Origin of the sequence: Streptomyces sp. NPDC058525 (genome assembly GCF_042719495.1) — a bacterium.
GTDB lineage: Bacteria > Actinomycetota > Actinomycetes > Streptomycetales > Streptomycetaceae > Streptomyces.
The window spans coordinates 1-52,546 of the sequence record NZ_JBHXNP010000062.1; the positions used below are offsets into that span (position 1 = coordinate 1).

Annotated in this window: 58 protein-coding genes and 1 pseudogene; 29 read left to right on the plus strand and 30 right to left on the minus strand. The window is 72.8% G+C overall.

Going from position 1 to position 52,546, the window contains the following annotated elements; genetic code table 11:
* Positions 1 to 109: 109 nt before the first annotated feature.
* From ACFWP3_RS26125 to ACFWP3_RS26140, 4 genes are all read right to left on the minus strand, one after another.
* On the minus strand, positions 110 to 361 hold the full coding sequence (locus ACFWP3_RS26125; RefSeq protein ID WP_384225457.1) for an acyl carrier protein: 252 nt from the start codon (positions 359 to 361) through the stop codon (positions 110 to 112).
* A gap of 1 nt (position 362) precedes the next feature.
* Positions 363 to 887 (minus strand): type II toxin-antitoxin system RatA family toxin, encoded by a 525-nt coding sequence (locus ACFWP3_RS26130; protein ID WP_384225459.1) that lies wholly within the window; start codon positions 885 to 887, stop codon positions 363 to 365.
* 12 nt (positions 888 to 899) lie between these two features.
* Complete coding sequence (locus ACFWP3_RS26135; RefSeq protein ID WP_384225462.1) at positions 900 to 2,141, minus strand: aspartate aminotransferase family protein; 1,242 nt, start codon at positions 2,139 to 2,141, stop codon at positions 900 to 902.
* Positions 2,142 to 2,250: 109 nt separating this feature from the next.
* The gene (locus ACFWP3_RS26140; protein ID WP_384225464.1) at positions 2,251 to 3,114 is read right to left on the minus strand and encodes an NAD(P)-dependent oxidoreductase; all 864 of its coding nucleotides are present in this window, start codon (positions 3,112 to 3,114) and stop codon (positions 2,251 to 2,253) included.
* Positions 3,115 to 3,369: 255 nt separating this feature from the next.
* On the opposite strand from ACFWP3_RS26140, the gene ACFWP3_RS26145 reads away from it, so the two are divergent.
* The 4 genes from ACFWP3_RS26145 (at position 3,370) to ACFWP3_RS26160 (ending at position 7,778) form a co-directional block, all read left to right on the plus strand.
* Positions 3,370 to 3,900 carry an EF-hand domain-containing protein gene (locus tag ACFWP3_RS26145; RefSeq protein ID WP_384225466.1) on the plus strand — a complete coding sequence of 177 codons (531 nt, stop codon included), beginning with the start codon at positions 3,370 to 3,372 and terminating at the stop codon, positions 3,898 to 3,900.
* 382 nt (positions 3,901 to 4,282) lie between these two features.
* Positions 4,283 to 5,506 carry a cytochrome P450 gene (locus ACFWP3_RS26150; RefSeq protein WP_384225469.1) on the plus strand — a complete coding sequence of 408 codons (1,224 nt, stop codon included), beginning with the start codon at positions 4,283 to 4,285 and terminating at the stop codon, positions 5,504 to 5,506.
* 16 nt (positions 5,507 to 5,522) lie between these two features.
* Complete coding sequence (locus ACFWP3_RS26155; RefSeq protein WP_384225471.1) at positions 5,523 to 6,119, plus strand: GNAT family N-acetyltransferase; 597 nt, start codon at positions 5,523 to 5,525, stop codon at positions 6,117 to 6,119.
* Between the two features lie 15 nt (positions 6,120 to 6,134).
* On the plus strand, positions 6,135 to 7,778 hold the full coding sequence (locus tag ACFWP3_RS26160) for an aldehyde dehydrogenase family protein (RefSeq protein WP_384225473.1): 1,644 nt from the start codon (positions 6,135 to 6,137) through the stop codon (positions 7,776 to 7,778).
* A gap of 138 nt (positions 7,779 to 7,916) precedes the next feature.
* Here ACFWP3_RS26160 and ACFWP3_RS26165 read toward each other — a convergent pair.
* A pseudogene (locus tag ACFWP3_RS26165) lies at positions 7,917 to 8,207 on the minus strand (WD40 repeat domain-containing protein); the annotation flags it as partial.
* A 200-nt stretch (positions 8,208 to 8,407) separates the two neighbouring features.
* Here ACFWP3_RS26165 and ACFWP3_RS26170 point away from each other — a divergent pair.
* Positions 8,408 to 8,674 carry a hypothetical protein gene (locus ACFWP3_RS26170; RefSeq protein ID WP_384225475.1) on the plus strand — a complete coding sequence of 89 codons (267 nt, stop codon included), beginning with the start codon at positions 8,408 to 8,410 and terminating at the stop codon, positions 8,672 to 8,674.
* A gap of 311 nt (positions 8,675 to 8,985) precedes the next feature.
* On the opposite strand, the gene ACFWP3_RS26175 is transcribed toward ACFWP3_RS26170, so the two are convergent.
* Both ACFWP3_RS26175 and ACFWP3_RS26180 read right to left on the minus strand, forming a co-directional pair.
* Positions 8,986 to 9,864, minus strand: coding sequence for an undecaprenyl-diphosphate phosphatase (locus ACFWP3_RS26175; protein WP_384225478.1), 879 nt, complete (start codon positions 9,862 to 9,864; stop codon positions 8,986 to 8,988).
* A gap of 48 nt (positions 9,865 to 9,912) precedes the next feature.
* Positions 9,913 to 10,641, minus strand: a complete 729-nt coding sequence (locus tag ACFWP3_RS26180) for a TVP38/TMEM64 family protein (RefSeq protein ID WP_384225479.1) — start codon at positions 10,639 to 10,641, stop codon at positions 9,913 to 9,915.
* Positions 10,642 to 10,690: 49 nt separating this feature from the next.
* Between ACFWP3_RS26180 and ACFWP3_RS26185 the strand changes: the two genes are divergently transcribed.
* The 4 genes from ACFWP3_RS26185 (at position 10,691) to ACFWP3_RS26200 (ending at position 14,682) form a co-directional block, all read left to right on the plus strand.
* Entirely contained in the window at positions 10,691 to 11,407 is a 717-nt protein-coding gene (locus ACFWP3_RS26185) for a DNA alkylation repair protein (protein WP_384225482.1), read from the plus strand.
* A gap of 291 nt (positions 11,408 to 11,698) precedes the next feature.
* On the plus strand, positions 11,699 to 12,880 hold the full coding sequence (gene tuf / locus ACFWP3_RS26190; RefSeq protein ID WP_384225484.1) for an elongation factor Tu: 1,182 nt from the start codon (positions 11,699 to 11,701) through the stop codon (positions 12,878 to 12,880).
* Between the two features lie 97 nt (positions 12,881 to 12,977).
* Positions 12,978 to 13,823 carry a patatin-like phospholipase family protein gene (locus tag ACFWP3_RS26195; protein WP_384225487.1) on the plus strand — a complete coding sequence of 282 codons (846 nt, stop codon included), beginning with the start codon at positions 12,978 to 12,980 and terminating at the stop codon, positions 13,821 to 13,823.
* Between the two features lie 67 nt (positions 13,824 to 13,890).
* Entirely contained in the window at positions 13,891 to 14,682 is a 792-nt protein-coding gene (locus ACFWP3_RS26200; RefSeq protein WP_384225595.1) for a spermidine synthase, read from the plus strand.
* Between the two features lie 60 nt (positions 14,683 to 14,742).
* Here ACFWP3_RS26200 and ACFWP3_RS26205 read toward each other — a convergent pair whose 3' ends face one another.
* Entirely contained in the window at positions 14,743 to 16,071 is a 1,329-nt protein-coding gene (locus tag ACFWP3_RS26205; RefSeq protein ID WP_384225490.1) for an MFS transporter, read from the minus strand.
* A gap of 91 nt (positions 16,072 to 16,162) precedes the next feature.
* Positions 16,163 to 17,191 carry a hypothetical protein gene (locus tag ACFWP3_RS26210; protein ID WP_384225493.1) on the minus strand — a complete coding sequence of 343 codons (1,029 nt, stop codon included), beginning with the start codon at positions 17,189 to 17,191 and terminating at the stop codon, positions 16,163 to 16,165.
* A 96-nt stretch (positions 17,192 to 17,287) separates the two neighbouring features.
* Between ACFWP3_RS26210 and ACFWP3_RS26215 the strand changes: the two genes are divergently transcribed.
* From ACFWP3_RS26215 to ACFWP3_RS26230, 4 genes are all read left to right on the plus strand, one after another.
* Positions 17,288 to 17,740 (plus strand): DUF4442 domain-containing protein, encoded by a 453-nt coding sequence (locus tag ACFWP3_RS26215; protein WP_384225496.1) that lies wholly within the window; start codon positions 17,288 to 17,290, stop codon positions 17,738 to 17,740.
* A 48-nt stretch (positions 17,741 to 17,788) separates the two neighbouring features.
* A complete protein-coding gene (locus tag ACFWP3_RS26220; protein ID WP_384225597.1) occupies positions 17,789 to 17,989 on the plus strand; it encodes a type II toxin-antitoxin system VapB family antitoxin in 201 nt (66 codons plus the stop codon).
* Between the two features lie 138 nt (positions 17,990 to 18,127).
* Positions 18,128 to 20,635 (plus strand): glycoside hydrolase family 3 C-terminal domain-containing protein, encoded by a 2,508-nt coding sequence (locus ACFWP3_RS26225; protein WP_384225499.1) that lies wholly within the window; start codon positions 18,128 to 18,130, stop codon positions 20,633 to 20,635.
* Between the two features lie 58 nt (positions 20,636 to 20,693).
* Positions 20,694 to 21,362, plus strand: a complete 669-nt coding sequence (locus ACFWP3_RS26230) for a DedA family protein (protein ID WP_384225502.1) — start codon at positions 20,694 to 20,696, stop codon at positions 21,360 to 21,362.
* A 50-nt stretch (positions 21,363 to 21,412) separates the two neighbouring features.
* Here ACFWP3_RS26230 and ACFWP3_RS26235 read toward each other — a convergent pair whose 3' ends face one another.
* Together ACFWP3_RS26235 and ACFWP3_RS26240 are read right to left on the minus strand one after the other, a co-directional pair.
* Positions 21,413 to 22,396, minus strand: a complete 984-nt coding sequence (locus ACFWP3_RS26235; protein ID WP_384225504.1) for an AraC family transcriptional regulator — start codon at positions 22,394 to 22,396, stop codon at positions 21,413 to 21,415.
* Positions 22,397 to 22,668: 272 nt separating this feature from the next.
* The gene (locus tag ACFWP3_RS26240; RefSeq protein WP_384225507.1) at positions 22,669 to 23,220 is read right to left on the minus strand and encodes a gamma carbonic anhydrase family protein; all 552 of its coding nucleotides are present in this window, start codon (positions 23,218 to 23,220) and stop codon (positions 22,669 to 22,671) included.
* 131 nt (positions 23,221 to 23,351) lie between these two features.
* On the opposite strand from ACFWP3_RS26240, the gene ACFWP3_RS26245 reads away from it, so the two are divergent.
* Positions 23,352 to 24,158 carry an acyltransferase gene (locus tag ACFWP3_RS26245; RefSeq protein ID WP_384225510.1) on the plus strand — a complete coding sequence of 269 codons (807 nt, stop codon included), beginning with the start codon at positions 23,352 to 23,354 and terminating at the stop codon, positions 24,156 to 24,158.
* Between the two features lie 52 nt (positions 24,159 to 24,210).
* Here the strand turns inward: ACFWP3_RS26245 and ACFWP3_RS26250 are convergent, their stop codons facing one another.
* A complete protein-coding gene (locus ACFWP3_RS26250) occupies positions 24,211 to 24,615 on the minus strand; it encodes a CoA-binding protein (protein ID WP_384225512.1) in 405 nt (134 codons plus the stop codon).
* A 111-nt stretch (positions 24,616 to 24,726) separates the two neighbouring features.
* On the opposite strand from ACFWP3_RS26250, the gene ACFWP3_RS26255 reads away from it, so the two are divergent.
* From ACFWP3_RS26255 to ACFWP3_RS26265, 3 genes are all read left to right on the plus strand, one after another.
* On the plus strand, positions 24,727 to 25,353 hold the full coding sequence (locus ACFWP3_RS26255) for a YigZ family protein (RefSeq protein ID WP_384225515.1): 627 nt from the start codon (positions 24,727 to 24,729) through the stop codon (positions 25,351 to 25,353).
* 84 nt (positions 25,354 to 25,437) lie between these two features.
* The gene (locus tag ACFWP3_RS26260; protein ID WP_384225518.1) at positions 25,438 to 26,607 is read left to right on the plus strand and encodes an exonuclease SbcCD subunit D; all 1,170 of its coding nucleotides are present in this window, start codon (positions 25,438 to 25,440) and stop codon (positions 26,605 to 26,607) included.
* Entirely contained in the window at positions 26,604 to 29,615 is a 3,012-nt protein-coding gene (locus ACFWP3_RS26265; RefSeq protein ID WP_384225521.1) for an AAA family ATPase, read from the plus strand. The genes ACFWP3_RS26260 and ACFWP3_RS26265 overlap by 4 nt, the downstream gene beginning before the upstream one ends.
* On the opposite strand, the gene ACFWP3_RS26270 is transcribed toward ACFWP3_RS26265, so the two are convergent.
* Entirely contained in the window at positions 29,605 to 30,051 is a 447-nt protein-coding gene (locus ACFWP3_RS26270; protein ID WP_384225524.1) for an Lrp/AsnC family transcriptional regulator, read from the minus strand. The genes ACFWP3_RS26265 and ACFWP3_RS26270 overlap by 11 nt on opposite strands.
* A gap of 94 nt (positions 30,052 to 30,145) precedes the next feature.
* Between ACFWP3_RS26270 and ACFWP3_RS26275 the strand changes: the two genes are divergently transcribed.
* Complete coding sequence (locus ACFWP3_RS26275; protein WP_384225527.1) at positions 30,146 to 30,658, plus strand: rhodanese-like domain-containing protein; 513 nt, start codon at positions 30,146 to 30,148, stop codon at positions 30,656 to 30,658.
* Positions 30,659 to 30,720: 62 nt separating this feature from the next.
* Here the strand turns inward: ACFWP3_RS26275 and ACFWP3_RS26280 are convergent, their stop codons facing one another.
* The 4 genes from ACFWP3_RS26280 to ACFWP3_RS26295 form a co-directional block, all read right to left on the minus strand.
* A complete protein-coding gene (locus ACFWP3_RS26280; RefSeq protein WP_384225530.1) occupies positions 30,721 to 32,424 on the minus strand; it encodes a DUF885 domain-containing protein in 1,704 nt (567 codons plus the stop codon).
* Between the two features lie 151 nt (positions 32,425 to 32,575).
* Positions 32,576 to 34,021 carry a GNAT family N-acetyltransferase gene (locus tag ACFWP3_RS26285; protein WP_384225532.1) on the minus strand — a complete coding sequence of 482 codons (1,446 nt, stop codon included), beginning with the start codon at positions 34,019 to 34,021 and terminating at the stop codon, positions 32,576 to 32,578.
* Between the two features lie 151 nt (positions 34,022 to 34,172).
* Positions 34,173 to 35,741 carry an alkaline phosphatase D family protein gene (locus tag ACFWP3_RS26290; RefSeq protein WP_384225535.1) on the minus strand — a complete coding sequence of 523 codons (1,569 nt, stop codon included), beginning with the start codon at positions 35,739 to 35,741 and terminating at the stop codon, positions 34,173 to 34,175.
* A gap of 106 nt (positions 35,742 to 35,847) precedes the next feature.
* The gene (locus ACFWP3_RS26295; protein WP_384225538.1) at positions 35,848 to 36,702 is read right to left on the minus strand and encodes an alpha/beta fold hydrolase; all 855 of its coding nucleotides are present in this window, start codon (positions 36,700 to 36,702) and stop codon (positions 35,848 to 35,850) included.
* 297 nt (positions 36,703 to 36,999) lie between these two features.
* Here ACFWP3_RS26295 and ACFWP3_RS26300 point away from each other — a divergent pair, with 297 nt between their 5' ends.
* Positions 37,000 to 37,770, plus strand: a complete 771-nt coding sequence (locus ACFWP3_RS26300) for a GntR family transcriptional regulator (RefSeq protein ID WP_384225541.1) — start codon at positions 37,000 to 37,002, stop codon at positions 37,768 to 37,770.
* Between the two features lie 356 nt (positions 37,771 to 38,126).
* On the opposite strand, the gene ACFWP3_RS26305 is transcribed toward ACFWP3_RS26300, so the two are convergent.
* The 3 genes from ACFWP3_RS26305 to ACFWP3_RS26315 all read right to left on the minus strand — a co-directional run bounded on the left by ACFWP3_RS26305 (position 38,127) and on the right by ACFWP3_RS26315 (position 41,217).
* Complete coding sequence (locus ACFWP3_RS26305; RefSeq protein WP_384225543.1) at positions 38,127 to 39,284, minus strand: ROK family transcriptional regulator; 1,158 nt, start codon at positions 39,282 to 39,284, stop codon at positions 38,127 to 38,129.
* A gap of 99 nt (positions 39,285 to 39,383) precedes the next feature.
* Positions 39,384 to 40,034 (minus strand): response regulator, encoded by a 651-nt coding sequence (locus ACFWP3_RS26310; RefSeq protein WP_384225546.1) that lies wholly within the window; start codon positions 40,032 to 40,034, stop codon positions 39,384 to 39,386.
* A gap of 4 nt (positions 40,035 to 40,038) precedes the next feature.
* The gene (locus ACFWP3_RS26315; RefSeq protein WP_384225548.1) at positions 40,039 to 41,217 is read right to left on the minus strand and encodes a sensor histidine kinase; all 1,179 of its coding nucleotides are present in this window, start codon (positions 41,215 to 41,217) and stop codon (positions 40,039 to 40,041) included.
* A 108-nt stretch (positions 41,218 to 41,325) separates the two neighbouring features.
* Between ACFWP3_RS26315 and ACFWP3_RS26320 the strand changes: the two genes are divergently transcribed.
* Genes ACFWP3_RS26320 through ACFWP3_RS26330 form a run of 3 tightly spaced genes read left to right on the plus strand, consistent with a single transcriptional unit; the run spans position 41,326 to position 43,501 of the window.
* Positions 41,326 to 42,237, plus strand: coding sequence for an ABC transporter ATP-binding protein (locus tag ACFWP3_RS26320; RefSeq protein WP_384225550.1), 912 nt, complete (start codon positions 41,326 to 41,328; stop codon positions 42,235 to 42,237).
* Between the two features lie 36 nt (positions 42,238 to 42,273).
* On the plus strand, positions 42,274 to 43,023 hold the full coding sequence (locus ACFWP3_RS26325; protein ID WP_384225553.1) for an ABC transporter permease: 750 nt from the start codon (positions 42,274 to 42,276) through the stop codon (positions 43,021 to 43,023).
* A gap of 40 nt (positions 43,024 to 43,063) precedes the next feature.
* On the plus strand, positions 43,064 to 43,501 hold the full coding sequence (locus tag ACFWP3_RS26330) for a hypothetical protein (RefSeq protein ID WP_384225556.1): 438 nt from the start codon (positions 43,064 to 43,066) through the stop codon (positions 43,499 to 43,501).
* On the opposite strand, the gene mug is transcribed toward ACFWP3_RS26330, so the two are convergent.
* The 3 genes from mug to ACFWP3_RS26345 all read right to left on the minus strand — a co-directional run bounded on the left by mug (position 43,498) and on the right by ACFWP3_RS26345 (position 45,876).
* On the minus strand, positions 43,498 to 44,052 hold the full coding sequence (gene mug / locus ACFWP3_RS26335; protein WP_384225600.1) for a G/U mismatch-specific DNA glycosylase: 555 nt from the start codon (positions 44,050 to 44,052) through the stop codon (positions 43,498 to 43,500). The genes ACFWP3_RS26330 and mug overlap by 4 nt on opposite strands.
* Complete coding sequence (gene purB / locus ACFWP3_RS26340; protein ID WP_384225558.1) at positions 44,049 to 45,482, minus strand: adenylosuccinate lyase; 1,434 nt, start codon at positions 45,480 to 45,482, stop codon at positions 44,049 to 44,051. The genes mug and purB overlap by 4 nt, the downstream gene beginning before the upstream one ends.
* Positions 45,483 to 45,672: 190 nt before the next feature.
* Complete coding sequence (locus ACFWP3_RS26345) at positions 45,673 to 45,876, minus strand: helix-turn-helix domain-containing protein (RefSeq protein WP_384225559.1); 204 nt, start codon at positions 45,874 to 45,876, stop codon at positions 45,673 to 45,675.
* Between the two features lie 201 nt (positions 45,877 to 46,077).
* Between ACFWP3_RS26345 and ACFWP3_RS26350 the strand changes: the two genes are divergently transcribed.
* The 6 genes from ACFWP3_RS26350 to ACFWP3_RS26375 all read left to right on the plus strand — a co-directional run bounded on the left by ACFWP3_RS26350 (position 46,078) and on the right by ACFWP3_RS26375 (position 48,118).
* Entirely contained in the window at positions 46,078 to 46,461 is a 384-nt protein-coding gene (locus ACFWP3_RS26350) for a hypothetical protein (RefSeq protein ID WP_384225562.1), read from the plus strand.
* Positions 46,458 to 46,721: a hypothetical protein gene (locus ACFWP3_RS26355; RefSeq protein ID WP_384225563.1), complete on the plus strand. Its 264-nt coding sequence runs from the start codon at positions 46,458 to 46,460 to the stop codon at positions 46,719 to 46,721. The genes ACFWP3_RS26350 and ACFWP3_RS26355 overlap by 4 nt, the downstream gene beginning before the upstream one ends.
* Positions 46,718 to 47,080: a DUF6907 domain-containing protein gene (locus ACFWP3_RS26360; RefSeq protein WP_384225566.1), complete on the plus strand. Its 363-nt coding sequence runs from the start codon at positions 46,718 to 46,720 to the stop codon at positions 47,078 to 47,080. The genes ACFWP3_RS26355 and ACFWP3_RS26360 overlap by 4 nt, the downstream gene beginning before the upstream one ends.
* Positions 47,077 to 47,457 (plus strand): hypothetical protein, encoded by a 381-nt coding sequence (locus tag ACFWP3_RS26365; protein ID WP_384225568.1) that lies wholly within the window; start codon positions 47,077 to 47,079, stop codon positions 47,455 to 47,457. Before ACFWP3_RS26360 ends, ACFWP3_RS26365 begins: the two co-directional genes overlap by 4 nt.
* Positions 47,458 to 47,469: 12 nt before the next feature.
* Entirely contained in the window at positions 47,470 to 47,592 is a 123-nt protein-coding gene (locus ACFWP3_RS26370) for a hypothetical protein (RefSeq protein WP_384225570.1), read from the plus strand.
* 172 nt (positions 47,593 to 47,764) lie between these two features.
* The gene (locus tag ACFWP3_RS26375; protein ID WP_384225572.1) at positions 47,765 to 48,118 is read left to right on the plus strand and encodes a hypothetical protein; all 354 of its coding nucleotides are present in this window, start codon (positions 47,765 to 47,767) and stop codon (positions 48,116 to 48,118) included.
* Positions 48,119 to 48,677: 559 nt separating this feature from the next.
* On the opposite strand, the gene ACFWP3_RS26380 is transcribed toward ACFWP3_RS26375, so the two are convergent.
* The 7 genes from ACFWP3_RS26380 to ACFWP3_RS26410 form a co-directional block, all read right to left on the minus strand.
* Positions 48,678 to 48,848 (minus strand): hypothetical protein, encoded by a 171-nt coding sequence (locus tag ACFWP3_RS26380; RefSeq protein WP_384225574.1) that lies wholly within the window; start codon positions 48,846 to 48,848, stop codon positions 48,678 to 48,680.
* A gap of 10 nt (positions 48,849 to 48,858) precedes the next feature.
* Entirely contained in the window at positions 48,859 to 49,089 is a 231-nt protein-coding gene (locus ACFWP3_RS26385; RefSeq protein WP_384225577.1) for a hypothetical protein, read from the minus strand.
* Positions 49,089 to 49,325: a hypothetical protein gene (locus ACFWP3_RS26390; protein WP_384225579.1), complete on the minus strand. Its 237-nt coding sequence runs from the start codon at positions 49,323 to 49,325 to the stop codon at positions 49,089 to 49,091. The genes ACFWP3_RS26385 and ACFWP3_RS26390 overlap by 1 nt, the downstream gene beginning before the upstream one ends.
* 263 nt (positions 49,326 to 49,588) lie before the next feature.
* Positions 49,589 to 50,431 carry a helix-turn-helix domain-containing protein gene (locus ACFWP3_RS26395; RefSeq protein WP_384225581.1) on the minus strand — a complete coding sequence of 281 codons (843 nt, stop codon included), beginning with the start codon at positions 50,429 to 50,431 and terminating at the stop codon, positions 49,589 to 49,591.
* On the minus strand, positions 50,428 to 50,952 hold the full coding sequence (locus ACFWP3_RS26400) for a DUF6879 family protein (RefSeq protein WP_384225585.1): 525 nt from the start codon (positions 50,950 to 50,952) through the stop codon (positions 50,428 to 50,430). Before ACFWP3_RS26400 ends, ACFWP3_RS26395 begins: the two co-directional genes overlap by 4 nt.
* Positions 50,953 to 50,954: 2 nt before the next feature.
* On the minus strand, positions 50,955 to 51,158 hold the full coding sequence (locus tag ACFWP3_RS26405; protein ID WP_384225588.1) for a hypothetical protein: 204 nt from the start codon (positions 51,156 to 51,158) through the stop codon (positions 50,955 to 50,957).
* A gap of 162 nt (positions 51,159 to 51,320) precedes the next feature.
* Entirely contained in the window at positions 51,321 to 51,857 is a 537-nt protein-coding gene (locus ACFWP3_RS26410; protein WP_384225590.1) for a hypothetical protein, read from the minus strand.
* Between the two features lie 317 nt (positions 51,858 to 52,174).
* Here ACFWP3_RS26410 and ACFWP3_RS26415 point away from each other — a divergent pair, with 317 nt between their 5' ends.
* Positions 52,175 to 52,420, plus strand: a complete 246-nt coding sequence (locus ACFWP3_RS26415) for a hypothetical protein (RefSeq protein ID WP_384225592.1) — start codon at positions 52,175 to 52,177, stop codon at positions 52,418 to 52,420.
* The last annotated feature ends 126 nt before the right edge of the window (positions 52,421 to 52,546 follow it).

Genomic DNA, 52,546 nt, shown 5'->3' on the forward strand with positions numbered 1-52,546 from the left:
GGCACAGCGCTCAGGACCCGCTTCCAGTTCTCGTCCACCCCCACACCGGCAGGAGTGACCAGCCCCAGACCGGTCACCGCCGCACGGAAGGGCTCCGCAGGAGCTCCTCTCACGCGCCGAGCCCCCTGCTGCGCAACAGCTCCACCAGCTGTCCGATGGTGTCCTGCGGGCGCATCTCGTCGTCGGTGCACGGCACACCCAAATCGTCGCGCAGCACCAGCGACAGCTCGGCGAGGGCCAGGGAGTCCAGGTCGAGGGCCCGCAGGGTCGCATCGGGAGTGATCTCTTCCTCGGGCACACCGAACCTGGACGAAAGGATGTGGGAGAGCGTGCTCGGTACTGCGGTCATGTCTGCGGTCATGTCAGCTCCTGATCGATGGGGAGGAAAGGGGGACGGAAGGTCCGGGGTCGATGGCCGGGAAGTCGACGAGGGCCTCCGCTCCGGCCAGGACCTCGACCTCTCCGAAGAGTCCGGTGAGCACGCGCAGCGTCGAGCGTTTGATCACACGCTCCGCGATCGGGTCCATGATCCCGACGAGGCTCTCGACCCCGAAGTCGTAGGTGACGTCGAGCACCACCTCGACACCGCCGGTGCCGGGCATGAACTGCCAGCTGCCGCGGAAGTCCTCGAAGTCGCCGTCCACCTGGGCGAACTCGACGCGCAGCCGGTCGCGGTCGAGCCGTTCCCGCTCGGTCCAGCTCATGATGCCGCGGCGGAAGTTCATCACCCAGTCGCTGCGCAGATCACCGGGCGCGGTGATCTCACGGGTCACCACCGAACGCACGTCCGGTGAGAGCGACGGGTAGCGCGTGAAGTCCACGACGGCGTCGAAGGCCGCGGGGCCGTCACCGGCGGGCAGCGCCAGGTGGAAGTGGATGGATCTCATCTTCGGCGCTCCTCACACCAGTGCGGCGCGGGCCGCACGCTCGAACGCCTCGTACAAGAACTCGACTTCGTGTTCGTCGAGTACCGCGGGCGGGGTCAGCCGCAGGACTCCGGACGCGTTCATCGAGTGATTGGCGAGCACCCCGGCCCCCATGAGCTCGACCAACAGGTCGCCGACGAGCCCGGGGCGGTGCAACTCGATACCGATGAGCAGGCCGACGCCGCGCACCTGCACCACCTGTTCGCCCAGTACCCGCCGGGCGATCCGGTCCAGGTCGGCACGCAGTCGGGCACCGAGTACCCGGGCCCGCTCCACGATGCCGTCCTCCTCGGTCGCACGGATGGCGCCCTGTACGGCGGCCATCGCCAGCGGGTTACCGGAGAAGGTCGAGGTGTGCAGGAAGGGATCCCGGTCGAACGCCTGGTACGCCTCACGGGTCGCCACCACGGCCGAGACGGGCACGATGCCCCCGCTGAGGCCCTTGCCGACGAGCAGCGCGTCGGGGGTGATGCCGGCGAGGTCGGCGCCCCACCAGGCGCCCAGGCGGCCCATGCCCGTCTGGATCTCGTCCAGGACGAGGAACGCCCCGTGTTCGCGGCACAGCTGTGCCACGTCTCGCAGGTAGCCGGGCGGCGGGATGATCACACCTGCCTCGCCCTGGACAGGTTCCACCACGACGCACGCCTCGTCCCGGTGGGCGGCCAACTGCGCGGCCAGTGCGCCGACATCGCCGTAGGGGACCTGTGACACCTGCGGCAGCAGCGGGCGGAACGGGTCGCGGTACACGTCGTTCCCGGTGACGCTGAGCGCGCCCATCGTCTTGCCGTGATAGCCGCCGCGCATCGACACCAGCCAGTGCTTGCCGCACGTGCGGGCCATCTTGATGGCGGCTTCCACCGCCTCGGCGCCGGAACCCGCGAAGTGCACCTTCTCCAGCCCTGCGGGGGTCACGGACACCAGTGCTTCCGCGGCTCGGACGACCTGCGGCTCCAGCAGCAGCCGGGTGGCCATCGGGTGGGAGGCGAGCTGCCGGGCCACCGCGTCGACCACGACGGGGTGCCGGGCCCCGAGCAGGAACACCCCGTAGCCCCCGCAGTTGAGGATGCGGTGCCCCGTGTCCGTGGTGATCCAGGCCCCGTCGGTGGCGACCTCGACGTCCGCGCCGAACATCTGTCCCAGCGAGGCCCGCCCCTTGCTCAGACAGGCTCGGTGGCGGTCGGCGATCGATGTGCCGGCCAGACTGACCGAGGTCATCGGTGCCCCTTTCGTGCGGCTTCGTGCAGCACGACCCACCATCGCGGCGTTCCACTGCCCGGGCATCGGGAGTTCCACCGATGCACCACCCAAAGTGGTGCGACCGCCGTCAGGGCCCGCGCAGCTCCTCGAAGACGGCGGCGATGTGCTCGCTCGCCGTGCCCACCGCCATCCGCCGCCCCACCCGCTCCGCCAGCACCGCCGCGACGGGGTCGGACACGCCCGCTTCCCGGCCTGCCGCCACCAGATGGCGCAGCGCCCCCGAGTGCACCGCGAGCGATGCTTCGTCGTCGTCGTACCGCCCCGCCGCGATCAGCGGTACGGACCTGCGGACGAGGTGTTCCAGCGCCGGGAGCAGCTGGACGGCGCCGTCGGCATACCCGTCCAGGGGAATCCCGGCCTCGGACGCGATGGCAGCCCCTTCGAGGAAGCCGCAGGTCGCCGCGTACAAGAAGGTCAGCAGCGCCCCGTCGTGCGCATTGGCCAAGGCGATGTCGTCACCGAGGTACGAGGCCGTACCGCCCAGCGCACGTGCCACGTGGCCGACAGCCGCCAGGTCCTCCCCGGGGCCGCTGTAGAGCACCCGGGCGTGGTCGGTACCCAGATGCCGTGGAAACGCCATGATCGCCGCGTCGAGGTAGCGGCACCCTCGCGGACGCAGCCACGCTTCCATCTCACGGGCATCGGCCGGGGTACCCGTCGACATCTGTACGACGATCCGGTCCCGCGTCCCACCGGTGACCGGCGCCAGCACCTGGCGGGTGGCGGCGTAGTCGGTGAGGCACACCAGGACGACGGGCGCGCAGCGCACGGCGTCGGCGATCCGCTCCACCGCGAGCAGCCCGTCCCCGTCGACGGCGCGTGCCCGGTGCGCCGTGCGGTTCCACACCGCGACGTCGAGCCCCGCCGCGGCCAGGACGCGCGCGAGGGCGCCGCCCATACTGCCGCTGCCCAGTACCGACACGTCCGACATCTTCCGTCCCTTCTCCGCCAGGGCCCGGACCGAGGACCCGGGACCGCCGTCCGGGGCAGCCGGACCGCCGCCCTGCGTCGAGGCGACGGCGATTACTGGGCGGAACGGGTGACAGCCGGGCAGCGGTTGGTACGACTGGCGTAACCATCGGTTGACTGCTGCATCCCCCTGCGTTTCCCCTGCTTCAGGGGAATACCCCCGGGCGGGCGAGACGCTCCGCCACCCTCACGCCCGCACAACGAGAGGAACAGGACCATGGTTGCGACGGCCATCGAGAACAAGGCCAAGAAGATCTTCAGGAACTTCGACATCGACCAGGACGGCGCTATCACCCGAGACGACTTCGACATGATGGCCAAGCGTCTGACCGACGCGCTCGGCGTCCAGGCGGGCTCCGCCCAGGGCCGCGGCGTGGCGGACTCCTACGCCAAGGTCTGGGAGGAGCTCCAGCGGCAGGCGGACACCGACCGTGACGGGCGCGTGACGGTGCAGGAGTACGCGGCGGTGTTCGCCACGCGGGACTTCGTCAAGGTGCTCGACCAGGCCAGCGACGCCGAGTTCAAGGCTGCCGACACCGACGGTGACGACGTGCTGTCCCAGCAGGAGCTGAAGCACATGCTGGCCGCGTACGGGGTTCCGTCGGCGGAGATGGACAAGGCCGTCAAGGCGCTGGACCGGGACGGTGACGGCCAGGTCTCCCGCCAGGAGTACCGCGACGCCTGGCACGCCTACTACACCGACACCAACGCGGACACTCCGATCAGCATGGCCCTCGGCCGCATCTAGGCCGACTTCTGAGGGGCCACCTCGCGCACCGGATGCCCGGATCGCGGCCATGACCTGCGTGAGTCGGGGGCGTCACCGGCCTGGCTCGGCGACGAGGTGGATCTTCACGGTCGGTCCGGCGCGGGACCGGCCGAGGGCATGACCGCGCGGCTCGCCGGCCGGGGCCCCTTCGACGGGCCCCGGCGGCGTGCTCCCGGGCGCGGCCGATCGCGAAGCCCGCTTCGCGTCGGGCCTCAGTCGACGACACACATCAACCAACGATCAGGTGATCGGTGAGAAACGGCCCGGCTTCCCCCGCGACACGACCGCGAATCGCCGACACCGTGACGGATCGGTCATTCTCCCGATGCAGCGTCCGCGATACGGGCGCAGGGTGGCACACGTGACCGAGACCACGACCACAGTGCTGGACGACCGGGCGGCATACCTGGACGTCGCCGATCCCGGATTCATGTTCACCGCTCCCGAAGTCGCGGCCGCGCGCGAAGCGCACTGGTACGCCGGCACCCCCTACGGCGTCATGGTGCTGCGTCACGCGCAGGTGCAGCACTTGCTCCGGGACCGGCGCCTGGCTCAGAGCGGTCGGCGCTTCCTGAGACTCAACGGGATCACGCACGGCACGGTTCACGACTGGTTCGACACCCTGCTGCTGCACTTGCGCGGTGAGGACCACCGGCGCCAGCGGGCCCTGGTTCTCCAGGCGTTCGCTCCCCAAGCACTCCAGCGGTGGCGGTTGACCATGCGGAGTACCGCCGAGCGGCTGGCCGACCGACTGGCCGGAGCCGGCCCCTGCGAGTTCGGGGAGACCTTCGCCGACCCGATGGCGGTCTCGGTGATGTCGGCCATCCTCGGCGTGCCCCTGGACGACTACGAGCCCCGGTGGAGTACCGACATCGGGCTGGTGTACAGCGTCGGGCACCGACCGGACGCGCTGGAACGCGTCGAGCGTTCGCTGGCCGGCCTGCGCGCCTACGCCGATCACCTCATCTCCCGCCAAGGCACCGCAGGGCCGGGTGACGACTTGATCTCGTTGCTGATGAACGGGTACGGCGGCGAGGGCATGGACCGTACGGAACTGCGCGACCTCATCGTCGGCCTCTTCTTCGCCGCCCACGACACCACTCGCAATCAGCTCGGACAGATGCTGTTCACCTTCACCGAGCACCCCGACCAGTGGGAGCTGCTCGCCGAGCGGCCCGAGCTCACCGAGCAGGCCACCGACGAGGTGCTCCGCTGGTGCCCGGCAGCACCGGCGATCTTCCGGTTCGCCCTGGAGGACGTCGAGTTCGACGGCCTGCGGGTACCGGCCGAGTCCTTCGTCATGCTGTGCGTGCACGCTGCCCAGCGCGACCCGCGCGTCTTCGACAGCCCCGACGTCTTCGACATCACCCTGCGGCGTCCACCCCTGCTGTCGTTCGGTGCCGGCCCGCACTACTGCCTGGGGGCTGCCACGGTGAGGACGGAGATCACCGAGATCCTGACCGTGCTGCCGAGCCGCCTCCAGCCGCCCCGGCCGACCGCACCGGTGGTGTGGCGCAACCCGATCGGTGTGTGCGGACCCGAGTCGTTGATGGTGAGCTTCCAGCCCAGGGCGTCCGGTGGATGACCCCCGGAGCGGTCCGGTGCGTCACGCCGGCACGGCGGACGAGGACGACGTGGTGGGCGTGCTGTGCGACGCGTTCTTCGACGACCCGGTGTGCCGGTGGATGATCCCCGATGCCGTCCGGCGCCGGGAACTCCTGCCCTCCGTCTTCCGCGCCTTCACCCGGGAGGCGGCGGCCGATGGGCGCGTGTACCTGGCCGGAGACGGCCTCGGGGCCCTGCTCCTCGTCAACGGTCCTGCCCGTGACGGCGTGCACGGGTCCGGCGGCGCGGCGTCGGCGCAGCCCTTGGCAGACCTGGCCGAGGAGTTCGCGGACCGCCTGCTGACCTGCGCGCGTCTGCTGGCAGCCCATCACCCGGGCAGACCGGCCCACTTCTACATTCCGCTGGTGGCAGCGCGCCGCGGCCACCAGGGGCGGGGCATCGGCAGCGCACTGGTCGCGTCCGCGCTGGCGGACACCGCCGGGGCCCCCGTCTACTTGGAGGCCACCAGCCGCGCCAGTCTGCGGCTCTACCGGCGGCTCGGCTTCACCCGCCGGGGCCCCGAACTGCGTCTGCCCGATGGCCCGGCTCTCTTCCCGGCCTGGTGGGATCCGTCCTCCGGCCGCGCCGGCTGACCTGTGGAGGCCACTGTGCCGTACGAACCGAGCGATCCGCACTCCTGCCCCGTGCCGACCTACCCGTCGTATGCCGGCGGTCGCGACATCGGCGCCGACCGGCATGTGTACACGGTGACGGCCACCTCGATCCTGGAGGACGTCTTTCGCAGCCTCACGCTCAAACGCCACCTGGAACAGGGCCGAGCCGACCCCGCTCAGGCGGCGGACTTCGTCGTGGGCCGCTGTGCGGTCGCGAGCGAGAGTGTCGTACAGGCCGCCACCGAGGCCGCTGCCAGGGCGTTTCCGGCATGGTCGGCCGTACCGCTGGAGACGCGCATGCGTCTGGGCGCCGGTATCCGTGAGCGGATTCGCCGCGGCCGCGCCGCGTTCATCGATGTGCTGGTGTCCGAAGGCCAGCCCCGCGCCCTCGCCGAGTGGCAGGTCTGCGGGCTGCTGGACGTCTATGCCGCCGAGTCCCTGGACTGGTGTGCGGCGCAGATGCACCAGCAGGCCCGGCTGCGGGGACGGAGCATGACCCTGAGGCGCAACCCGGACGGAGTGGTGTGCGTCAATCCACCGCAGAACACGCCGGCGGCGAGCACGATGTTCGCCGTGTCCGCCCTCATGGCCGGCAACACCGTGGTCGTACGGGCACCGCGCAGCGCGCCGCTGGGCGTCATGCACGCCCTGCGCGAGTTCGTGGTTCCGGTACTGGAGGAGCTGGGTGCGCCTGCCGGAACACTGAACGCGTACTGCGCCCGGCCCGGCCCCACTCTGCGGTCCTGGCTGGAGAGCCCGCACGTCGCGGACATCTTCTACACCGGTGGAGTCGAACGCGGGCTGGAACTGGAACGCGAGTGCGTCGCCCACGGCAAGAAGCCCGTTCTGGAGCTGGCGGGCAACGACTGCGTCGTGGTGTGGCGGGACGCGGACATCGAGTCGGCGGCCCAGGCACTGTCCGAGTGCTTCTTCGGATCGGGCCAGATCTGCATGGTTCCGAACCAGGTCGTCGCCCACCCGGCGATCGCCGCCGAACTCATCGCGCACCTGCGCAAGCAGGCCGCCGATATCCGGCCCGGGCCCCCCGACCGCCGCGACGTCCTCCTCACGCCGGTGCTGCGCGGCGAACGCTTCTTCGCATACCTGCGCGACGCCGTGGCCAAGGGCGCCCGCGTCGAGTTCGGCGGGCGCCGCCTGGAGGTCGACGGCCTGCCGTCCGACACGGGCATGTTCCTGGAACCCACCGTCCTGCGGATCGACGGGTGTGCCGGCGCCCGGGACGTCGAGGCGGTGCGCGAGGAGACGTTCTTCCCCCTGCTGCCCGTCGTCGTGCCCGAGCCGGCGGACGACGCGTCCCTGCTCCGGGAGGCGATCGCCTACGTCGCGAGCAACCCCTACGGCCTGCGGAACTCCCTGTGGGCCACCGACCCCGCCGTCATCGAGTACTTCGTCGCGCGCACCTTCAACGGCGGGCTGCTGAAGGTCAACGACTCCCACGTCTCGCTGCTGCCGTGGCTGCCCTCCCACGGCGGCACCGGATACACCGGGGGCGTGTTCGGCGAGGCCAACTACCCGATGCTGCGCTGCTCCCGGCTCCAGGGCGTGTCCATCGCCACCGGTGTCCGCCCCCGCGAGGTGGTCCTCGGGGCCTATGCCTCCAGGTTTTCCGCGGACTGACCGCGCTGTGGGCGGGGCAGTGCGGGTGTGCGGCACGACCGGCCGGATCGGGCCGGCCGCGCTGACGTAGTCGAGGATGCCGGTCACCGGCAGTCCGTGCGCCCGCGCGACGCCCCGCTCCCCTACGTCCCACAGCCGGACGGTCGCGTCGAAAGCTCCGCTGGCCAGTGTGCGCCCGTCCGGGCCGAAGGCCAGGGTGTAGACGGTGTCCGTGTGGCCGGTCAGCGGCGGGCCCATCGGCGTGGGGCGGGTGCCGCCGGTGAGGTCCCACAGTCTGATCGTGCCGTCGCGGCCGGTGGCGGCAAGGGTACGGCCGTCCGGGCCGAATGAGACGGATACGAGGGGCCCGGCCGGATCGGAGACGTCCCACAGGCGGACGGTGCCGTCGTTGTTGCCGGCTGCCAAGGTGCGCCCGTCCCGAGTGAACACGACGCCCCGGAAGTTCCACTCCGGGGTCTGGAGCGGCTTGGGCGTGGCCGGTGCGGTGACGTCCCACAGCTGGATGCTCCGTCCGGCGGCGACGGCCAGTGCTCTTCCGTAGGAGCTGAAGGCGATCCAGTTGACGCATCGCGTGGAGTGGTGGCGATCTTGGAGCCGGCCGCAAAGGGCTCCTGGCCCGCTCCTGCGCGGTGGCCGCGGCCTACTGCCTGTCCGAGGCCGGCATCACCCTGGCCGACGTTGACGAGATCGCCTTCAACCCGGCCTGGCCTACGCCGAGCGACATCTGCACGGACGCCGAGCTGATCGCCGAACTCCTCGACCGTCGCCGAACACCTCGGACTCGGCAACCGGACCAGCTCCGGCAAGCTCATGGGCCTGACCGCTACGGCAGCCTCGGCCGCTACACCCTCGACTTCCTCACCGCCCGCGCCGGCGGCTCGTCGAGAAGGAGCTGAGCGACGTCATCGTGACGGCCGCAGTGGCACTTGCCACCATCAGCCCGGACCCGGAGAAGGCGCTCGCCGGCCGTGTCCAGGGCCTGCTGGCGCGCCTCAGCCTCGACTGACCCGGGCCGGCCGCCACGCAGGAGAGCCCGCACAGCTGCTGCTGTGCGGGCCCTCCTTTCTGCTCCCGACTTCGCAGGTGCGCACTTCTGGCTGATCGTCTCCCGGTCTCCTGGGTGGGAGACAAGTGGGAGATGATCATGACGTGGTGCTGCAATCAGGCGCTAGGAAATGCTGGATAGCGCTACCTGTGCGGCCCTGGTTCAGCCGCCGGATTCGCCCGCATGCGGGCTCAGGACACCTGCTCCCACCAGCACGAACAGCAGGATGCCGAGCAGGATCCGGTAGATCACGAACGGCATGAAGCTCTTCGTGGTGATGAACTTCATGAACCATGCGATGACCGCGTAGCCGACGAAGAATGCGACGACCGTCGCGAAGATCGTCGGACCCCAGGAGATGTGCCCCGGGTTCTCCGCCACCTCCTTCAGCTCGAACGCCCCCGAGGCCAGCACGGCCGGGATCGCGAGGAGGAAGGAGTAGCGGGCCGCGGCCTCGCGCGTGAAGCCCAGCAGCAGACCGCCGGAGATCGTCGCACCGGACCGGGAGACGCCCGGGACCAGCGCCATCGCCTGGCACAGGCCGAAGATCAGGCCGTCCTTGACGCCCAGTTCGCGCAGCGTCTTGCGCTCGCGGATGGCGCGGTGCCGGCCGCCCTCCTCGTCCCGGGCCGCCAGCCGGTCGGCGATGCCCAGCACGATGCCCATCACGATGAGCGTGGTGGCGATCAGGCGCAGGTCGCGGAACGGACCCTCGATGTGGTCCTTCAACGTGATGCCGAGGACACCGATCGGAATCGAGCCGACGATGACCAGCCAGCCCATCTTGGCGTCCTGCTCGGAGCGCAGCGCCTTCGTGTACAGCGAGCGGGTCCAGGTGGAGATGATCCGCGCGATGTCCTTGCGGAAGTAGATCAGTACGGCGGCTTCGGTGCCGATCTGCGTGATGGCGGTGAAGGCCGCTCCCGGATCGTGCCAGCCGGCGAAAGCCGCGGTCAGCCGCAGGTGCGCGCTGGAGGAGATCGGGAGGAACTCCGTAAGCCCCTGGACGAGACCGAGGATTAGGGATTCGAACCAGCTCATGTCGGGGTGCGCTCGTCCTTGTGATCGTCGGGCAGTTCGGGTCCGATGCTAGGGCCCGTGCGAGGCGCCGGTGACCACAGGGGGGTGCTGGGGCGCCAGTTCGCACGCCGCCGCGGGGATCCGGGCCGGTGCCAGACGGTGCCGCTTGCGCCACGCGACCGCTCCGGCGCCCACGACGGAGACCACGATGAAGCCGAAGGAGACGAGGAAAGCGGGCGATCCGGGGGAGGAGGCGCTGGCCCCCGCGATCACGTACGCGGTGGTGTTCGGGACGACCCCCAGCGCCGTGGCACCCAGGAACGGCAGCCATCCGCAGCGGGACACCGCCGCGCAGTAGTTGGCCACCACGAAGGGCACCCCGGGGAACAGCCGCACCGCGAGCATCGAACGGAACCCGTGCCGGCTGAGCTGGCCGTCGGCCGCCTGGAGCCACCGTCCGCGCAGGTACGGGCGCAGCGCCTCCTGGCCCATGACACGGCCCAGGCCGAAGGCGATCGAGGCCCCGAGCACGGTCCCGCCGACCGCCGCGAGCAGACCGAACTGGGTGCCGAAGACGGCTCCCGCGGCCAGGTTGAGCAGGGGGCGGGGCACGAAGGCCGCCGCGCACACCCCGTACCCGGCGGCGAACAGCACCACGGCCGTGCCCACCGGCAGACCCGGCGGCCAGCCTTCCGACAGCACGCGCTGGGGCTCGTACAGCAGCACGCACACGCCCGCCGCCAGCAGCAGCACGACGAGCAGCGACAGCCGGGTCCACGGCGCGAGGAGGAGGGACATCCCGGGAGACTAGCCGACGTATGCGGCAGCGCGCCGTAATCTGGGCCTCATGCTGTCGAACGACCGGCGACCTCCGAGCGTGCCGCGCAGCGCCCTCGCGGACACCCTCCTGGAGCGGCTGACCGGGACGTACGCGGCGGCCGCCGACCCCGGGCAGGCACGGGCCATGCGCGCCTACATGAAGGACACCGCGCCCTTCCTCGGCATCCCCACCCCGCTGCGCCGCGAGCTGTCGAAGACGGTGACCAAGGACACGCCCCGCCCGTCCGAGGCGGACTGCGCGGCGCTCGCGCTGCGCTGCTGGGAGCTCCCGGAGCGTGAGTACCACTACTTCGCGGTGGACTACCTGCGCCGGCACGTCCCGCGCTGCTCCTCCGGCCTGCTGCCGGTGGCCCGGCACCTGGTCACCACCGTCCCGTGGTGGGACACGGTCGACCTGCTGGCCGCGCACACGGTCGGCCCGCTGGTGGCCGCCGACCCCGCGCTGGCGGCGGTGATGGACGAGTGGATCGGCGACGAGGACCTCTGGCTCGCCCGCACCGCCCTGCTCCACCAGCTCCGCTACAAGTCCGCCACCGACACCGGCCGCCTCTTCGGCTACTGCCGCGCGCAGGCGGGCCACCCGGACTTCTTCGTCCGCAAGGCCATCGGCTGGTGCCTGCGGGAGTACGCGAAGACGGACCCGGACGCGGTGCGGGCCTTCGTCGAGGCCGAACGGGGCTCGCTGTCCCCGCTGTCCGTGCGCGAGGCGCTCAAGAACCTCTGAGCGCACGGACGTTCACGCCCGGCCGCCCCGGCGGTAATTCATTCGACGGGCCGGGGGCCGTCCGGCAGGATCAGGGGCATGTCCCGGTACGCCTTCCCCGTCGCACCGTCCGCAGTCGCGGACGCGCCGAAGGCTGCCGTGCCCGCAGGGGCGTTCGCAGAGGCATTCCCCTTCGCCGCATTCGACGGCGCACGAAGCTGACCCTTCCCGGATCGTCCGGCGGACCCCACAGGGGGAGGGTCGGCTCGATCCAGGGGTCCCGTTCCGGCTTCGAAGATACGGGAAGACATCATGGCCAAGACGGCCTTCGTGCGGACCAAGCCGCACCTCAACATCGGCACCATGGGTCACGTCGACCACGGCAAGACCACCCTGACCGCCGCCATCACCAAGGTCCTCGCCGAGCGCGGGGGCGCCTCCTTCGTGCCCTTCGACCGCATCGACCGGGCCCCCGAGGAGGCCCGCCGCGGGATCACCATCAACCTCACGCACGTCGAGTACGAGACGGACACCCGCCACTACGCCCACGTGGACATGCCGGGCCACGCCGACTACATCAAGAACATGGTCACCGGCGCCGCCCAGCTCGACGGGGCGATCCTCGTGGTCTCCGCGCTCGACGGGGTCATGCCCCAGACCGCCGAGCACGTGCTCCTCGCCCGGCAGGTCGGCGTCGACCACATCGTGGTGGCGCTGAACAAGGCCGACGCCGGGGACCCCGAGCTGACCGACCTGGTCGAGCTGGAGGTCCGCGAGCTGCTCAGCTCGCACGGCTACGGCGGCGACGGCGCGCCCGTCGTACGGGTCTCCGGACTCCGGGCGCTCGAGGGCGACCCGCGGTGGACCGGGGCGATCCAGGCGCTGCTGGACGCGGTGGACACGTACGTGCCGACGCCCCAGCGGTACACGGACGCGCCGTTCCTGCTGCCGGTGGAGAACGTGCTCACCATCACCGGCCGCGGCACCGTCGTGACCGGCGCCGTCGAGCGCGGCACCATCCGCCTCGGCGACCGCGTCAGCCTGCTGGGCGGGGACGGCGCCGGCGACCCCGTCGTGGTCACCGGGCTGGAGACCTTCGGCAAGCCGATGGAGTCCGCGGAGGCGGGCGACAACGTCGCCCTGCTGCTGCGCGGGGTGCACCGCGACCAGGTGCGCCGCGGCGACGTGGTGGCGGCGCCCGGCAGCGTGACGCCACGGCGGCGCTTCAGCGCGCAGGTCTACCTGCTCTCCGCGCGCGAGGGCGGCCGCGGCACCCCGGTGGCCACCGGGTACCGGCCGCAGTTCTACGTCCGCACCGCCGACGTGGTCGGGGACGTGGACCTGGGCGAGGCGGGCACGGCCAGGCCGGGGGAGACGGTCACCATGACCGTCGAGCTCGGGCGGGACGTCCCGCTGGAGTCGGGGCTCGGCTTCGCGATCCGCGAGGGCGGGCGGACCGTCGGCGCGGGGACGGTGACGGCCGTGCTCGGCTGATCCGGGGTCCCGGCCGGTCGCGACCCCGCCGTGGTGACGGCAGTCCGCTTGCGCGAGACTGCCGTCACCACAGGCGTGAGCGGAGGGGTGGGCGGACATGGGCGGCGACACGGCACTGGTGCTCGGCGGCGGGGGACTGACCGGCATCGGCTGGGAGTGCGGCATGCTCTACGGGCTCGCCCGCGCGGGCGTGGACCTCACGACCGCCGACCTCGTCGTCGGCACCTCGGCGGGATCGGTGGTCGGCGCCCAGCTCGGCTCCGGGCTCACCCCGCGGGAGCTGTACGAGCGCCAGCTCGGCGATGCCTCGGGGGAGGCCGCGGCGAAGCTCGGGGCGGGCGTCATCGCCCGGTACGCGCTGGCGATGGCGCGCTCCCGCAGCGACGCGACCGCCTACCGCCGGCGGGTGGGCGCCATGGCCCTGGCCGCGGACACCGGCCCCGAAGCGGAGCGCCGCAAGGTGCTGGCGGCCCGGCTGGTCTCGCACGAGTGGCCCGACCGGCGCCTCGTCGTCACCGCGGTCGACGCGCTCAGCGGCGAACTCAAGGCCTTCGACCGGGAGAGCGGCGGCGGACTGGTCGACGCGGTCGCGGCGAGCTGCGCCGTGCCCGGGGTGTGGCCCCCGGTGACGGTCGGCGAACGCCGGTTCATCGACGGCGGAATCCGCTCCGCCACCAACGCCGACCTCGCGGCCGGCTACGCGCGCGTGGTCGTCATCGCCCCGATCTCGCTCGGCTCCGGGCTCTTCCCCTCGCCCGCCGCGCAGGCGGCGGAGCTGCGCGCGGCGGGCACCCGGGTGCTGCTGATCACCCCGTCCCCCGCGGCCCGCAAGGCCTTTGGGCGCAACGTCCTGGACCCGGCCCGGCGCGACCCGGCCGCACGGGCCGGGCTGGCCCAGGCCGCCGAGCACGCGGCCGGGGCTGCCGCCGTCTGGTCGGCCTGACAATGGTGCGGTGAGCGACGAACAGATCCCGGTCATCCGGGACGTGGACCAGGGCACCGCCAAGCTGATGCCGGACGTGGACCGGGAACGGGCCTGGCTGCTGACCGTCGACGGGGCGCCGCAGTCGTACGTGGACCTGGGCGATCCCGAGCACCTGGAGTTCGAGTACGTACGCCGCCTCGCGCACGTCCTGGACTGCGCGGCGGAGCCGGGGCTCGCGCTGGACCTGCTGCACCTGGGCGGCGGCGCACTGACCCTGCCCCGCTACGCCGCGGCCACGCGGGCGGGGTCGCGGCAGACGGTGGTGGAGTTCGACGCGGGTCTGGTCGGGCTGGTCGCCGAGCACCTGCCGCTGACGGCGGGGTCGGGTGTCACCGTGCACGCCGCTGACGCCCGGGCCTGGCTGGCCGCGGCGCCCGCCGGGAGCGCGGACGTGATCGTCGCCGACGTGTTCGGCGGTTCGCGGGTGCCGGCCCAGCTGACGTCGGTGGAGTACGCGCGGGAGGCGGCGCGGGTGCTGCGGCCCGGCGGGGTGTACGCGGCGAACCTGGCCGACGGGGCGCCGTTCGGCTTCCTGCGGGCGCAGCTGGCCAATTTCGGCGCCTCGTTCGCGGAGCTCGTGCTGATCGCGGAGCCGGCGGTGCTGCGGGGCCGCCGGTTCGGCAACGCCGTGCTGCTGGCGTCCGACGCCCCGCTGGAGGTGGGCGCGCTGGCCCGGCGGTGCGCGGCAGACGCGTTTCCCGCCCGGGTGGAGCACGGGGATGCGCTGGCGCGGTTCATGCGGGGGGCCCTGCCGGTCGCCGACGCCGACGCGGCACCGTCCCCGGCTCCGCCGGAGGGCGCGTTCAGCCTGGGGTGAGGGGGCGGCTGCCGCCGTCGTTTCCCGGGCCGCGCCCCGACGGCGCCTGTCGTGCGCAGGTCAGCCGAGATCCACCGCGGCCGGAGTCCGGGGCGCGGGCTCCGGGGCGGAGCCCTGGAGGGCCGGGTGGAGCTCGGGCTTGGGCTGCCGGCGGGTCATGTGGCGGACGTCCGGGATCAGCAGGACCAGGGCGGTGGCCAGGACCACCAGGGCGGCGCAGCCCCACAGGGCCTCGGTGCGGCCGAAGGCGGACTCGGCCGGACCGGCGAGGGCGGTGGCCAGCGGCAGCATCGACACCGAGCCGAACCAGTCGTAGGCGGAGACCCGGGAGAACTTGTCCTCGGGGATCTCCTGGTGCATCGTCGTCATCCAGTTCACGCCGAAGACCTCGATGGCCAGGCCGCTGACCAGCATCACCAGGCACAGGCCCCATACGGGGAGCGGCACGGCGAGGCCCGCCGAGGGCAGCGCCAGCGGGAAGACGCACAGCGTCCCGACCAGCAGCAGCCGGCGCGGTTTCCAGGCCATCATCAGGAAGGCGCCCAGGATGGTGCCCGCGCCGAAGAAGCCCAGGGCCAGCCCCCAGGGCGCGGGCCCGCCCAGCTGGTCCCGGGCCACGAGCGGACCGTAGACCGCCTCCGCGGCGCCGACGACGGCGACCACGACGGAGAACTGGAGCACGATGCTCCACAGCCAGGGGCGGGTCTTGAACTCCACCCAGCCCTCGCGCAGGTCGGCCAGGAGGCCGCCGCCGGGCGCCCGGTCGGGGACGTGGCTGACGTCGAGGAAGGCCCGCAGGGCGGCCGCGACGGCGAAGGCGGCCGCGTCCACGGCCAGCACCCAGCCCGGACCGATCGCGGCGATCATCGCCCCGCCGAGGGCGGCGCCGCCGATGCCCGCGCCGTTCATCGCCATGCGGAAGAGCGCGAAGGCGCGGTTGGCGTGCTCGCCGGAGACGGTGGACAGGAGCATGCCCTCGGCCGCCGGGTTGAAGAAGGCCGTACCGGTGCCGCACAGCGCGGTGAGCAGCATCATCTGCCACAGCTGGGGGTCACCGGTGAGGACGAGCAGGGCGAACGCGGCCTGGGAGAGGCAGTTCAGGGCGTTGGCCGCGACCATCACGTGGTGGCGGGGCAGCCGGTCGGCGAGCGCGCCGCCGATGAGCAGGAACAGGACGAGCGGCAGGGTGCGGGCGGCGGCGACCAGGCCGACGTCGGAGCCCGATCCGCCGGACTCCATCACCGCGAAGGCGGCGGCGATGAGCGCTCCGTGGCTGCCGAGGTTCGTCACGACCGCGGCACCCGTCAGCAGGGTGTAGTTGCGGCCGGCCCAGGCGGGCCGACGGCGGGGTGCGGGCGTGCGGGAGGGAGCGGCGGGGGGAGAACTCACCCCCGGACTATCCCCGCCCCGGGCCGAGAATCCAAACGGATTACCGGCCCGGGGGGAGCGGGGAGGGAGTCCTCGGGGGAGGGGAGCGGGGTCAGCCGCCCGACAGGCGGACCGTGCTCAGGATCTTCTCCATCGTTTCCTGGCTGACCTCGTCCGGGACTCCGGCGGCGCTGTAGAGGATCCAGCTGGCGAAGTCACCCTTGGCGTTCTTGAAGCTGAACGCGATGGACTTGCCGTCGGAGGAGCACTTGTTCGCCTTCGGCTGTCCGGTCACGCTCGCGGTCGCCATATGGCCCTTGAGGCCCGACGCCGTGGTGTACTCCTTCGGCTCGGAGACCTTGGTGGTGCCCTTCGGCGCCTTCTGCGCGTATCCGGCGAACGCCCAGTTCCCGGCCTCGTTGCGGACGGCCTCGGCGGTGTCCTTGGCGCCCTGGCCGCCCTTGGTGCCGGTGCCGCCCAGCGAGGTCGTCTCCTCACTGCCGTTCTTGTCGGAGTCGACCTTGCACCAGTCCTCCTTGAGGTAGGCGGGGGCCGACATCATCACGACGGCGGAACCGTCGTTCTTCACCTCGTCCTCGAAGCCGATGGCCGTGCCGGAGCTCAGCACGTTCCACTCCGGCGGGACTTCGAAGGCGGTGCCGTGCTTGGGGTTGACCACCACCTTCCACCCCGCGACCGTCGGCTTGGCGTCGCCTTCGGCCCGAGGGTTCGGGACGCTGGCGGCCGGGGCCGGGGCGGCGGACGCCGAGGCGGAGGCGGACGGCTTGGCGTCGGCCTCGTCGGTCTTGCCGTCGTCCCGGGTCAGGACGAACGCGCCGGTCGCGGCGGCCGCCACGACCACCGCGGACGCGGCGACGATGGCGACGGTCTTCGTCTGGAAGGGGCTCCCGCCGCCACCCGGCTGCCGCTGGGGCTGCTGGGGTTGCTGGGGCAGCTGGGGCTGCCCCCACTGCTGGCCGGGGACCGTCGGGGGCTGCTGGTACCCGGGCTGCTGCGGGTATCCGTAACCGGGCTGCTGCTGGTACGGGTTCGGCTGTCCCGACTGCTGTTGGTAGGGATTCGTCTGCGCGTCCTGGGGGTTCTGCTCGCCCCCGGGCGGCTGCTGCTGTCCTGGCCACATGGCCGGTAACGATAGTGGGAGCGGGAGCCGCGAGCCACGCCCGCCCCCGTCTCAGCTCTGGCCAAGGCCTTCTACTCGTGGGTAACATCGCGTGCCATGAGCGCAGATCAGATGAACGTGGGCGAACTGCTCGCCGCGACGGTGCCGATGGCCCAGACCCTGAACCTCCAGTTCCTGGAGACCACCCCCGAGCGCGCGGTCGTCCGCCTGCCGGACCAGCCCGACTTCCACAACCACGTCGGCGGCCCGCACGCCGGCGCCATGTTCACCCTCGCCGAGTCCGCGAGCGGCGCGATCGTCCTGGCCGCCTTCGGCGACCAGCTCTCCCGCGCCGTGCCCCTCGCGGTCAAGGCCGAGATCGGCTACAAGAAGCTCGCCAAGGGCGTCGTGACCGCCACCGCCACCCTCGGCCGCCCGGTGGCCGAGGTCGTCGCCGAACTCGACGCGGGCGGCCGCCCCGAGTTCCCGGTCACCATCGCGATCCAGCGCGAGGACGAGGCCGTCACCGGCGAGATGACCGTGGTGTGGACCCTGCGCCCCAACGCGTGAGCCCGCGCCGGCACTAGAGTCCTCCGCACGACGATGGAGGGGGTACCCGTGGCCAAGGTCAACATCAGCCTCGACGCCGAGCTCGTGGTGGAGGTGATGGTGCTCGCAGGGGTCGGATCGCCGCAGGACGCGGTCGAGGCCGTCGTACGCGACTACATCGCGCGCGGCCACCGCACCGAGGCCCGCGTCCAGCTGCGGGACGAACCCGAGCGGGAAGCCGACACCGCGCAGCAGCCGCCGCAGGGCTGAAACCGGGCGGCGCGGTGGCGCGTCCCGCCCGGAGCCCCCCGCGGCCGGGCGCACAGTGGGCGGGGGAGCGGTCCGGCGCGGGCCGCTCCCCCTCCCCCGGACTCCGTCCGGGGGTGCCCCCAGCCGCCGGGAGCGCCCATGACCGAGGCCGTGTCCAGACGTTCCGCGATGCGGCTCCTCGCCCTGGTGGGCCTGGGCGCCGGCGGCTGCGTCGCCACCGTGCCGCCCGGCGCGGAACTCCGTACGCGAGCCACTCCCGCGCAGGCCCCCGAGCCCGCGAGCGCCGCCCGCGTCGACTCCCTCCTGGAGCGGCTCACCCTCGACGAGAAGACCGCCCTGCTGCACGGCGCCCGGGACCCGGCCTCCCTCGGCCAGGCCGGATACGCCCCCGGCGTCCCGCGGCTGGGCATCCCGGCCCTGCGCGTCGCCGACGGGCCCGCCGGAGTACGGGTCGCGCGGCCCGCCACCGCGCTGCCCGCGCCGGTCCTGCTCGCCTCCGCCTTCGACCCGGAGCTGGCCCGCGAGTACGGCCGCGTCCTCGGCCGCGAGGGCCGCGCGCTCGGCCAGGACGTCCTCCTGGCGCCCATGGCCCACCTCATCCGCACCCCGTACGCGGGCCGGAACTCCGAGACCTTCGCCGAGGACCCGCGGCTCACCGCCGACCTCGTCGCCGCGATGGTCCGCGGGATCCAGGACGAAGGGCTCATCGCCACCGCCGGGCACTTCGCCCTGGGAGACCAGGAGCACGGCCGCGACACCGTCGACGTCATCGCCACCGAGCAGACCCTGCACGAGACCGCGCTACGGGGCTTCGAGGCGGCCGTCGCCGCCGGCGCGGGCGCCGTGCTGGGCGCCCGGAACAAGGTCAACGGCCTCTACGCCTGCGAGAGCAAACCCCTGCTCGACGACGTGCTGCGCGGCAGCTGGGGCTTCGAGGGCTGGGTCATGTCCGACTGGGGAGCCACCCACGGCACCGTCGCCGCCATCGGCGCCGGACTCGACATGGAGATGCCCGCCGGCACCCACTTCGGCGGCCCGCTGCGCGAGGCGGTGCGCGCCGGCTCCGTCCCCGAGGGCGCCCTCGACCTCGCCGTACGCCGGATCCTGAGCACCATGGACCGCTTCGGACTGCTGGCGGACCCGCCCGCGGCCCGGCCCGCGCGCGAGGCGGCCGCCGGGGCGCGCACCGCCCGCAAGGTGGCCGCCGCCGGGGCGGTGCTGCTGCGCAACGAGCACGGCACCCTACCGCTGACCGGGGCCGCCGCCCGCTCGATCGCGGTGATCGGACCGACCGGCCAGGTCCCCGCCACCGGCGCCGGCGGGCGGGCCCACGTGGTCCCCGACGGGGCGGCCGCCCCGCTCACGGCCATCCGCCAGCGTGCCGGGAACGGCTCGACCGTGCGCTACGCCCTCGGTGAGGACCTGTACGGCCGGGCCCTCCCGGCCGCCCTGCTGACGCCGCCCGCCGGTCTGGACGACCGGGCCGTCGACGCCGGCCGGGACTGGACGTACGAGGGCGCGTTCCGGCTCGCGGCGGACGACGAGTGGACCCTGCTCGTCCACTACACCGGGCAGCGGCCGGCCGTGCGCCTGGACGGGGAGGAGCTGTTCCCCGTCCGGCAGGGCCCGGCCGAGGCCTTCGCGGGCGGACTGCTCGGCACCGCGCCCGACGGGATGAGCGTCCGGCGCCGCACGCTCCCCCTCAAGGCGGGCGTCCACCGGCTCGCCGTGACCGCCCGGGGCGGGGCCGGCGGCCAGCGCTTCCGGCTGCGGCACACCACGAGGGCCGGCCGGGCCGCGGACCTCGCCGAGGCGGTGCGGACCGCGAAGGCGGCCCGCAGCGTGGTCCTGTTCGCCTACGAGGACGCCGCCGAGGGCACCGACCGGACCACGCTGGCACTGCCCGGCGGGCAGGCCGCGCTGATCGAGGCGGTGGCCGCCGCCAACCCCCGTACCACCGTCGTCCTCAACACCCCCTCGAGCACCACGATGCCGTGGCTCGCCAAGACCGGCGCGGTGCTCCAGATGTACTACCCCGGCCAGGAGGGCGCGGGCGCCACCGCCGACATCCTCTTCGGGGACGTGGACCCGGGCGGCCGGCTCACCCAGACCTTCCCGGCCGACGAACGGGCGACGCCCCTGGCCGGGGACCGGCTCCGCTACCCGGGAGTGGGCGGCCGACGGGAGTACGGCGAGGGCGTCCACGTCGGCCACCGCTGGTACGACGCGCAGCGGGTCGCCCCGCTGTTCCCCTTCGGGCACGGGCTGTCCTACACCACCTGGCACTATGAGAAGCTGACCGTCCGGCCCGGCGCCGCCCAGGGGGAACCCGACGGCCTGCGCGTGGAGTTCACCGTCCGCAACACCGGCCGCCGCAAGGGCACCGAAGTGGCGCAGGTGTACGTGGGCCCGTCCCCGGAGCTCGAGCTCGACCAGCCGGTGCGCGCGCTGGCCGGCTACCGGCGCCTGACCCTCGCGCCGGGCCAGTCGCAGCGGGTCGTCGTCGACGTCGACGCGCGCACGCTGTCGTCGTGGGACCCGGCGCGGCACGCCTGGGTGCTGGGCTCCGGCCGCCGCGAGGTGTCCGCGGGCCGTTCCTCGCGCGAACTGCCGCTGAGGTCAAAGGCGGTGGTGGGGAGCCGATAGGCTGCCCGTTCGGCGAGTCACAGGGGGCGCGCCGGCGACGATTCGGGAGGACGTACCGGTGCACATCCAGGGATGGCTGGAGACGATTCCGGCGGTCAGCATCTATCTCCTCGTGGGTCTGGTCATCGGACTGGAGAGCCTCGGCATCCCGCTCCCCGGCGAGATCATCCTGGTCAGCTCCGCACTCCTCGCCTCGCAGCACGGAGAGATCGACCCCGTCGTGCTGGCGCTCTGCGCGATCACCGGGGCCATCGTGGGCGACTCGATCGGCTACGCGATCGGACGCAGGGGCGGCAAGCCGCTGCTGGAGAAGCTCGGCCGGCGCTTCCCCAAGCACTTCGGGCCCGACCAGGTGGCACTCGCCGAACGCTCCTTCGAGCGCTGGGGCATGTGGGCCGTCTTCTTCGGGCGGTTCGTGGCCCTGCTGCGGATCTTCGCCGGACCGCTGGCCGGTGTGCTGCACATGCCGTACTGGCGGTTCCTGACCGCCAACATCCTCGGCGGAATCCTCTGGGCGGGCGGCACCACGGCCGTCATCTACTCGGTCGGCATCGTCGCCGAGCCGTGGCTGAAGCGGTTCTCCTGGCTGGCTCTGGCGCTCGCCGTGCTGTTCGGCATCACGGTGACGCTGGTGGTGCGCAGCCGGATGAAGAAGGCGGCCGCGGCCGCGTCGGCCGGGGCCGCGCTCCCCGCACAGCAGGCGGCGCCGGTCACCGTCGGCGACTGACCGTGGAGCCACGGGGCGGTCCTTGCCGTCCTCCGGGCGTCGCCGGGGACCTAGGCCGTCCCTTCCGCCAGGGCCTGCCCGCGGAAGGCCGCCGGCGGCAGGCCGTAGGCCTCGCGGAACGCCCGGCTGAACGCCGACGCGTGCCGGAAGCCCCGCCGGGCGCCGATGACGTGCACCGGCACCCCCAGGTGCAGCGGGTCCGCCAGGTCCTGGCGTGCCCGCGCGAGCCGCTGGCCCTGAAGGAAGGCCGCGACCGTCGCCCCGTCCCCCTCCTGCTGGAACACCCGGTGGAGATAGCTGACGGAGATGTGGTGGGCGGCGGCGATCGCGGGGACGTCCAGCAGCGGATCGTCGGCGTTGTCCCGGATGAAGGCCATCACGCGGAGCGCCAGGGTGCGCCGGTGCGTCTCCGGGGTCAAGGACCGGTCCGCTTCGAGGACGCCGGCGAAGAGCGAGGCGACGAGGTCGGCCAGTACGCCGCTCAGGCGCGGGCCCTCGGCGGCCCGGTAGGACCGGCTGTCCTTGGTCACCTGGTCGAGGAAGGTGGCCAGCAGGGCCCCCATTCCCTCCCGGGCCGAGATGCGCTTGCCGATGACCCGGCCGGCGGTGTCCGGGGGCAGCGGCAGCAGCGCCTTGGGCACCTCGACCCCGATGATCTCGACGGAGTGCGGGCCGGAACTGATCTCGAACGGCCGTGACGTGTCACTGGTGTGGATGTCGGACACACCGTGCACCACGGTGTCCTTGCCCAGGGTGACCGCTCCCGCCCCGCGTTTGATCAGCGAGAGGTGGAACGCCTCGGGGTCCGACCTCGCTATCAGCTTCGGTGTGCGGTGGAAGGTCAGGGGACGGCATTCCATCGGATAGACCGTGATCCCGCCGAGCGAGATGACGCGCTGGTTCACCCAGAAGTCGGCGGCGTGCTCACTGCGCATCTCCATGGGCGCGTGCGTCTCCGACATCAGGGCCCGCCAGCTCTCGAAGCGGTCGGCGGGCGCTAGTTCCGCGCTGCGGAACGTTCTCTCGGGCAGCATGATCACGGGTTTACACCGGCCGTGGCGGCCCGTGCAACAAGCCCGGTGCCCCGGGGGCGGGCGGCGGGGCGACTCTCCGTCAAGACACTGTGCACGCCAGGCCAATGCGCGGTGCTCCGGGTCTTGGCAGAGTGGGCGCCGGAGGGTCGGTGAGGGGTCGGGAAACCGGAGCCCCCGCCGACGACCGGGGGACCGTCGAGGTCCCGGCATTGAGCTGACGCCGCCCGAGGACGGGGGTTTCGGGCGGCGTCAGCCCAGTGCCGGGACCAGGCCTAGGCCTCCGGGGTGACCGAGGCGCGGTGCTGCTTGGCCAGTTCCACGTACATCTGGGCGTTGATCCGGATGTGCTCGCGCTCCTCCTCGGTCAGCTCGCGCCGCACCTTGGCCGGAACGCCCGCGACCAGCGAGCCGGGCGGGACCACCATGCCTTGCGGGACCAGCGCCTGGGCGGCCACCAGCGAGCCGGCGCCGATCACCGCGCCGTTCAGGACGGTGGCGCCCATGCCGATCAGGCAGTCGTCCTCGACGGTGCAGCCGTGCACGACGGCGTTGTGGCCGATGGAGACGCGCTCGCCGATCGACACCGGGAACCCGGGGTCCACGTGGACCGTGCAGTTGTCCTGCACGTTGCTGTCCGCGCCGAGCGTGATCGGGCCGCAGTCGGCGCGCAGTACGGCCGAATACCAGATGCTCGCGCCGGCGGCCAGGGTGACCTCGCCGACGACGACGGAGGTGGGCGCGGCGAAAGCGGTCGGGTCGACGGACGGCTGCCTGCCGCCCACGCCCGCGATGAGTGCCTGGCCCTGCGTCGCGTGCTGCGTCATGATCTCTTCCTCTGCTTCCGGATGCCGCGCTACCGGCACGGTAGGGCACGCGCCCCGCCCGCCCCGCGATGGGGTGAAGATCACAGGATCGGGGTCCGGACGACCGGCTCCGCGCGGACTACCGTGGCCGGGTGCCGAAGAACCAGAACACGTTCTCATCTCTGACGGCCCTGCGCCGCCGGCTGGCGAACAGGGCGGTCCACGCCGGCTGGCGCTGGATGCAGCGGGCCGGCGCGGTCACCGCGCAGACCCCGGGGCGGCTGCGGTTCGGCGCGATCGGGCCCGCCACCCGGCTCGCCTTCCCGCAGGGCACCATCTTCGGCGAATCCTGGATCCGGCTCGGTGACCACTGCATCATCGGCGAGCAGGTCACCCTCACCGCCGGGATGATGCCGGACCTCGACCTCGGCGCGGAGCCGATGCTCGTCCTCGGCAACGGGGTGGTCATCGGCCGGGACAGCCACGTCATCGCCGACGCCCCGATCCACATCGGCGACGACACCTTCTGCGGCCCCGGGGTGTACATCACCTCCACGAACCACAGCTACGACGATCCGCACCAGCCCGTCGGCAGGCAGTGGCCGCGCAGCGCGCCGGTGGAGATCGGCCCGGGCTGCTGGCTGGGCACGGGCTCGGTGATCCTGCCGGGCGCGCGGCTGGGCCGCAACGTCGTGGTGGCCGCGGGTGCCGTCGTACGGGGCGAGGTGCCGGACCACGCGGTGGTGGCCGGCGCCCCGGCCCGCGTGGTCCGGCGCTGGGAGCCGGAGACCGGCTGGCAGCCGCCGCTGCGCACGCCCGCGCCGGTGCCGATCCCCGACGGGATGACCCCGGCGCAGCTGCGCGGCCTGGCGGAGCTGACGGAGGCGGAGCTGGCGGGGGCCGCGTTGGCCGAGGCCGGGCCGGCGGAGGCCGGGCCGGCGGAGGCCGAGAAGGCCTAGTCCCGTCCCGGCCTCCCGTCCCGTCCCGGCCCCCGGCCTGACGTACGGGTGGTCAGAGGGCCGGGATCTCGATCGCCGGGCAGCGGTCCATGACCATGGTCAGCCCGGCCCCGCGGGTGCGCTCGAAGGCCGCCTCGTCGATCACGCCCAGCTGGAACCAGACGGCGCCCGCCCCGATGGCCGCGGCCTGGTCGGCCACCGGACCGGCCAGCTCGCTGTTCACGAAGACGTCCACCACGTCCACCTTGAAGGGGATCTCCTCCAGCGAGGCGTACCCCTGCTCCCCGTGCACGGTCTCCGCCTTGGGGTGCACGGGGACCACGCGTTTGCCGTACCGCTGGAGGACGCTCGCCACCCCGTAGGCCGCCCGGTCCCGGTTGTTCGAGAGGCCCACCACCGCCCAGGTGTCGCCCAGTTCGGTGAGGATCTTGCGGATGGTTGCCGGATCGCCGTACACGTGTGCCGCCTCCTGCTGGTCAGGCTCTGCTCTTCGGGTGCCGTGCTGTGGGCTCTGTGCCCTCCTGATCAACCGAAAGGACACCTGTCCGATTCCCCGTAGGGTGGAGCGGTGAAGGCAGACCAGTACGTGACGGTGTCCCGCGAGGGCGTGCACGAGTCCGAGATCAACCGCTCGCGCTTCCTGTGCTCGCTCGCGCCCGCCGCGACCGAGCAGGAGGCGCAGGACTTCGTCGCGCGCGTCCGCAAGGAGCACCCCACCGCCTCGCACAACTGCTTCGCGTACGTGATCGGCGCCGACGCGGCCGTCCAGAAGGCCAGCGACGACGGCGAGCCCGGCGGCACCGCCGGGGTACCCATGCTGCAGATGCTCATGCGCCGCGACATCCGGTACGCGGTCGCCGTCGTCACCCGCTACTACGGCGGCGTGAAACTCGGCGCCGGCGGTCTGATCAGGGCCTACGGCGGGGTCGTGGGCGAGGCCCTCGACGAGCTCGGCACCGTCACCCGGCGCCGCTACCGGCTGGCCACCGTCACCGTCGACCACCAGCGCGCCGGAAAGACCCAGAACGACCTGCGCTCCACCGGCCGGACCGTGGTGGACCTGCGCTACGGGGCCGCGGTCGAGATCGAGGTCGCCCTCCCGGAAGCCGAGCTGCCCGCCTTCGAGGCCTGGCTCGCCGACAGCACGGCGGGCAGTGCCACCCTCACGCTCGGCGGAGAGACGTACGCGCCCTGAGTGACGGGCCGGACGCGTTAGCGTAGAGGGGTTCACGAGCGGGAGACCACCAGGGGGAGACGGTATGTGCGGCGAGGCCGGCGAGTGAAGTTCCTGCACACCTCCGACTGGCACCTCGGCCGGTCCTTCCACCGCGTGAACCTGCTCGGCGCCCAGGCCGCCTTCGTCGACCACCTCGTCGCCACCGTCCGCGAGCGCGAGGTCGACGCCGTCCTCGTCGCCGGGGACGTCTACGACCGGGCCGTGCCCCCGCTGCCCGCCGTCGAACTCTTCGACCGGGCCCTGCACCGGCTCGCCGATCTCGGGGTGCCCACCGTGATGATCTCCGGCAACCACGACTCGGCCCGCCGGCTCGGGGTCGGGGCCGGGCTGATCGACCGGGCCGGGATCCACCTCAGGACCGACCCGGCCGGCTGCGCCGACCCGGTGGTGCTGGCCGACGTACACGGCGAGGTGGCGCTCTACGGGCTGCCGTACCTGGAACCCGCCCTGGTCAAGGAGCAGTTCGACGCGGAGAAGGTGAGCCACGAGGCCGTGCTGGGCGCGGCCATGGACCGGATCCGCGCCGACCTCGCCGCCCGCGCGCCCGGCACCCGCTCCATCGTCCTCGCCCACGCCTTCGTCACCGGCGGCCAGGCCAGCGACAGCGAGCGCGACATCTCCGTCGGCGGGGTCGAGGCCGTGCCCGCCTCCGTCTTCGACGGGGTGGACTACGCCGCCCTCGGCCACCTCCACGGCTGTCAGACGATCAACGAACGGGTCCGCTACTCCGGTTCCCCGCTCGCCTACTCCTTCTCCGAGGCCGACCACCGCAAGAGCATGTGGCTGATCGAGCTGGGCGGGGACGGCTCGATCGCCGCCGCCGAGCGGATCGACACCCCCGTGCCGCGGCCCCTCGCCCGGCTGCGCGGCCCGCTGGAAGACCTGCTGGAGGACCCGGCGCACGCCCGCCACGAGGAGTCCTGGGTCGAGGCCACCCTCACCGATCCCGTCCGCCCCGACGACCCCATGGCCCGGCTCGCCACCCGCTACCCGCACACCCTCACCCTGGCCTTCGACCCCGAGGGCCGCGAGGAGGAGGCCGCCGCCTCCTACGCCCAGCGGCTCAAGGGCCGCAGCGACCAGGAGATCGCCGAGGACTTCGTCGCGCACGTACGCGGCGGCGGCCAGCCGGACGAGGCCGAACGGGCCGTCCTCCAGGGCGCCTTCGACGAGGTACGGGCCGACGACAGCCGTCAGGAGATCCATCGATGAGGCTGCACCGGCTCGAGGTCACGGCCTTCGGCCCCTTCGCCGAACCCCAGGCCATCGACTTCGACGCGCTCTCCGGAGCCGGGATCTTCCTGCTGCACGGGCCCACCGGCGCCGGGAAGACCTCCGTCCTGGACGCCGTCTGCTACGCCCTGTACGGATCCGTACCCGGCGCCCGCCAGGCCCCCGGCACCAGCCTGCGCAGCGACCACGCGGCCGACGGCACCCCGACCCAGGTCACCCTCGAACTCACCGCGGGCGGCCGCCGCCTGGAGATCACCCGGCGGCCCGAGCAGGACCGCCCCAAGAAGCGCGGCACCGGCACGACCAAGGACAAGGCCCAGAGCCGGCTGCGCGAGCACACCGGCGAGGGCTGGCAGCCGCTCAGCCGCTCCCACCAGGAGGTCGGCGAGGAGATCGAGCAGCTGCTCGGGATGAGCCGCGAGCAGTTCTGCCAGGTGGTGCTGCTGCCGCAGGGCGAGTTCGCGCGCTTCCTGCGCGCCGACGAGGCGGCCCGCGGCCGGCTCCTCGGCCGGCTCTTCGACACCCGCCGCTTCGCCGCCGTCGAAGCCCTGCTCGGCGAACGCCGCCGGGCCGCCGAGGCCAGGGTGCGGGCCGGCGACGAGAAGGTGCTGCACACCGCGCAGCGGCTCGCCCAGGCCGCCGGGGACGGGGCCGACCTGCGGGCCTGGCCGCTGCCCCGGCACCAGCCCGGCGACCCCGGCCTCGCAGGGGCCGTCCGGGCCTGGGCGGCCGTCGCCCGCTGCTCGGCGCGCGAGCGGATGACCGTCGCCGAGTACGCGCTCGCCGCCGTCGAGGGCCGGCACGCCGCCGCCCGGCGGGCCGCCGAAGACGAACGGGAACTGGACCGGCTCCAGCGGCGGCACGCCGAGACCGCCCGCCGGGCCGCCCTCCTCGCCGAGGCGGCGCCCGAGCGCGAACGGGTGCGCGCACTGCTGGACCGGGCCCGCCGCGGGGCCCTGGTGGCTCCCGCCCTGGAACTGCGCGGCGCCGCCTCCGCCGGGCACCTGGCCGCCGCGCACGCGGAGGCCGCCGCCCGCGCCGCGCTTCCGCCGTCGCTCAAGGAGGCCGGCACCGGACAGCTGGCGGTCGAGGAGCAGCGGCTGCGCGAGGAGCTCGGCGCGCTCGGCGCCGCCCACCGCGCCGAGCAGCGCAGCGCCGAGATCGGCCGCGAACGGGCCAACCTGGAGCGGGAGTCCCGGGCCGCCGAGGAGCAGCACCGGGAGTCCGCCGAGTGGCTGGAGCGCTGGGAGGACACCCGGGCCGCCCTGCACGCCCGCGTGGACGCCGCCCAGCAGGCCGCGACCCTGGCCGAGCAGCTCGCGGGCCGGCTGGAGCCCGCCCGGCTCCAGCTGAACGCCGCCCGGCGGCGCGACGAACTGGCCGCCGCCGCGGAGCGCGCCGAGGGCGAACTGCTCTCCGCGCGCGAGGAGTCGGCCGCCGCCCGCGAGCGCTGGCTGGAGCTCAAGGAGGCCCGGCTGCGCGGGATCGCGGCCGAGCTCGCCGAGGCGCTGGTGGCCGGTGAGGCCTGCGCCGTCTGCGGCTCCGCGCAGCACCCCGCCCCGGCCCGCCCGGCCCCGGGACACGTGGACCGGGCCGCAGAGGACTCCGCCCACGCCCGCTTCGAGCAGACCGAGCGGGCCAAGGCCGCCGTCGAGCGCCGGCTGGCCGCCGACGAGCAGGCCCGCGCCGCCGCCGCGGCCGCCGCCGCGGGCGCCACCACCGCCGAACTCCTCGCCCTGACCGCGGACCTGAGCTCCCGGCACGCCGCCGCGCACGCCGCGGCCGCCGGACTCCACGAGGCCCGCGAACGGCTCGCCCGCGCCGAGCGGGAGCACACCGCGCGCAGCTCCGACCGGCTCGACGCCGAGCGCCGGGCCGCCGCCAGGGCCTCCCTCCGCGAGCAGCTCGACCGGGAACAGGCCGCGCTGGAGGAGGGGCTCGTCCTCGTGCGCGACGGCGCGCCGACCGTCGCGGCCCGCGCCCGGACCCTGGAGGACCGGGTCCGGATGGTCTCGGGGGCCGCGGTCGCGCTGCGCCGCGCCGAGACCACCGCCGCCCGGCTGAAGGAGGCCGACGACCAGCTCGCCGACGCCGCCTTCAAGGCCGGCTTCGACACCATCGAGACCGCCGCCGACGCGGTGCTCCCCGAGTACGAACGCACCGCGCTCCAGCGCCGCACCGACGCCTGGCAGGCGGAGGAGGCCATGCTGGCGGACCGCCTCGGCGAGACCGACACGGCCGCCGCCGCGGAGCTGCCCCCGGCCGCGCCGGAGCGGGCCGAGGCGTACGCCGCCCAGGCCGCGGCGAAGCTCCGTACCGCCGGGTCCGCCTTCGACGCCGCCCGGGTCCGCTGCGCGGAGCTGGACCGGCTCTCCCGGCAGGCCGAGCAGGAGCTGCGCGCCCTGGGGCCGCTGCGCGAGGCCTACGAACGCGTGGCCCGGCTGGCCGGACTCACCGCCGGCACCTCCGCCGACAACGAGCGCAAGATGCGGCTGGAGGCGTACGTACTGGCCGCCCGCCTGGAGCAGGTGGCCGCGGCCGCGACCGTACGGCTGCAGCGCATGTCCGGCGGCCGCTACACCCTGGTCCACTCCGACGCACGGGCCGGCGGACGGGGCCGCTCCGGGCTCGGGCTGCACGTGGTCGACGCCTGGACCGGCAGCGAACGCGACACCGCGACCCTCTCGGGCGGCGAGACCTTCTTCGCCTCGCTCGCCCTCGCGCTGGGCCTGGCCGACGTGGTCACCGACGAGGCGGGCGGCATGCGCCTGGACACCCTCTTCATCGACGAGGGCTTCGGCAGCCTCGACGACCAGGCCCTGGACGAGGTGCTCGACGTCCTGGACTCGCTGCGCGAACGGGACCGCAGCGTCGGCATCGTCAGCCACGTGGCCGATCTGCGCACCCGGGTGCAGGCCCAGCTGGAGATCGTCAAACAGCGCGGTGGCTCGGTGGTGCGCCACCGCACGCCGGCGCTCACGGACTGAGCGGCCTGCGGGGGAGCGGCGAGGAGTACACGATGCTGGTGGTCACCGGGCCGAGGCCGGCGATCCGGCCGGTGACCTCCTCCAGGTGCCCCATCGAGCGGGCCGCGACCTTGAGCACGAAGCAGTCGTCGCCGGTGACGTGATGGGCCTCCAGGATCTCGGAGGTGGCGTCGAGGAAATCGTGGAACGGCTTGTAGTTGCCGTGCGGATAGCGCAGCCGGACCAGGGCCAGGATCGACTTGCCGAGCTTCTCCGGGTCCACCACCGCCGTGTAGCCGGTGATGATGCCCAGCTCTTCCATGCGGCGGACCCGCTCGGTGACGGCGCTCGCGGACATCGACACGGAACGGGCCAGCTCGGTGAAGCTGGCGCGGCCGTCCCGCTGGAGGGCTTCGAGGATCCGCCAGTCGGTGGCGTCGGGGGAATAGTCGGTCATGGCGCAGGTCTAGCAGGGGAATCCCCGGTCGGACAACAGAAAGGCCGGGGAAAGTCACTTCCGAGGTTGATCAACAGATCGTAGATTTTGAGCCATGACGACGACACAGAACACCTCGCCCGCGACCGCCGCCAACCCCGTCCTGCGGGTGCCCCCGGCCTCCCCGGCCGCGGCCGCCGCCTACTTCGCGGCGAGCCTCGCCTTCCACGCGGACGTGTCGGATGTCGCCGCCGCCTTCAAGGCACACCGCGAGCAGGGATCCGAGCTCGGCTTCCAGCTGATCGACTCCCGCTCCACGCCCTCCTGGGACCAGGCCCACGTACCCGGCGCCATCCACCTGCCCACCGCGCTGATCCCCGAGCAGGCCGAGCGGATCCTCGACAAGAACGTGCCCGTGGTCACCTACTGCTGGGGACCGGGCTGCAACGGAGGCACCCGCTCCGCACTGGCCCTGGCCGAACTCGGCTTCCAGGTCAAGGAGATGCTCGGCGGTATCGAGTACTGGATCCGCGAGGGCTTCGAGGTCGAGACCTGGCAGGGCCGCGAGCAGCGGGCCGAGGCCGACCCGCTGACCGCCCCCACCGACTCGGACGACTGCGGCTGCTGACCCCGTCCGGCATGCCGACGGGCCGCACCCCCAGGGGAGTGCGGCCCGTCCGCGTGACGGCATCAGAGCTTCGAGAGCTCGTCCACCAGGTCGTCCAGCCCCAGCGAGCCCTGCGACAGCGCGGCCATGTGCCAGGCCTTCAGGTCGAAGGAATCGCCGTGCGCCGCCCGGGCGTTGTCCCGGCCCAGCAGCCAGGCCCGCTCGCCCAGCTTGTAGCCGATCGCCTGACCGGGCATCGACAGGTACCGGGTCAGCTCGCTCTCGACGAAGTCCGCGGGCCGCCCGCTGTGCAGGCCGAAGAACTCCTGCGCGAGATCGGGAGTCCACCTCTCGCCCGGGTGGAACGGCGAGTCCGCCGGGATCTCCAGGCCCAGGTGCATGCCGATGTCCACGATGACCCGCGCCGCGCGCATCATCTGGCAGTCCAGGTAGCCCAGGCGCTGCTCCGCGTCCTTGAGGTAGCCCAGCTCGTCCATCAGCCGCTCCGCGTACAGCGCCCAGCCCTCGGCGTTGGCGCTGACGATGCCGACCGTGGCCTGGTAGCGCGAGAGCCGGTCCGCGACGTGCGTCCACTGCGCGAGCTGCAGGTGGTGGCCCGGCACGCCCTCGTGGTACCAGGTGGAGACCAGGTCGTAGACGGGGAAGCGGGTCTGGCCCATGGTGGGCAGCCAGGTGCGGCCCGGACGGGAGAAGTCCTCCGACGGGGAGGTGTAGTACGGGGCCGCGGCGCCGCCCGGCGGGGCGATCCGGGACTCCACCTTGCGCACCCGCTCGGCGAGTTCGAAGTGCGTGCCGTCGAGGTTCTCGATGGCCTCGTCCATGATGCCCTGGAGCCAGGCCTGGACCTCGTCCACGCCTTCGATGTGGGTGCCGTGCTCGTCGAGGTGGCGCAGCGCGTCCCAGGGGCCGGCGCCGGGCAGGATCTTGGCCGCCTCGGCCTTCATCTCGGCGAGCAGCCGGTGGTATTCGGACCAGCCGTAGGCGTACGCCTCGTCCAGGTCCAGGTCGGTGCCGTTGAAGTACCGCGACCAGCGCGCGTACCGCTCGCGGCCGACGGTGTCCGGCTTGCCCTCGACGGCCGGGGCGTACACCGACTCCATCCAGTCGCGCAGTTCGACGACCGAGGCGGTCGCGGCGGCCGCCGCCCCGTCCAGCTCGGCGCGCAGGGCGTCCGGGCCGGCGGAGGCGAAGTCCTCGAAGAAGGCGGGCTCGCCGCCGTCCTGGCCGGCCCAGGCGGAGAGCTGGCCGATCATCGTGGCGGTGGCGCGCGGGCCGCCGTACAGGCCGCGCTCCAGACCCAGGCCCAGGCTCTCGCGGTAGCCGGCGAGCGCGGCCGGTACGGCACGCAGCCGCTCGGCGATCGCCGCCCAGTCCTCGTCCGTGTCGGCGGGGGTCAGCGTGAAGACCTCGCGGACGGCGTGCGCGGGGCTGTGGATGTTGCTGACCGCGCAGAGGTCCTCGTCGGCCTCGTGGACGGCGAGTTCGGCCGTGAGGCGCTCGCGCAGCAGGCGGGCGCAGCGCCGCTCGGCCTCGCTGTCGGCGCCGGGCAGCCGCTCGGCCGCGTCGAGGCGGGCGAGGGTGGCGCGCAGGAGCTCGGCGGCGGCCGCGCGGCCGGCCGGGGAGAAGTCCGGGAGTCTGCCCGAGCTCGCGGCGACACCGAGGTAGGTACCGGTGATCGGGTCGAGGGCGATCAGGTCGTCGACGTACGCGTCGGCCACCTGGCGGGGCAGCCTGGTGTCGCTGCCGTTGTGGAGGGTCTCTGACATGGGGACATCTTCGTATGCGGGAACGCGTCACGTCATCACCGTTTGACGCCAGCCTGCTGACGCGAGCGGCCGATCAGCGCGCCGCGGCGGCCCGGTCCGCCTCCCCGGGAAGGGGCGAGGGGGACCGGGAGTGCCGGTGTCAGTGCCGGTGTCAGTGCCGATGGTGCGGGCGCTGCTGCTCGCGCGGGATGTCGTACGGGAGGCGCGAGACGACCGGGGTGGCGTCCAGCCGGGCCGTGATCACCAGTGTGCCCTCCTCGATCTGGTAGTCGAGGGGCAGGCCCAGGCCGCGCATGGCGGCGACCATGCCGGTGTTGGAGGCCCGGGTGACGGCGTACACGCTGTCGCAGCCGGCCTCGATGGCCATGGAGATGAGGCGGCGCAGCAGCTCGGAGCCGATGCCGCGGCGCTGCCACTCGTCCTCGATCAGCAGCGCGACCTCGGTCTCGTCACCGTCCCACAGCAGGTGGCCGAGGGCGACGAGTTTGCCGGAGACGGTGGTCGCGGCGAGGGTGCGGCCGAAGCGCGGGCTCAGCAGGTGGCCGAGGTAGGCGTCGGCGTCGGAGACCGGGCCGTGGTAGCGCAGGCCGAGGGTGCGTTCGGAGCAGCGGTCGTGCATCGCGCGGGCCGCGGCCTGGTCGGCGGAGTCGGCGCGGCGCACGGTGATCTCGTTGCCCTCGGGCAGGGTCAGCACGTCCTGGCTGCGGGGCACGCGGGGGCCGAGGCGGGCGTCGAGCTCGACCAGGGCGCGGGCCCGGGCGAACTCGGTCGGGGTGAACGGCAGGTAGGGCCGCTCCACGGTGATCGCACCGCCCGAGGGGTCGCGCAGTCGCATGACCGTGGCCTCCAGGACCCCCTCGACCGGGGCGTCTGCGGCGGCGTTTGGACGGCCGGACAGGGTGGTCGCCGGGATGGAGTGGATCGTGCAGCGGCCCAGGAGCTGGCGCAGCGCGAGCGGGAGCTCGGCGGCGTCCAGGGCGGTCCGGGTGGCCAGGCCCAGGACGCGGGTCGGGGTGTCGACCAGGTCGTGGGCGTCGGCGCGCTCGATCCAGGTGCTGTGGCCGCCGGCCCGGGCGACCGTACGGGTCAGCTCGGAGGAGGGCAGCTGCTGCGGGGCGCGCAGCAGGAACTCGTCGACGGTGCCGCCCTCGGGGAGCGGGTGCGTCTGGAGGGTGAGGATGTCGACCTCGCTGCGGGCGAGGGCGGTGCACAGCGCGGCCAGGGAGCCGGGCTCGTCGCGCACGGTGGTGCGCATCCGCCACAGGGCGGAGGTGGCCGCGGTCGCCCCGGGGGTGGTGGCTCCGGGGGCTCCGGCTGCGGCTGCCGCTGCGGACGGGGCCGGATCGCCGGGCGCTGTGCCGTCCGGCGGGGGCGCATGGCTGTGGCGCCTTGCCCACCAGGTGTGGAACGCGGCCGTGACCAGGAGTGCGACGGCCGAGGCGACCAGCAGGATCGGGCCCCTCGGACCGTGCACGACGAGATTGGCGATGGCGTCGGCGACCGCGACGGCGCAGAAGAGCGCGGCGAGTTCGACGACGTCGCGACGCCAGTGGTGGCGGTGGAGACGCTGGGCAGAGGGAACACTACGGTCAGTCATGCAGACCACTGTGACGCAGGGGTGTTGCGTGATCACGAACGATCTGTGACCGACTGGTTAAGTATCCATCTGGCCGATTTCACCCAGTTTTCTGCGCCATTTCCGGATTCCAGGGCTGGTCCGGGTGGCCTGGAGTGGCTCCGCCTCGTGGTCACTGTCCCACGCGGCCGGGCTGGAGCGTCCTGGTGAACAGGACGCCGCCGCCCTGGCGGCGCAGCCGGACGGTCAGCTCTCCGCTGCCGCCGTCGATGTCGATCTCGCCGTAGTAGGGCGGGTTCTCGGAGGGGGACATGTTGGCGAGCGGGGCCGACTGCACGTACGCGGTCTCCGGGCCGAAGGTGGCGTCGAGCCGCCCGGCCGGGAAGCCGCCGGCGCCGATCGGGCCGGAAACGAACTCCCAGAACGGCGCGAAGTCGGTGAAGGCCGCCCGCTCGGGCGCGTAGTGGTTCGCGGCCGTGTAGTGGACGTCGGCGGTGAGCCACACGGTGCCGGTGATGCGGTGGTGCTTGATGTGGCGCAGCAGTTCGGCGATCTGGAGCTCCCGGCCCAGCGGGGCTCCGGGGTCGCCCTGGGCCACGGCCTCGAAGTTCACCGCGCCGTCGGGGACGACGATGCCCAGCGGCATGTCGGCGGCGATCACCTTCCAGGTGGCGCGGGAGCGCGACAACTCGCGCTTGATCCAGGCCAGCTGCTCGGGGCCGAGGATGCCGACGGGGTCCTCGGTCTGGGTGCCTGGGGAGTTCGCGTTCCGGTAGGAGCGCATGTCGAGCACGAACACGTCCAGCAGCGGGCCGTACCGCATCACCCGGTACATCCGGCCCTCGGCGCGGCCGCCGCGCAGGTCGGTGACGGGGAAGTACTCGCCGAAGGCCTGCCGGGCCCGATCGGCCAGCACGTCCACCTCCCTGACGGTGTAGCGGGGGTCCTCGATCAGCTGGCCCGGGTACCAGTTGTTGCGCACCTCGTGGTCGTCCCACTGGGCGAGGACCGGGACCTGGGCGTTGAAGTCGCGCAGGTTGCGGTCGAGCAGGTTGTAGCGGAAGTTCCCGCGGAACTCGGCGAGGGTCTCGGCGACCTTCGACTTCTCCTCGGTGGTGACGTTGTGCCAGACGCTGCCGTCGCGCAGCGGGACGGCGGGCTGGATCGGCCCGTCGGCGTAGATCGTGTCCCCGCTGAAGAGGAAGAAGTCCGGGTCCCGCAGCCGCATTTCCTCGAAGACGCGGTAGCCGCCGAGGTCGGGGTTGATGCCCCAGCCCTGGCCCGCCAGGTCCCCCGACCACACGAAGCGCACGTCGTGGCGGCGGGAGACGGGCGTGGTGCGGAAGCTGCCGCAGACCGGCTCGCCCGTGCGGCGCGGGTCGTCGGGGTCGGCCAGGACCACCCGGTAGTGGATCTGCTGCCCGGGCGGCAGGTCGCGCAGGACGGCGGTGCCGGTGAAATCGCCGGACGGGCCGAGCAGCGGGCCGCGGTGGCGGCGTACGGCGTAGCGGAACGCCTCGCTCGGCGAGGTCTCCACGTACATCCGCGCGGGGCGGTCCGAGCGGGTCCAGACCGTGGCCGAGTGCGCGGTGATCTCGCCGGACTGCACGCCCCACAGCGCCTGCGGGCGCCCCGAGCGGGCGAAGGCGGGGGCGGCGAGTGCCGGGGAGGCGAGCAGCGCGCAGGACAGGGCGAGGGAACCGCCGAGGAGGGTCCGTCGGGTGTGCGGGTTCGATGCCATCGGTGCGTCTCCAGGGGCCGGCGAGATCGGGCCGCACCAGCGTGCCGCCGCACCCCGGCCCGGCCGCGTCTCCCACGCGAACCCCGGATGAACAGCCGTCAGCAGCTCAGGCCGGCGTACGGATCGCCGCGCTGCGGGCCGTGTCCAGGACGACCCGGGCGACCAGCGCGGGATCGTCGCTCATCGGCACGTGGCCACAGCCCGGCAGCCGCACCAGCCGGGCGCCGGGCACGGTGTGCTTGGCGCGCACGCCCTGGCGGCGCAGGAGCAGCCGGTCGCGGGTGCCCCAGGCGATGGTGACCGGCAGGCCGGGCACGTCCGCGGTGAACCGTACGGAACCGCCGGCGGCCAGGGTCTTCTCGAACCCGGTGGCATCGCGCAGGGCGAGGGTCTCGGCGACCACGGCGTCGGGCGAACGCCGGGCCGGGCGGGCGTAGATGGTGCCGGTGAGGGCGGCCCGGCCGGCCGGGGTGTGCGAGAGCCGCTCCAGCAGCGGGCGGGGCAGCGCCCTGGCGCCGGCGCGCATCGCGAGGAGGGTGGCGAAGGCGTAGCGGCGCTCGCCCTCGGTCCAGAACCCGGCGGGGGACAGCGCCGTGACCGAGCGGGCCAGGCCGGTCCGGCCCATTTCCAGCGCGAGCAGGCCGCCGAGCGAGTTGCCCGCCACGTGCGGCCGCTCCACACCGAGCGCGGCGCACAGCGCCCCGAGGGCGGGGGCGACGGTGTCCAGCCCGTACGGGACGCCCTCGGGCAGCGGCTCCGAGACGCCGAAGCCGGGCAGGTCGACGGCGATCACGTCGTGCTCGGCGGCCAGGATGTCGGTCACCGGGTGCCATGCCTGGAGGTGGTGGCCGATGCCGTGCAGCAGGAGGAGCGGTTCGCCCGCGCCCTTGCGCTCGTAGGCGACGGTGGCGGTGCGCGGGCCGAGCGGCGAATCGATGGTGAACGAGACCGTGGCGGTCATGCTGCTCCTCGTCGGGTGGACGCGTGCGAGACAGGCTGTCAGTAGTACCCAACGCCATGATTACCGCCCGGTAGCCCTTGACTACAAGCCTTTGGGGCTTTCCGGGTGCACGAGAACATCCCGTGAACGGCTTGATACCTATGCCCGATCTGCCCGGCAAAGGGCTGAGCATTGGTCTTGACCAAGGGGGTGCACCGTCCTATCGTCGCAGGGATAGTGCAGGAACCTTTAATAAACAAGGGCGCGGAACTGCCGCTGGAACACACGGCGAGTGCAGCGATGGCAGGAGGATTCAGGGTGGGGACCACGCAGCTCGAAACGGTGCCGGAGCCGAAGTACTGGCACCTCAAGACCGTCCTCAGCGAAGCGCTCGACCAGGACTTCGCCGTCGGCGAGGTGCTGCCCAACGAGCGTGAACTCGCCGCCCGTTTCGGAGTCGCCCGCGCGACCCTGCGCCAGGCGCTGGAGCAGCTCGAGCTCGAAGGCCGCTTGCAGCGGCGCCGCGGCGTCGGCACCACGGTCGCCCCGCCGCGCGTCGGCGTCGCCGTCGGCAGCACGCAGCACGGCTGGCCCGGCGAGGACGCCGACGGCTGGGAGCCGGTGGACGCGGGCGAGGGCCTGCCGTCGGCCGCGGTCCTCAAGCTGCTCGGCGCGGGCGGCGCTTTCGCCGCCGACCAGTACGTCCACACCGTCCGCCGGACCCGGGTCACCCAGGGCCAGGTCGTCGCCGCCGAGCTGCTCTACGTGCCGGCCGCCTCCGTGCCCGGACTCCCCGCCATCGAGGCCCCGAGCGGACCCGCCCGCGCCCGCGCCGTCCTGCGCGAACTCCAGCGGCTGGCCCTGGACGGCCAGGACCGCTCGGTGGAGCTCGGCTCCGCCCGGGCCGACGACGCCAAGGAGCTGGACCGGCTGCCGGGCGCCCCGGTCCTGCTGGTCACCACCCGGTACTTCACCGCGGCGGGCACGGCCGCGGTCTCGGTGGCCACCTACCGCGCCGACACCTGCCGCCTGACCTTCGGCGACTCGGGCGACGTCGAGATCACACACGAGCCGCGCGTCGCGTCCTGAAGCGCGGGCTACGCGTCGCCTCCTGAACCGAGGGCTACGGGCCGGATCCGGGCACTCGGCTCGGCCTGGGCGGTCCTGGGCCGGCTCGGCCCGGCTCGGCCCGGCCCGGCCCAGGACCGGCCTGGCCTGGGCGGGCCGGGGCTGGCTGAGCGGGTCCGAATCGGGCTGAGCCGGACCGGGTTGTCGTGAGCCGGGCCGGGGTGTTCCGAGCCGGACCGGGTTGTCCTGAGCGGGTCCGCGGTGTCCTGAAGTGGTGCCGGTTGTCCAGAGGCCCCCGCGCGGCGCCTGACCGGTATCCGCCCTGCCGGGCACTCGCCCGGCTCCCCGCCCTGCCCGGCACTCGCCCGGCGGCAGCCTCAGCGGCGGCGGGTCGTGACCGTCTTCTCGACGGCGAAGAGCTCTTCCTCCACGTGGTCCAGGGCGAGCCGCAGCGCCCCGGTGGCCACCGCGGCCTCGCCCAGCATGGACAGGGCCACCCTCGGCGGACGCAGGCAGTAGCGCTCCAGCTCCTGGCGCAGGGGGCCCAGCACCCCGTCCAGCCCGGCCGCCCAGCCGCCGACGACGACCAGCTCCGGATCCATCGCCAGGACCAGCGCGGCCACGTCGTGGACCAGGCGCTGGATGAACCGCTGCACGGCCGCCACCGCCCGCTCGTCGCCCCGCCGCGCCATCGCGAAGACCTCGGCGACGGCCGGTTCGTCCAGCGGGTGCAGCGGCTCGCCGGTGGTGGACAGCAGCTTCTCGGGCGTGACCTCGCGGCCCAGCAGGTGCAGGGCGCCGATCTCCCCGGCCGCCCCGCCGAACCCCCGGTGCAGCCGGCCGCCGATCAGCGAGCCCGCGCCCGGGCTGAGCCCCGCCATCACGAACACCATGTCGTCGGTGTCCCGCGCGGCCCCCTTCCAGTGCTCGGCGACCGCCGCCGCGTTGGCGTCGTTCTCCACCTGCACCGGGCAGCGGAACGAGCGCCGCAGCCGGTCCCCGAGCGGCAGCCCGGTCCAGCCGGGCAGCGCCGTGCCGAGGCGGACCGTGCCGTCGGCCTCCACGATCCCGGGGCTGCCGACGCCGACCGCCCGCAGCGAGTCGCGCGGAACCCCGGCCCGGCGCAGCAGGTCCGCGACCGCCGTCCGTACCCGCTCCAGCCGCTCGTCGGCCGAGGCCGCCTCGTCGACGTCCTTGGTCCCGGCGCCGATGACCCGCCCGTCCAGCCCGGACAGCAGCACCGCGACCCGGTGCGAGCCGATCTCGATGCCCAGCAGATGCCCCGCCTCGGCCCGGAAGCGGAACCTCCGGGCAGGGCGCCCCTGCCGCCGCGCGCCTTCCTCGGCATCCGCCTCGACGACGAGCCCGGTTCCGATCAGCCCTTCGACGACTCCCTCGACGGTCGGCCGGGAAAGCCCGGTGACCCGGGTGAGGTCGGTGAGGGTCGGCGACTGGGCCGCGCGCAGTGCCCGAAGCACCACGGCGGAGTTGATCCGCCGGAGCAGGGAGGGATCCCCGCCGGTCAGCTGCCCCAACGTGAGTCCTCCCAGCAGGTGAGCCTGTCAGCCGGATCGTACTGCGCACCCGGCACAGCGGCGAGAAGCGGCCCCCCATCGGCGGAACGCGCCCCTCCCTCAGGCCGGGGCGACGAAGCCCGACTCGTACGCCGTGATCACCGCCTGGGTGCGGTCCCTCGCCCCCAGCTTCGCCAGGATCGCACTGACGTGCGACTTGACCGTCTCCGCGCCGATGATCAGCTCGCTCGCGATCTCCACGTTGGTGAGGCCCCGCGCCATGAGCCGCAGCACCGACTCCTCCCGCTCGGTCAGGGCCGCCCGCTCCAGCGCGGCCCGGGCGTGCCGGTTGCCGTACTCCGCGGCCAGTGCCCGCACCGCCGCCGGGAAGAGCAGCGTCTCGCCCTCCGCGACCAGCCGTACCGCGTGCACGATCTCCGAGGGCCGCGCCCGCTTGAGCAGGAAGCCGTCCGCCCCGGCCCGCAGTGCCTGGTAGACGTACTCGTCGTTCTCGAAGGTCGTGACCACGAGGATCTTCGGCGGCGAATCCACCGTCCGCAGGACCGCCCGGGTCGCCTCGATACCGTCGAGCAGCGGCATCCGCACGTCCATCGCCACCACGTCGGGACGCAGCTGCCGTACGAGCGGCACGACCGACGCCCCGTCGGCCGCCTCACCCACCACTTCGATGTCGGGCTGGGCTTCCAGGACGGCGCGCAGACCCGCGCGCACCAGGGGTTCGTCGTCGACGAGCAGTACGGTAACCGGCATCCCGTCAGCGTATTCGCTCCAGCGGAAGCCGGGCGCGCACCCTCCAACTGCCCTCGTGCGGCCCGGTCTCGGCCTCCCCGCCCAGCAGCGCGGCACGCTCCCGCATCCCGCGCAGCCCGCCGCCCCTCCCCGTCATCAGCACCGGCCCGTCCGGCAGCGGATTGATCACCTCCAGGTCCAGCCGGCCGACCGCCGCCTCGATCCGCACCCGGACCGGCACCGGACCGCAGTGCCGCAGCACATTGGTCAGCGCCTCCTGAAGGATCCGGTACCCCTCACGGGTGACGGGCCCCGGCAACTGCTCCAGCGGGCCGGACAGTTCGGCGTCCACCGCGGAACCGGAGGCACGCGCGGACTGCAACAGCCGGTCGGCGTCGGCCAGGGTGGGCCGTTGCGAGGGCGGCTGCGCGGACTCCCGCAGCACCAGCAGCACCCGCTCCAGGTCCTCCATCGCGGCCCGGCCGGTCTCCTCGATCGCGCACAGCGCCCGCTCCGTGAACTCCGGGTCCCCCGCGGCCCGGGCCGCGCCCGCCTGGACCACCGCCACGGTCAGCGCGTGCCCGATGGAATCGTGCAACTCCCGAGCGATCCTCGTCCGTTCCAGCAGCTGCTCGGTACGGGCCTCCAGCGCGCTGAGCCGCTCGGCGGCCGAAGGCCCCAGCAGCCTGCCGGCGATGGCCGTGACGGCCTCGCCCAGCAGGACCACGATGATCACCAGCAGGACCACCGGCACCGGTACGAGGAGGACGGCCGCCCAGCGGGGCGGGATGAACGGCAGGATCACGTCGTCGCCGCCCAGCGAGTGCCCCGCCGCGGTGAGGACGAGCTCCAGCGTCATGACCGGGAGCCATACCGTGGCCAGAATCGCCGCGCCCGCCAGCACGAGACGTATCTCCAGCCAGACGACCGTCCGCCAGCGGTCTCCCCACCGGGCCGACGGGGCCGTGCTGATGGACCCGTCGTGGCCGCCGCGCTCGTGCGGGGCCAGCAGGAACTGGGCCTGCAGCCCCTCGGCGACCCGCACCCACGGAATCAGTCCGAACGGCGCGACGATCAGGGCAGGCATCCACGGCCACTCCGGCTCTATGAACATCCAGATGGACACGATGAGGATGGGCACGAGCAGGTGCAGCCAGCGGGTGTACGTGATCCCGCGGAGGGGAGCACGAAGCAGTCGGTACATGTCCTCATCGTGGCAGTCGGCCGCCGGGTGACGGCTCCCCCGTGCGGGGGAGACGATCCCCCCGTGCGGGGGAGGGCAGGGGGTGGGGCCGGCGGCGACTGTTGAGGCATGAACACGATCGAGATCCGAGAGCTCACCAAGGAGTACGGCGCCCACCGTGCGGTGGACGGCCTGACCTTCGACGTCCTGCCGGGGAGGGTCACGGGGTTCCTGGGCCCCAACGGCGCCGGCAAGTCCACCACGATGCGCCTGCTGCTGGGCCTGGACCGGGCCACATCGGGCACGGCCACCATCGGGGGCCGGAGTTACCAGGACCTCCCCGACCCGCTGCACCGGGTCGGCGCGCTGCTGGACGCACAGGCGGCGCACGGCGGCCGCACCGCCCGGGACCACCTCCGTTTCCTCGCCGCGGCCGGCCGGGTGCCGATGCGCAGGGTCGACGAGGTTCTGGAGCAGGCCGGGATAGCCTCCGTGGCCAAGCGGAGGATCAAGTCCTTCTCGCTCGGCATGCGCCAGCGCCTCGGCATAGCCGCTGCCTTGCTGGGCGCCCCGGGAGTGCTCCTGCTGGACGAGCCGACCAACGGCCTCGACCCCGAGGGCATCATCTGGATCCGCGAGCTGATGCGCGGCTTCGCCGCCGACGGACGCACCGTTCTGGTCTCCAGCCACCTGATGTCGGAGACCTCGGCGCTCGCCGACCACCTGGTCGTGCTCGGCAACGGCAAGCTGCTCGCCGACACCTCGGTGAAGGAGTTCATAGACGCCCGCAGCACCCAGCGGGTGCGGCTGCGCACGTCCGACCCGGTCCGGCTGCGGGCCGCCTTGGCCCGGGAGGGCTTCGAGCTGGTGACCGCCGACGACGGGCGGTGGACCGTCGAAGGCCTGCAGGCCGAACGGCTCGGCGGACTGGCCGCCCGCGAGGGCATCCCCATGCTGGAACTCTCCGACGAGCGCGCCTCGCTGGAGCAGGCCTACCTCGACCTCACCGCCGATCACGCGCAGTTCACCGCAACCCGCTGACTTCCCCTTCCTTCCCTGCCGTCAGGAGGCACCGCCATGCGCGCCGCTCTGCCCACCGTCCCCGCCCTGCACTCGGAATGGATCAAGATACGGTCCCTTCGCGGCTCCCTCGGGGCGCTCATAGCCGTCTTCGTGGCCACTGCGGGCATCCAGGTGCTCACGGCCGCGGCGATAGGCACGGCCGAGGCCGGCAGCATGGGGCCGGACCCGCTCTACGCGGCCTACTACGGACTCGTGTTCGGCCAGATCGCCGCCATGGCCTTCGGCGCGGGCGCCCTGTCCTGCGAGTTCCAGAACGGTGCCTTGCGCACCTCGCTGGCCGCCGTGCCGAACCGCACCCGGTTCTACCTGTCGAAGATGGCGATGGTGGGTGGACTGGCCCTGCTCGTCGGCCAGATCACCGGGCTGGTCACCTTCCTCGGCGGCCAGGCCTTCATGGGCCCCTACGCCCTTCGGCTCGGCGACCCGGGCACCTACCGTGCCATCGTCGGCTGCGGGCTCTACCTGGCACTGATGGCCTTGTTCGCGGCTGGGCTGGCCGCCGTGCTGCGGAGCGGAACGGCCGTGCTGAGCCTGCTCATACCCTTCGTCCTGCTGGTCTCGTTCATCGTCGGCGAGACCACGGGCGGCGTGGACCGGTTCCTGCCGGACCGTGCCGGGCAGATGGTGCTGCACTCGCAGGGGCAGGAAGGCCTCGGCCCCTGGGCCGGGCTCGGCGTGATGGCGCTGTGGGCGGGAGCGGCGGTGTTCGGCGGCTGGCTGGCGGTGCGGCGCCGGGACGCATGACCGCGGGCCAGTTGTCAGTGGCAGTCGGGATACTGACGGTATGACCACGGCAGAGCATCTCGACACGATCGACCGGCTCCGGGTGCGGGACTTCCCCACCGAGCCGGTCTGGTCCGGCGGGCAGAGCAGCGGCCCGGGTTACCACCTCGTCCCGGTCGGCCGGACCGCGGACTTCTGGGAGGACGGCGGTGCGGGCCGCACCGAGGCGGCCGACCAGATCAACGCCGAGTACGGGGCGCTCGCCCAGGCCCTGGCCGACCGGTGGGGAGAGCCACAGGTCTTCAGCCTGGTGTCGGTGAGGGACCGCGGGTTCGACGGCGAGGAGATACCGGAGCCGTGGGACGAGCTGAGCAACACCACCGACCACGTCCACCTGTGGCGGGCCGGGGAGCAGTGGCTGGTGGCCTACGTGGCCCAGTGGGACGAGGGCGACCCCTACCAGCTGATGGCAGGGGTCACGGTCGTCGACCCGCCCTAGGTTCCGGGGAGCTCGGGGGCTTCGGCGGCCGCGCGGAGGCGGGCGTACTCCTGGGCCATGGACTCGGCCGTCCAGTGGGCGTTGAGGCCGCTGGGGTTGGGCAGGGCCCAGACCCGGGTCGAGCCGATGGTCCGCTCCTGGGGGCCGATCTGCGCCTTCCGCTCGCCGAAGGCGGTGCGGTAGGCGGTGACGCCGACCACGGCGAGCCATTGGGGGCGCAGCAGTTCCACCTTGGCCGTCAGGAGGCGGCCGCCCTCGCGGAACTCCTCGGCGGTGAGCTCGTCGGCGCGGGCCGTGGCGCGGGCGACGACGTTGGTGATGCCGAGGCGGTAGGTCAGCAGTTCTTCCTGCTCCGCGGGGTCCAGGCGGCGGGGGGTGAAGCCGGACAGGTGCAGGACCGGCCAGAAGCGATTGCCGGGGCGGGCGAAGTGGTGGCCTGTGGCGGCGGAGAGGAGACCGGGGTTGATGCCGCAGAAGAGCACGCGCAGACCGCCCGTGACCACGTCCGGGATGACGCGGTCACGGGCGGCGTTCAGCTCGTCGGGGGTCAGAGGATCGACCCCGGCGCGTATCCGGCGGCCTCCGGGTGCTGCTTGGCGATGGCCTCGATGCGGGAGACCACCGCCGCGACCTGGTCACCCGCGGCGCCGGTGAAGGACAGCTTGTCGGCCATCAGGGCGTCGAGCTGGGCCCGGTCCAGCGGCATCCGGTCGTCGGCGGCCAGCTTGTCCAGCAGCTCGTTGCGCTCGGCGCCCTGCTCGCGCATGGCCAGAGCGGAGGCCACCGCGTGCTCCTTGATGACCTCGTGGGCGGCCTCGCGGCCGACCCCGGCCCGCACCGCGCCCATCAGGACCTTGGTGGTCGCGAGGAACGGCAGGTAGCGGTCCAGCTCGCGGGCGACGACCGCCGGGAAGGCGCCGAACTCGTCCAGGACCGTCAGGAAGGTCTCCAGCAAGCCGTCGAAGGCGAAGAACGCGTCCGGCAGGGCAACCCGGCGGACCACGGAGCAGGACACGTCGCCCTCGTTCCACTGGTCGCCGGCCAGCTCGCCGGTCATCGAGGCGTAGCCGCGCAGGATGACCATCAGGCCGTTCACACGCTCGCAGGAGCGGGTGTTCATCTTGTGCGGCATCGCGGAGGAGCCGACCTGGCCCGGCTTGAAGCCTTCGGTGACCAGCTCGTGGCCGGCCATCAGGCGGATCGTCTTGGCGATCGACGACGGGGCGGCGGCCAGCTGCACCAGGGCGGTGACCACGTCGTAGTCGAGGGAGCGGGGGTAGACCTGGCCGACCGAGGTGAAGGCCTGGGCGAAGCCGAGGTGGGTGGCGATCCGCTGCTCCAGGTCGGCGAGCTTGGCCGCGTCGCCGCCGAGCAGGTCGAGCATGTCCTGGGCGGTGCCCACCGGGCCCTTGATCCCGCGCAGCGGGTAGCGCTCCAGGAGGTTCTCCAGGCGGTCGTAGGCGACCAGCAGCTCGTCGGCGGCCGTCGCGAAGCGCTTGCCCAGGGTGGTCGCCTGCGCGGCGACGTTGTGGGAGCGGCCGGCCATGACCAGCTCGGCGTGCTCGCCGGCCAGCTTGCCCAGGCGGGCCAGGACGGCGACCGTACGGTCGCGGGCCAGCTCCAGCGAGAGCCGGATCTGGAGCTGCTCGACGTTCTCGGTGAGGTCGCGGGAGGTCATGCCCTTGTGGACGTGCTCGTGACCGGCGAGGGCGTTGAACTCCTCGATGCGGGCCTTCACGTCGTGCCGGGTGACCTTCTCGCGCTCGGCGATGGAGGCGAGGTCGACCGTCTCCAGGACGCGCTCGTAGTCGGCGAGGGCCGCGTCGGGGACCTCGATGCCGAGGTCCTTCTGGGCGCGCAGCACGGCGAGCCACAGCCGCCGCTCCAGCGTCACCTTGTACTCGGGGGACCACAGGACGGCGAGCTCCGCGGAGGCGTAGCGGCCGGCCAGGACATTGGGGATGCGGGGCTTGGCAGTCACGTGGAGGGAGTTTACCTGTCGTCCATGGAGGACTGCACGTGTCCACAGCGCGCAGGAAAATGCAGGTCACGGGGGCATTACGCAGCGCTGCGTGCGGTTGTCTGTGAGACGAGTGTGAGACGTCCGTCGTAGCAATTAACGAAGCCCCCGCCGGGCGTGCGGCGGGGGCTTCCTGTCGTTGCGGGGCCGGTCACCCGTCGCCGTCTTCGCTCGCCTTGACGATCCTGCGGATCTGCTGGCGCGTGTAGCCCGTGACCTCGCAGACGTCCTTCTGTGGTACCCCGTCGGCGTCCGCCTCTCGGATCGCAGCCGCCAGCTCTTGCCGCAGGATCTCGGACCTGGCCTCGGCTTCCCTGAACCGGCGCGCGAGGTGCGCCAGTGATCGCTTATCCATGACACACAGTGTTCCATTGAAGCTCATGGAACATGACGTTACCTAGATCGGGCACAAATGCCCAGTGTTCTTGGCGTTGATAATGGAACATGATGTTCCCTACGGTGAGTGCATCGCCTCGGAAACGAGGACGGCCCCGCCCGGTGGTTGCACACCGAACGGGGCCTGCGATGCGAACCCCTAGCCACAGGGAGTCGAACCATGCCCCACACCGTATACGCCCCCCTTCCTGCCGTCCGCGACGCCAAGCTCGATCCGTTCGACGCGGACCAGCGGACCCGCATTCCGGCCGCGGCAGCTCTCGCGGCGATAACCCCTGCCACTGCCGTGAACCCTGTGGTGGCCAACCTGCGGAACCCGGCCCTCGTCGCTGCCTGCCGGCGAGCGGAACTTCCCCCGCTGACTCCGGCCGCCGTCGCCGTCCTCATTGAGATCGCCGAGATGAAGGAGGGGGCAGACCCGAACTACGTGAAGTTCCTCGACTGCCTCGCCGCCCTCATCTGGCGGGCCGGCGACGCCGGGGCCGTCCTCGCCGAGGTCGCCAGCCTCATCAGCGCTGTGCGAGCAGAGGACGCAACGCGATGAGCCGCCCCGACGCGGACACCCGCGTCCTCCTCCGGCAGATCGCCGCCCGCCTCACGGCCGAGCGCCCCCAGCACCCCATGCGCGAGAGCCTCCGGGCAGCGCTCGCCCTGACGTTCGCGACCCGCCGGCACGGCTACGGCACCGACCGGGCGGCCCGTGCCGAGGAGCTGATCCTCGCCCACGCGCCTGCCGTCGAGCGGGGTACCACCCGCCAGCAGTACGCCGCCGAGCTTTGCCAGGCCGCGGGCGGCGCCCGATGACCTCAGCCCGCACCGTGACGGTGCCGACTCTGGACCACGGCTCGATCACCATTCCCGAACCCGACTGGTGCACCGGCCACCCCGAGGCGCCCGCCGAGTATCGCGACGACGTCCACCACGCCGGCCCGGAGTACCTCGTCGACCACGACGCGCGAGCCGTCCTGGCCGCCGAACTCGTCGAGTACCCGTTCGGCCTGCGCCCGGTCCCGCCGAGCGTCTACGTGGGGCTGCTCGTCCCCTCGGCCACCCTGGACCCGGCCGGCCTGGAGGCTCTGGCCGAGGTCCTCGTCGAGCGGGCGGCCGAGCTGCGTCAGCTGGCGCTGCGCCTGACCGTGCTTCGCGCGGGAGGTGCGTGGTGACGACTCCTGCTGAGATCGCCGACCGGCGCGCCAGGGTGCGCCAGCTGGCGCAGGGTGGCGCATCGAACCGGGCCATCGCCGCCAAGCTCGGTGTCTCGAAGGACACCGTGGCGCGTGACCTGGCGCACACCCCGGACCCGGTTGCGCCGCCCGTTGTGAGCCAGCGCGAGCGGCTGGCGCAGCGTGTGGCGCACGCCGAGCGGGCGGTGCGCCAGGCAAGCGCCGCAGCTGGGGCCGTTGCGTACGTCCGGCCGGCCGCCGTGTTCACCGACGACGCGACCGCCGAACGCTGGTGGCGCACCCTGCGCGAGGCTGCGGATCAGCTTGGCGCAGCGGCTGACGCGTTCGCGGCGCACTACCCGGCCGCCACCGAGTAGCTGGCGCATCTCGTGCTGCTCGCCGTGTTCTTCGCCGCGGCACCGGCCCGCGCCCGCGGCCTCTACGCGCTGCCCGCCCTTGGCACCGCCACGTTCATCCTCCTGCTCGCCGCGCTCGGCGCGGCCCTCCTCTGAGGACTCTCCATGGACTTCCCCACCTACGGCATCGTGTCGCTCGGCGGCGTGACCGTCGGCCTCTCCCTCCTCGGCTGAAAGATCACCCGGTGGTGGCCCGGCGCCAAGCAGGCCGGCAAGCCCAAGCACCTCCTGAAAGCTCCTCCCGTTCCTCCTCGTCTGGCTCTACGGGATGCTCCTCATCCTGTCCGCGGGCGGCCTGCTCGGCGCGGGCGCCGACTGGTCCCTGTGGGGCTCCTCCACCATCGGCGACGCGGTCCTGGAGCACGGGGTCGGAGGCGACACCCCGGACGTCACCCGCTCCTCGCACCTCGTGCTCAGCCCCGGCGGGCACGCGGTCGTCATCATCGCCACCGTGGTCCTGATCGCGGTGTGGACGAAGCGGCGGGGCTTCAACTGGATGATCGTGCGCGCCCTCGCCTCCGGGATCAGCCTCGGCCTGGCCTCCGGCGTCGCCGGGGTTGCCGGGTACGTTCTCTCGCCGGTCGTCTCGGCCGCCGGTGACGCCGTGACGGGCTTGCTGTGACCGGGCCCCGAGCGTCCCGCCTGGCCGTGCTCCAGCACCGCATGGTGGTCGGCAACGGCCGGTTGCTGGAGTCGCCGTCCCGCTGGTTCGACGTGCCCACCCTGGGCGCGCTGGTGGTCCGCATCGCGCTGCCCATCGGGGGCTCCTCGGCCGGGCCCCGCAGTTCATCTACGCCGTGCCGGTCGCGTGGCTGGCGGCCGTGTGGTGGCTGTCCGATTCGTCCGCCACTCCCCCACCGCTCTCCGAGACCCCTTCTGGCGACGTTTACGCAGGTGAGATCGTGCGTGTCGACCGCGTCGAGAGGGGTCCGGAAGGGGTTATGTGCACCATCCACGTGGTCCGCGAGGAGGTGAACGGCCCATGATCCGAGCCCTGTTGACCCGCTTCCGTGCAGAGTATTGCGAGGCCTGCGGCTGGTGGATGAAGCCCTTCTATGGGCACTGACCCGAGCTTCTGCAACTGGTTGCACAGGAGCCCCCGACGCGTGCGGATCGCGTCGGGGGCCCCGTGCTGCCCCAGCCTGGCCGTGTTCCGCCGAGACCACGGACGGGCCGGGAGATCAGTAGCCGCGCTCCCGCTCAGCCTGCGTGATCCGCTTGCAGGCAGGATCATCCGCGACGTGCGTGTGCTGGTCGGGCCGGGCAGCGGATGCCGAGTCCACGGGGATCGTCTTGCCCTCGCCGCGGATCACGCGGTCACAGAGGCGGCAGATCTGGCCTCTAGCGGTCATGGGTCTCTCCTCAGATCCAGCAGAGTTCGGGGTGGTGGATGACCTGTCGGCTGTAGCCGCAGAGTCGGCAGCGGCCCACCGTGCTGCCGCAGTAGCCGGGCTCCAGTGGCGCCAGCAGCTGGCACCCGGCGCACAGCACGTGCTTCCGCCTGCACTGCCCCTCCGGATGCGCCAGGGACGGCCGGACTTCCATGTTCAAGAGCGCCAGGTCGACCGCGCCCAGCAGGTCATCGCCGGGCATCACTGGGCCTCTGGGGCGGGGCAGCACCACACCTCGACGTCGAGGGAGTGGGCGCCGTGTCGGCCGAAAAGCCAGCCGCGGGACACCGCGCCGGTCGTGAGCCGCTTGCCGCAGACCACGCAGGCCCGGCCGGCTCTCTGCTCCCACGCGAGCCCGTACACCTCGGGCAGCGGCGCCCGGACGCACGACGGGGCCGCCATCAACGGGCCCGGGTCGGGAGAGTGGCGAACCGCCACCGCGGCACCAGGCCACGCTGCTCACGGCATGGGGCGCACGCGTACAGCACGACCGGCGGCCCGCACGAGCGGCCGGCGAACCGCACAGGGCGTGCAGTCTCGGATGATCCATCGTGGTAGTGGCACCAGTTCACGGGGCTGGTCTCGGCGCCCGTGGTGCCCGCTTGTGTCGCCATGACCAGGACCGTAGGAACCCGAGGCCGGGCCCGTCCGCCCCATTGCGCGCGATTGCGCGCAGTGCCGGGCGGGTTGGGACGGGTTGCTCAGGCGGCTGCAACCGCGTGGCGTGCGCGGGCGATCAGCCGGTGCGCCTGCGCCCCGTAGGCGGCCGCGGTGTGCAGTCCGTCCCATGCCCGCCCGTACAGCGCGAGGTCATCCGCAGAGTCGTAGGACAGCTCGGTATTGACCGTCTCCACGATGACCCGCTCCTCATCGAAGATCCAGAACCCATGTTTCGGAGTCAGCGGCAACGGCGCCCCGAGCGGCACGATGCCGAGCTCCACCGTGCTCATTCCGATCAGGCCTACGAGGCGGTCGAGCTGGCCGGCCATGACCGCACGCGGGCACACGAGGACGTGCAGGGCTGCTTCCCACAGCAGCACCCGGAAGAGCTTGCCTGGCTCGTACAGCACCTCTTGGCGGCGCATGCGGGCGGCCACCGCGGCCTCCGTGTCGCGGGGCGACTGCATGAGCATGGTGTTCGCCTCGATCAAATGGCGGGCGTAGTCCGGGGTCTGGAAGAGCCCCGGGATCACCGTGGCTTCGTAGCCGCGCATGGTCGCGGTCTGCTGGTACTCGACGACGTACCGGTCCTGCACCGGCCGGTGCCCTGCTGCAAGCTGGCGCCGCCAGGAACGCTGCTGCGACTCCAGCCCCTTGAGCCGGCTGCGAAGGTCGGCGGCCTGCTCCGGGACGCCGGCGGCGGACGCCCACGCATCGGTGTCGGCCTCCGTCGCGGTCTGCTTGCCGTTCTCCAGCCGGGACACCTTCGACCGCTGCCAGCCGATCCGGGCGGCGAAGTCCTTCCCGTTCAGCCCGGCCTCGGCGCGCAGTTCCCGCAGGCGCGCGCCGAGGGCCACGCGGCCGCTCTGAAAGTCTGTGCTCACACGGACGAACGTACCTGCGCCCACACCTCGCCTGAAGGCATGGCGAGGGGCCAGGCGCGGTCCCTGGCCCGGCACGCGGCCAGCACCTCGGCGGGGTCGTCGACGACCTCGACGCCGGTCGTGACGTCCTGGTCGTCGATGTGGAAGCGGACCAGGGTCCGGGAGTCGAACAGCCAGAAGTCGTAGGCCGGCAGTTCCAGCTGTACGGCCTGGGCGCGGGCGAGTACGCGGATGTCCTCGCCGGGGTTCGCGGCGGCGGCCGCCATCAGGAACCGCTGCCCGTCAGTGGGCGGCTCGTCGATGATGCGCACCCGGGAGAACGAGGCGCCCTGCTCGGCCTTCTCGCGGACGTTGACGTGCCACGGGTTGCCGGGCTCCGGAGCAGGTTCGGTGCCGCGCATGAAGGCCTGGAAGCGGGCGCCGGCCCGGTCGGAGGCGTAGCCGCGTCGGGTCTCCAGCCGGAACGCGGTGTGCTCGAACTCGGCGAACAGGTGGGTGATCGCCTCGAAGGGGACCAGCACGCTCACTCCTTCGGCGCGAACCGCGTGAGCAGGTCGCGCGGGATGACCACGAACGTCTCGTGCTCCCCGACATCGCGCAGCTGCGCGAGGTGCTCGGGGTCGGTCAGCTGCTCGCCCTGGACGACGATGTCGCCGGTCTCGACGACCTCGTACAGGGTGGGGCAGTTGCCGTACTCCGATGTGGTGCCGATAAACCGTAGGGTCATGGCTCGCTCCGTCCTGGCTTGTGGGGCTCCAGGATGCTGGCCACGAGCGGGGGGTGGGGGCCGATTGCAGCAGATTGCTGGAGGGCAGTTCCGCACGGGTGTTTGCACGCAACGGTGCTCAGCCTCCTCACGGTGAGGAGGCTGAGCACCGCCTACGGCTAGCTACGGCTTGGGTGGCACTCGCAGCCGAACAGGTTGGTCCTGCCCCTCCCAAGTGAACTCAAGGACTGTCGGCAGCGAGCCCACGAGACCAGCGAGCATCCTCAAAGGCTGCACGTCACCAGGATCCAAAATGAGGTTGGGTGGTACATCCGGCGCCTGAAAGTCGAAGGCCGTCAGAAGCCGGAGGTTCCTCGCTGGCGCAGTGCCTTCGTTGATCAAGTGCCATGTATGACCTTGGTGGAACACGATCGCGAGCGCGACCCGTGGCCTCCGAACATCTTCCTCTGCTGCGCGCCTGGACGCCGCCTCATCTCGCTGCAAAGCCAAGGCCTCCTCCGCCGCAGACGCTGAACGAACAGCGCCGTCAGCCGACTTCCTGGCCTCGGCCAGGGAGGCCTCTGCGGCGTCAGCTGCCCGCACCGTCGCGGCGGCTGACCTCTTGCTGTCTCCGCGCGCCTTCAGGCTGATGAGTGCTGCCCCGCCGGCCAACGCGAACGCGGCCCACGAGGCCACGTCTCCCCACTCCGGTCCGCTCATGGCGTGACGATAGGGCAGCAACCGTGCACGAGCGAGAAATCAGCAAGTTGCCCGACCTCTCGCGCAGAGGGGCCGGGCGGGTACGGCTCGGGATCAGCCCTGGGCCGGCTGCTGCAGCGCCTCGTCGAGGCCGGGGGCGGACTGCAGTCCGATGCGGGCCTCGTCGGGGTCATCACGCAGCCTCCGGCCCGGTCTTGCAGGCCTCGGCAGTGTGCCGGATCGGAGACGCCGAGGGGCCCGGCGGCATCTGCCGCGGGCCCTTCGCGATTCCGGTCAGGTCTCCAAGCTTGCTACAGCCCGATCGTTACGGTCTTGGCGTGGCCAAGCCTCACGCCCGTGTGCAGCCGAACTGGGTAGCCGGCTCGTCTGGCTCGCGAGCAGAAGGTGTAGTCCTCAGCCAGAACCTCACCGCGTTCGACGGAGCCGTCCCACCAGGGGAGCAGCTCATCTGCCCGCTGGTCGCGCATGTGCCGGAACACGTCACGGTGGATGAGCAGAAAGCCTGTACCGACGAAGTCGACGTCCACCACCTCATTCGCAGGGAAGTCGCGGAGAGCCTGTAGGCGCCCATCACGCAGGTTGGCCGCGACTGGGTGTCTGTAAGCACTTCTTTGGGCTCCAGGGTGGGAACGTGAAGTGGCTCCACGGGGTGTAAGAAGTTGATTTGGCTCCACCCGCTCCTGGTACGC

Coding starts and splice junctions, on each gene's coding strand:
- ACFWP3_RS26380 (WP_384225574.1), bottom strand. CDS start 48,848: ATGACCGCTAGAGGCCAGATCTGCCGCCTCTGTGACCGCGTGATCCGC.
- ACFWP3_RS26280 (WP_384225530.1), bottom strand. CDS start 32,424: ATGTCAGAGACCCTCCACAACGGCAGCGACACCAGGCTGCCCCGCCAG.
- ACFWP3_RS26125 (WP_384225457.1), bottom strand. CDS start 361: ATGACCGCAGACATGACCGCAGTACCGAGCACGCTCTCCCACATCCTT.
- ACFWP3_RS26350 (WP_384225562.1), top strand. CDS start 46,078: ATGCCCCACACCGTATACGCCCCCCTTCCTGCCGTCCGCGACGCCAAG.
- ACFWP3_RS26145 (WP_384225466.1), top strand. CDS start 3,370: ATGGTTGCGACGGCCATCGAGAACAAGGCCAAGAAGATCTTCAGGAAC.
- ACFWP3_RS26140 (WP_384225464.1), bottom strand. CDS start 3,114: ATGTCGGACGTGTCGGTACTGGGCAGCGGCAGTATGGGCGGCGCCCTC.
- ACFWP3_RS26180 (WP_384225479.1), bottom strand. CDS start 10,641: ATGTCCCTCCTCCTCGCGCCGTGGACCCGGCTGTCGCTGCTCGTCGTG.
- ACFWP3_RS26355 (WP_384225563.1), top strand. CDS start 46,458: ATGAGCCGCCCCGACGCGGACACCCGCGTCCTCCTCCGGCAGATCGCC.
- ACFWP3_RS26315 (WP_384225548.1), bottom strand. CDS start 41,217: ATGTACCGACTGCTTCGTGCTCCCCTCCGCGGGATCACGTACACCCGC.
- ACFWP3_RS26135 (WP_384225462.1), bottom strand. CDS start 2,141: ATGACCTCGGTCAGTCTGGCCGGCACATCGATCGCCGACCGCCACCGA.
- ACFWP3_RS26410 (WP_384225590.1), bottom strand. CDS start 51,857: ATGAGCGGACCGGAGTGGGGAGACGTGGCCTCGTGGGCCGCGTTCGCG.
- ACFWP3_RS26225 (WP_384225499.1), top strand. CDS start 18,128: ATGACCGAGGCCGTGTCCAGACGTTCCGCGATGCGGCTCCTCGCCCTG.
- ACFWP3_RS26240 (WP_384225507.1), bottom strand. CDS start 23,220: ATGACGCAGCACGCGACGCAGGGCCAGGCACTCATCGCGGGCGTGGGC.
- ACFWP3_RS26200 (WP_384225595.1), top strand. CDS start 13,891: ATGCCGGACGTGGACCGGGAACGGGCCTGGCTGCTGACCGTCGACGGG.
- ACFWP3_RS26275 (WP_384225527.1), top strand. CDS start 30,146: ATGACGACGACACAGAACACCTCGCCCGCGACCGCCGCCAACCCCGTC.
- ACFWP3_RS26325 (WP_384225553.1), top strand. CDS start 42,274: ATGCGCGCCGCTCTGCCCACCGTCCCCGCCCTGCACTCGGAATGGATC.
- ACFWP3_RS26175 (WP_384225478.1), bottom strand. CDS start 9,864: ATGAGCTGGTTCGAATCCCTAATCCTCGGTCTCGTCCAGGGGCTTACG.
- ACFWP3_RS26210 (WP_384225493.1), bottom strand. CDS start 17,191: ATGTGGCCAGGACAGCAGCAGCCGCCCGGGGGCGAGCAGAACCCCCAG.
- ACFWP3_RS26265 (WP_384225521.1), top strand. CDS start 26,604: ATGAGGCTGCACCGGCTCGAGGTCACGGCCTTCGGCCCCTTCGCCGAA.
- ACFWP3_RS26185 (WP_384225482.1), top strand. CDS start 10,691: ATGCTGTCGAACGACCGGCGACCTCCGAGCGTGCCGCGCAGCGCCCTC.
- ACFWP3_RS26310 (WP_384225546.1), bottom strand. CDS start 40,034: ATGCCGGTTACCGTACTGCTCGTCGACGACGAACCCCTGGTGCGCGCG.
- ACFWP3_RS26295 (WP_384225538.1), bottom strand. CDS start 36,702: ATGACCGCCACGGTCTCGTTCACCATCGATTCGCCGCTCGGCCCGCGC.
- ACFWP3_RS26345 (WP_384225559.1), bottom strand. CDS start 45,876: ATGGATAAGCGATCACTGGCGCACCTCGCGCGCCGGTTCAGGGAAGCC.
- ACFWP3_RS26235 (WP_384225504.1), bottom strand. CDS start 22,396: ATGCTGCCCGAGAGAACGTTCCGCAGCGCGGAACTAGCGCCCGCCGAC.
- ACFWP3_RS26375 (WP_384225572.1), top strand. CDS start 47,765: ATGCTCCTCATCCTGTCCGCGGGCGGCCTGCTCGGCGCGGGCGCCGAC.
- tuf (WP_384225484.1), top strand. CDS start 11,699: ATGGCCAAGACGGCCTTCGTGCGGACCAAGCCGCACCTCAACATCGGC.
- ACFWP3_RS26270 (WP_384225524.1), bottom strand. CDS start 30,051: ATGACCGACTATTCCCCCGACGCCACCGACTGGCGGATCCTCGAAGCC.
- ACFWP3_RS26385 (WP_384225577.1), bottom strand. CDS start 49,089: ATGCCCGGCGATGACCTGCTGGGCGCGGTCGACCTGGCGCTCTTGAAC.
- ACFWP3_RS26215 (WP_384225496.1), top strand. CDS start 17,288: ATGAGCGCAGATCAGATGAACGTGGGCGAACTGCTCGCCGCGACGGTG.
- ACFWP3_RS26320 (WP_384225550.1), top strand. CDS start 41,326: ATGAACACGATCGAGATCCGAGAGCTCACCAAGGAGTACGGCGCCCAC.
- ACFWP3_RS26330 (WP_384225556.1), top strand. CDS start 43,064: ATGACCACGGCAGAGCATCTCGACACGATCGACCGGCTCCGGGTGCGG.
- ACFWP3_RS26195 (WP_384225487.1), top strand. CDS start 12,978: ATGGGCGGCGACACGGCACTGGTGCTCGGCGGCGGGGGACTGACCGGC.
- ACFWP3_RS26405 (WP_384225588.1), bottom strand. CDS start 51,158: ATGACCCTACGGTTTATCGGCACCACATCGGAGTACGGCAACTGCCCC.
- ACFWP3_RS26285 (WP_384225532.1), bottom strand. CDS start 34,021: ATGACTGACCGTAGTGTTCCCTCTGCCCAGCGTCTCCACCGCCACCAC.
- ACFWP3_RS26130 (WP_384225459.1), bottom strand. CDS start 887: ATGAGATCCATCCACTTCCACCTGGCGCTGCCCGCCGGTGACGGCCCC.
- ACFWP3_RS26290 (WP_384225535.1), bottom strand. CDS start 35,741: ATGGCATCGAACCCGCACACCCGACGGACCCTCCTCGGCGGTTCCCTC.
- ACFWP3_RS26360 (WP_384225566.1), top strand. CDS start 46,718: ATGACCTCAGCCCGCACCGTGACGGTGCCGACTCTGGACCACGGCTCG.